The following is a 57,671-nucleotide window of genomic DNA, read 5'->3' on the forward strand; positions in this document are numbered from 1 at the left end:
GTTCACATAGAACTGCGATGACCGGGCTGTAAAGCCTGACGAGGCGCCAATACCCCATACGAAGCTCGAGCTAATTTGATTTTTGGAGAATAGACATGTCCCGAGTCTGCCAAGTTACTGGCAAGCGTCCGGTGACCGGTAACAACCGTTCCCACGCACTGAACGCGACTAAACGCCGTTTCCTGCCGAACCTGCACTCTCACCGTTTCTGGGTTGAGAGCGAGAAGCGTTTTGTCACCCTGCGCGTATCTGCTAAAGGTATGCGTGTAATCGATAAAAAAGGCATCGATACAGTTCTGGCTGAACTGCGTGCCCGTGGCGAAAAGTACTAAGTACTTAGAGGAAATAAATCATGGCTAAAGGTATTCGTGAGAAAATCAAGCTGGTTTCTTCTGCTGGTACTGGTCACTTCTATACCACTACGAAGAACAAACGTACTAAGCCGGAAAAACTGGAACTGAAAAAATTCGATCCAGTTGTTCGCCAGCACGTGATCTACAAAGAAGCGAAAATTAAATAATTCTCGCTTTAATGTAACGAAAAACCTCGCTCCGGCGGGGTTTTTTGTTATCTGTTTGCCCCCATATTGACTGCATCTGTTCATTCCTGGAGATGCTATGCCTGAATTACCCGAAGTTGAAACCAGCCGTCGCGGGATAGAGCCGCATCTCGTTGGTGCAACTATTCTTCATGCGGTGGTGCGCAATGGACGCTTGCGCTGGCCGGTTTCGGAAGAAATCTACCGTTTAAGCGACCAACCAGTGCTTAGCGTGCAGCGCCGGGCTAAATATCTGCTACTGGAGTTGCCAGAGGGCTGGATTATCATTCATCTGGGTATGTCTGGCAGCCTGCGCATCCTTCCAGAAGAACTTCCCCCTGAAAAGCATGACCATGTTGATTTGGTGATGAGCAACGGCAAAGTGCTGCGCTATACCGATCCGCGCCGCTTTGGCGCCTGGCTGTGGACCAAAGAACTGGAAGGGCACAATGTGCTGGCCCATCTTGGGCCGGAGCCGCTTAGCGACGATTTCAATGGCGAATACCTACATCAGAAGTGCGCGAAGAAAAAAACGGCGATTAAACCCTGGCTGATGGATAACAAGCTGGTGGTGGGTGTGGGAAATATCTACGCCAGCGAATCACTGTTTGCTGCGGGGATCCATCCTGATCGGCTGGCATCGTCTCTGTCGCTGGCTGAGTGTGAATTGTTGGCGCGAGTGATTAAGGCAGTGCTACTCCGTTCTATTGAACAGGGCGGCACGACGCTGAAAGATTTTCTACAAAGTGACGGTAAACCGGGTTATTTCGCTCAGGAATTGCAGGTTTACGGGCGTAAAGGCGAGCCGTGTCGGGTGTGCGGTACGCCGATTGTGGCGACTAAACATGCGCAGCGGGCGACGTTTTATTGCAGGCGGTGCCAGAAGTAATTCATGCGCGCCGGATGGCATACCATCCGGCATAAACGCTACGCTAACTTCGCCATCAGCGCCTGATGGACATTCTCCGGCAGGAAATGGGTGACATCACCCTGATGGCGAGCCACCTCTTTGACCAGCGATGAAGAGATAAACGACCACTCTTTTGAAGGCATCAAAAAGACACTTTCCAGTTCCGGCATTAAGTGGCGATTCATATGCGCCAGCTGCATTTCATATTCAAAATCCGCCACCGCACGCAGACCACGAATCAGCACCGTAGCGTGTTGATTACGCGCGAAGTTTGCCATCAAATCACTAAACCCGACCACTTCCACGTTTCCCAGATGCGCGGTTGCCTGCTGTGCCAGTACCACGCGCTCTTCCAGGGTAAACATCGGTTTTTTACTGGGGCTGGCGGCAATCGCCAGAATAACGTGATCGAACATCTGCGTGGCGCGCGTCACGATATCGATATGACCATTGGTAATGGGATCGAAAGTACCCGGATAAATCGCCCGTTTTTGCATAACAACCTCAATGCGTTTTCGGTGGCAGGTAAGGTTCCAGCAGTTGAAGCAGACGCTGCAGCGCGCCCTGGTTTTGATACAGCACTTCAACGGCATGACGGCCATAAAAACTACGGTAATCGGCGTCGGTGAGTAAAGAGGATATCTCTTTTGCCAGCGACGCGGCATCAGTGACGGTAATCAGCCCGCTTGCCTGCTCCAGCCGTGCGCAAATGTCTTTAAAGTTAAAGGTATGCGGCCCCATCAGTACCGGAATAGCGTGTGCAGCAGCCTCCAGTGGGTTATGCCCACCTCGTTCAACCAGTGAACCGCCAACAAACGCGAGATCGGCAATGCCGTATAGCAACATCAGCTCGCCCATCGTATCGCCAACTACCACTTGTGTACTGGCGGAAGGGATTTCTCCGGAAGAGCGTGTGATATAGCTTAGTCCAGCCTGGCGGACCAGGTTAATCGCATCCGGGAAGCGTTCCGGATGACGTGGAACAAGAATGAGCAATAAATTAGGGAACTGCTTTAACAGCGCCTGATGCGCGGCAATTACCACGCTCTCTTCACCATCATGAGTACTGGTGGCAATCCATACCGGGCGATGTGGCGCCCACTGGCGGCGCAGCGTCACTGCTTTAGCAGCCAGTTGTGGTGTTACAGAAATATCGAATTTCAGGCTACCGGTAACGGTCACCTGATTATTTTTTGCGCCCAGCGCCACAAAACGTGCACCATCTTCTTCATTTTGGGCGGCAATCAGCGTAATACGACGCAGTAAGCGACGAACGAATTTGCCCAGTTTGGCGTAACCTGCCGCAGAGCGCGCAGAAAGTCGCGCGTTGGCGATAACCAGCGGAATTTTACGTTTATGTAGCGCCGCAATCAGGTTTGGCCACAACTCGGTTTCCATAATCAACACCAGTTTAGGGTCTACTTTATTAAGGAAACGGTTGAGCGCATCGGGCAGATCGTAAGGCAGATAAACGTGTTGAACATCCTTCCCAAACGCTGATTGTACGCGCTCCGAACCGGTTGGCGTCATGGTTGTAACGGTAATCGGCAAATCAGGGTAGCGATGACGCAGCGCGCGCACCAACGGGATCGCCGCCAGAGTTTCACCGACGGAGACGGAGTGCAGCATAATGCCGCCTGGTTTCAGCGGATGGCGGTAAAAACCGTAACGTTCACCCCAGCGTTTTCGATAGGCCGGAGCCTTACGTCCGCGCACCCAGAGCCGTATCCAGATCAACGGCTGAATAAGGTAGAGAAGGGCGGTGTAAAGCAATTCGAGCATAATAAATAGCTGACTTATGGATGTGCTGGGGATTCTATGTATTTAGCTGGGGCTTTACCATTACTTTTCCCGTTTTTGACTTAAATAGCTTCTGTTTGGTCTGAACTACCACGACATCTCCAGTTTTTTTGTATTTTTATGCGATTCATTGAAGCCCGAACCAATTTGCAACTCTATATAGGCATCGTCCGTACCAGAATTATCTGCATGTGGTTTTTTATCTGCATGATTTTTATGATTAAAAACCATTTTGTGTATAAAAAACATTCGGGTCGGATTGCTGCGAAAGAAATGATACACTAGCACGCCAAAGTAAGTGCGTTATCAGTATTCAGGTAGCTGTTGAGCCTGGGGCGGTAGCGTGCTTTTTTCTGCTTAACTTAACCAGACAATCATACAAAAGAGTCGCTAGTGGAAAAGCCATTTCGAAATATCCTGGTCATAAAGATGCGATATCACGGAGATATGTTATTAACTACTCCTGTCATCAGTACGCTCAAGCAGAATTATCCCGATGCAAAAATCGATATGCTGCTTTATCAGGATACAATTCCTATTTTGTCTGAAAACCCGGAAATTAATACGCTCTATGGCATAAGCAATAAAGGTGCGGGAACATTCGATAAAATTAAAAATGTGCTTTCGTTGATAAAAACTCTGCGTGCGAATAATTATGACCTGGTCATTAATCTTACGGATCAATGGATGGTAGCACTGCTGGTGCGTTGTTTACCGGCACGTATGAAAATATCGCAACTTTATGGTCATCGGCAGTATAGTATTTGGAAAAAAAGCTTTACACACTTAGCGCCAATACACGGTACACATATTGTTGAGCGTAATTTATCGGTCCTTGAGCCATTAGGTATTACCGATTTCTACACCGACACAACAATGAGTTACGCCGATGATTGCTGGAAGAAAATGCGGCAGGAATTAGATGCTCTGGGCGTGAAAGATCATTATGTCGTCATCCAACCGACAGCTCGTCAGATATTTAAGTGCTGGGATAATGATAAGTTTTCTATGGTTATCGATGCTTTGCAACGGCGTGGTTATCAGGTTGTGCTGACCTGTGGGCCTTCGGCAGATGATCTCGCCTGTGTAGATGAAATAGCACAAGGCTGCCAAACAAAACCTATCACTGGCCTTGCAGGTAAAACACGGTTTCCTGAACTGGGTGCGTTAATTGATCATGCCGTACTCTTTATTGGTGTGGATTCTGCGCCAGGGCATATTGCGGCGGCGGTGAAGACGCCAGTTATTAGCCTATTTGGGGCCACTGATCATGTATTCTGGCGTCCATGGACCGATAATATTATTCAGTTCTGGGCGGGTAATTATCAACAAATGCCCACCCGGCACGAACTTGACCGCAACAAAAAATATCTTTCTGTTATTCCAGCGGAAGATGTCATTGCCGCTACGGAAAAGCTGTTGCCAGAAGATGCTCCTTCAGCTAACAGGAATGCATAATTATGATCGTGGCGTTTTGTTTATATAAATATTTTCCATTTGGTGGTCTACAGCGTGACTTTATGCGTATTGCGTCAACAGTTGCCGCACGGGGCCACCATGTTCGGGTATATACACAGTCGTGGGAAGGCGATTGTCCGGAAGCATTTGAGCTTATTCGCGTACCGGTTAAATCCCATACTAACCATGGACGTAATACAGAATATTATGCCTGGGTACAAAATCATCTCAAAGCGCATCCTGCTGATCGTGTCGTTGGGTTTAATAAGATGCCTGGGCTGGATGTCTATTTTGCCGCCGATGTCTGTTATGCCGAGAAAGTGGCGCAAGAAAAGGGATTTTTCTATCGTTTAACATCACGCTATCGCCATTATGCTGCGTTTGAGCGAGCGACTTTCGAACATGGTAAATCGACGAAACTCATGATGCTGACCGATAAGCAAATCGCCGATTTCCAGAAGCATTACCAGACTGAACCAGAACGTTTTCAAATTCTTCCCCCCGGCATCTATCCGGACAGGAAATACAGCGAGCAAATCCCAAACAGTCGTGAAATATATCGTCAGAAAAATGGCATAACCGAACAACAAAACTTATTGCTACAGGTTGGGTCAGATTTCGGTCGTAAAGGTGTGGATCGCTCAATTAAGGCTTTGGCATCGTTACCAGAATCATTACGCCACAATACGCTTTTGTTTGTCGTTGGTCAGGATAAACCACGCAAATTTGAAGTGCTGGCAGAAAAACTTGGGGTACGTAGCAACGTGCATTTCTTTTCCGGGAGGAATGACGTGTCTGAATTAATGGCTGCGGCAGATCTCTTACTGCATCCCGCTTACCAGGAAGCTGCCGGTATTGTTCTCCTTGAGGCGATCACCGCTGGATTACCTGTTTTGACAACCGCAGTATGTGGATACGCGCATTATATTGCAGATGCTAATTGTGGAGCGGTTATCGCGGAACCATTCCGTCAGGAAGAATTAAATGCGATCTTACGCAAAGCATTAACACAGTATTCGCTACGAATGGCCTGGGCGGAGAATGCTCGCCATTATGCAGATACTCAGGATTTATACAGCCTGCCAGAGAAAGCCGCAGATATTATTACAGGTGGTTTAGATGGTTGAATTAAAAGAGCCGCTTGCCACACTTTGGCGTGGTAAAGATGCTTTTACAGAAGTTAAAAAACTGAATGGCGAAGTCTTTCGCGAACTAGAGACACGTCGAACATTACGCTTTGAATTGGCTGGGAAAAGCTATTTCCTTAAATGGCACAAAGGTACGACCTTAAAAGAAATTATAAAAAACCTGCTCTCATTGCGTATGCCCGTTTTAGGCGCAGACAGAGAGTGGCACGCTATTCATCGACTGCATGATGTCGGTGTTGATACGATGCACGGTATAGGGTTTGGTGAAAAAGGGTTAAATCCATTAACCCGTACATCATTTATTATTACCGAAGATCTTACTCCTACGATTAGCCTTGAAGATTATTGTGCAGATTGGACAGTTAATCCGCCTGATATATGTGTTAAGCGTATGCTGATTACACGAGTGGCAACTATGGTGCGTAAAATGCACGCAGCAGGAATAAATCATCGTGATTGTTATATCTGCCACTTTTTGCTTCATTTACCGTTCACTGGCCGGGAAGATGAATTAAAAATTTCGGTAATAGACCTGCATCGCGCGCAGATACGGGAAAAAGTCCCACGTCGTTGGCGGGATAAAGATTTGATTGGTCTATATTTTTCATCGATGAATATTGGCCTGACGCAGAGAGATATATGGCGATTTATGAAGGTTTATTTTGGGATGCCTTTACGAAAAATATTATCTCTTGAACGGAATTTATTGAACATGGCAAGCATTAAGGCCGAGCGTATTAAAGAGCGAACACAACGCAAAGGATTATAAAAATATTTATCAGTATGTACTGGAACTAACTTCATTATGACTATTTATTTTATAAACTGGGTTGCAGATTATGAATTAAAAATGATCCAGTACTTGAAAAAAAAGTATAAGATAAAAAATATAACAACTCCAAAAAAATACAACTGGATTAATAAGAAACTTTCGAAGTTAGGGATGGATAATGCATGGTTGGGACGATTATTCATCAAACATAATCTCAATGCTGTTAAAAAGGATGATATAATTATCTTTAATGACAGTGTGATTAATAAAGGAATTAATAAACAAATATTAAAAAATATTAATTGCCATAAGGTTTTGCTGCTAAGAAATACTGTTAGCGAAGATTTTATTTTTGATAGTGCAAATTATTTCGATATTATCTATGATTTTGAAAATAGATTTATAGGGAATGAGAAGACCAAAGCAATAGAACAATTTTTTCCTATCGGAATGGAAGAGATTACAAATTATAGTTTGTTTGACAAAAATAACAGCCAGCCAATATGTTTTTTCCTTGGTCGTGATAAAGGGCGTCTTCAAATAATTGATGAATTAGCTGATAGATTAACAACACTAGGATGTAAGCTAGATTTTAATGTTGTCAAAGATAAGACATCCTCTCCTACTTCAAAGTATTTGATTGAAAAACAAATACCTTATGAAGAGAATATTAGAAGAACATTAAATTCTAATATAATTGTTGATATAACTAAAGAAAATCAATGTGGCTGGACTCTTCGGATACTTGAGGCAATATTTTTTAATAAAAAATTAATTACTAATAATATAAATATACTTGATTCAGAAATCTATAGTGAGTCTCGCTTTTTTATAATAGGTCATGATGATTGGGATAAGTTAGAGTATTTTATTAACTCATCTGTTAAACCAATGGATTATGATAGTTTATATAAATTCAGTCCTGATAAAATGATGTCAACAATTGTTTCTGATTTTATAGACAAATAAAACCGTTAAAACAGTGAGTTTTACTCAATTAATGAGAGTTCCTATGAAAATAGCGTTTATCGGCGAAGCTGTTTCAGGGTTTGGTGGTATGGAAACAGTCATTCGAGATGTTATTACCACCTTCAGACAACAACATATCCAAAGTGAAATGTTTTTCTTTTGCCGTAATGACAAAATGGATAAGGGATGGCTGGAAGGTATTAAGTACTCGTGTTCATTTTCCAACATTCGCTTAGGTTTTTTACGTCGCGCGAAGCATATTCATGCTTTAAGCAAATGGCTTCAGAATTATCAGCCAGATGTTGTTATTTGTATTGATGTGATCTCATGTTTGTATGCGGAAAAAGCGCGTAAAAAATCTGGAGTTGATGTACCTGTATTTTCATGGCCGCATTTTTCTTTAGATCATAAAAAACATGCTGAATATATCACCTGTGCCGACTATCATTTAGCAATCAGCTCCGGTATTAAACAACAAATGATTAACCGGGGTGTACCAGAATCGACGATAAATGTTATTTTTAACCCTGTCGAAGCGAAAGATTCAGTCATTCCAGCACCCGAAGAAGGCGAAACGGCAACCTTCATTTATGTCGGACGCATGAAATTCGAAGGTCAGAAACGAGTAAAAGATCTTCTTGATGGCTTATCACAAGTGCAAGGTGACTGGAAACTTCATGTATTGGGTGATGGTTCCGATTTCGAAAAATGCCAGGCTTATGGTAGAGAGTTAAATATTGATGATCGAATTGTCTGGTATGGTTGGCAACAACATCCCTGGGAATTAGTTCAGCAGGATATTAAAAAAGTGAGTGCGTTATTACTCACGTCATCTTTTGAAGGTTTCCCGATGACTCTGCTTGAAGCCTTATCGTGGGGGATTCCTTGTATCAGTGCAGATTGTGTCTCCGGGCCTGCTGACATCATCCAGCCTGATGTTAATGGTCATTTATATCAACCGGGTGATATGACCAGTTTTGTTTCTCTTCTCAATAAATACATAGCCGGTGAAATTCTCATCGAACATGAAAAAATTCCTGCGTCGATCGATAAATTTTACCAGCAGAAATATTATGACAGATTACACAAGATAATTATTTCTGTTATTTCCCGGAGGAAATGATGCAGCAGGTTTTTTTCCAGGAGACTGAGTTTCTCAATTCAGTTATTGATTACAATTATAAAGTAGAAACAGAAAGTCTTTGTCTGGATATTGCTTATGGAACTGACAAGAATTTTCTTTTTGGTTGCGGAATTTCGATTGCTTCAATATTAAAATATAATGAAGGAAATCGCTTATGTTTCCATATTTTCACAGACTATTTTTGTGAAGATGATCGAAAATATTTTGATGCTCTGGCTCAGCAATACAAAACCAGGATTAAGGTATATTTAATTAATGGCGATCGGCTCCGTTCATTGCCAAGTACCAAGAACTGGACTCATGCAATCTATTTTCGCTTTATTATTGCAGATTACTTTATTAATAAAACACCTAAAGTTCTATATCTGGATGCAGATATCATTTGTCAGGGAACTATAGAACCACTTATTAATTTTACGTTTCCTGATCATACAGTCGCAATGGTTGTTACCGAAGGACAAAATGACTGGTGGGAAAAACGTGCACATTCGTTAGGTGTTGTGGGGATTGCTAAAGGTTATTTTAACTCTGGTTTTTTATTGATCAATACTCACCAATGGGCAGTTGAGCAGGTTTCTGCACGAGCCATTGCAATGTTAAATGATCCGGAGATAGTAAAAAAAATAACACATCCTGATCAGGATGTATTAAATATGCTACTGGCAGATAAACTTATTTTTTCTGATATAAAATACAATACCCAGTTTAGCTTAAATTACCAACTCAAAGAAAGTTTTAAAAATCCAGTAACCAGCGATACTATTTTTATCCATTATATTGGTCCGACCAAGCCCTGGCATGATTGGGCCTGGGATTATCCTGTATCACAAGCCTTTATGGAGGCAAAAAATGCTTCGCCATGGAAGAATACGGCGTTGCTGAAACCAAACAATAGCAATCAATTAAGGTATAGCGCAAAACATATGCTGAAAAAGCATAGATATATAAAAGGATTTAGCAATTATCTTTTGTATTTTATTGAAAAGATAAAGCATTAAACTGGGAATCTATAAAGTAATGATATAAGGGTAGCCTTGTGGACTCATTTCCTGCCATAGAGATAGATAAAGTTAAAGCCTGGGATTTTAGGCTAACTAATAAAAATACTTCTGAATGTTTAAATGTTGCCTATGGTGTCGATGCTAATTATCTTGATGGTGTAGGTATTTCTATCACATCAATTGTCCTAAATAATCGACATATTAATCTTGATTTTTATATTATTGCTGATGTTTATAATGATGATTTTTTTCAAAAGGTCGAAAAACTTGCAAGGCAATACCAATTAAGAATCACGCTTTATAGAATTAATACTGATAAGCTTCAGTGCTTGCCTTGTACACAGGTCTGGTCAAGAGCAATGTACTTTCGTTTGTTTGCGTTTCAATTATTGGGTCTGACGCTTGATCGTTTACTTTATCTTGATGCGGATGTTGTTTGTAAGGGTGATATTAGCCAATTACTTCATCTGGATTTAAACGGAGCGGTGGCTGCTGTTGTTAAAGATGTTGAGCCAATGCAGGAAAAGGCGGTATCCAGGTTGTCTGATCCTGAACTAAGGGGGCGCTACTTTAATTCAGGAGTGGTTTATTTAGACTTAAAAAAATGGGCCAATGCAAAACTAACAGAAAAAGCGTTATCTATTCTTATGAGTAAAGATAATGTTTATAAATATCCCGATCAAGATGTTATGAATGTTTTATTGAAAGGGATGACAATATTTTTGCCTCGTGAATTCAATACTATTTATACCATTAAAAGCGAATTAAAAGATAAAACACATCAGAACTATAAAAAGTTGATTACAGAAAACACGCTTCTCATCCATTATACAGGGGCAACTAAACCGTGGCATAAATGGGCAATTTATCCATCTGTAAAATACTTTAAAATAGCGTTAGATAACTCGCCATGGAAAAATGATTCCCCCAGAGATGCAAAATCAGTTATCGAATTTAAGAAAAGATATAAGCATTTGTTAGTTCAGCATCATTACGTAACTGGCATTATAGCAGGGGTTCGTTATCTTTACCGAAAATATTACAGTAAATAACTTTTAATTGGCTTATCATGATTCAGAAAAATAAGGTTAAAGATTTTGTTGTTTTTACTGATGACAACAATTCAAAGTACCTCAATGTATTAAATGACTTTTTGTCTTATAATATTAAGATCATCAAAGTGTTTCGTTCTATTGATGATACAAAAGTCATGCTTATTGACACCGATTACGGTAAGTTGGTGCTTAAGGTCTTTTCTCCCAAAATTAAACGCAACGAGCGTTTTTTTAAATCTCTATTAAAAGGAGATTATTACGAACGCCTTTTTGAACAAACCCAAAAAGTGCGAAATGAAGGATTACATACTCTCAATGATTTTTATTTATTAGCAGAGCGAAAAACTTTACGATTTGTCCATACATATATCATGCTGATCGAGTATATTGATGGTGTAGAGTTATGTGATATACCCAATATTGATAACGAGTTAAAAAATAAAATTCAGCAATCAATTCATTCTTTGCATCAACATGGTATGGTCTCTGGTGATCCTCATCGTGGTAACTTCATTATTAAAAATGGTGAAGTTCGAATTATTGATCTCTCTGGGAAACGTGCTTCAGCGCAACGGAAAGCGAAAGACCGTATAGATTTAGAGCGTCATTACGGTATTAAAAATGAGATTAAGGATCTAGGTTATTATCTTTTAGTTTATCGTAAAAAAATGCGCAATATTATGCGGCGTTTGAAAGGAAAACCAGCACGCTAAAGCAGAAATATCCCACCATTACGCGTCTTCGTTAGGCATTTTTATACGGAGTTATTTATTTCACAGGTTTATCATGAAGAATATTCGATACATTGACAAAAAAGATGTTGAAAACCTGATTGAAAATAAAACATCTAATGATGTTATTATTTTTCTATCTGGCCCCACATCGCAAAAGACACCTTTGTCGGTATTACGGACAAGGGATATTATTGCTGTCAATGGTTCAGCACAATATCTGTTAAGTCATAATATTATTCCCTTTATTTATGTACTTACAGATGTTCGCTTTTTACATCAGCGTCGTGATGATTTTTACAATTTTAGCCAAAGAAGCCGTTATACTATCGTAAACGTTGACGTTTATGAACACGCCTCCGAAGAAGATAAACTTTATATCCTCCAGAACTGCCTTATATTACGGTCTTTTTACCGCCGGGAAAAAGGTGGTTTTATAAAGAAGATTAAATTTAATATTTTGAGCCAGATTCACAAAGAACTGCTGATCTCTGTACCGTGGTCTAAAAAAGGTCGTCTGGTTGGATTTTGCAAAGACATTAGTCTTGGTTATTGCTCATGCCATACTATTGCCTTTGCTGCAATTCAAATAGCATATTCACTTAAGTATGCTCGGATTATTTGTTCAGGTCTGGATTTAACGGGTAGCTGTTCGCGTTTCTATGATGAAAATAAGAATCCTATGCCCTCGGAATTGAGTAGGGATTTATTTAAAATCTTGCCATTTTTCCGTTTTATGCATGATAATGTAAAAGATATTAATATTTATAATTTGTCTGATGATACGGCTATTTCTTACGATGTAATTCCATTTATTAAACTTCAAGATATCAGTACAGAAGAATCAAAGGATAGGACAAGAAAAAAAATACAATATAAAGCTCCAACTGATTCTTATGCTAATTAATCACCCTGAAACTAAAATAATATGGTATAAAAATGCGTTTAGGTACTTTTCACAAAAAGAAAAGATTTTATATAAACAAAATCAAGATTAATTTTCTTGCTTTTTTATTTCGTAAGAAAATCAATAATCAAGTTACAGAACCAGCGCAAGTTAAATCATGCCTTATCATTCATGATAATAATAAACTCGGTGATCTAATTGTATTAAGTTCGATTTATCGTGAACTTTACAGTAAAGGAGTTCAAATAACAATCCTCACAAATAGAAAGGGTAGGGAGTTTCTCTCTAATAATAAAAATATATTTGAGTTGTGTGTTAAAGAATCAACTGGTTCCCTTAAAATGCTTAGTTTATGTAAGCATCTGCGGAATTTACAGTTCGATATTGTATTAGACCCCTTTGAGACAATGCCTTCATTTAAGCATAGTTTAATATTATCAAGTTTGAAAGATTCTTACATTCTGGGGTTTGATCAATGGTATAAGCGTTACTATTCATTTTACCATCCCCACGATGAATGTTTAAAAGAACATATGAGTACACGAGCAACAGAAATACTGAAGCATATTTATGGTGAGGGTGAATTTTCCACCGACTACGACTTGCATTTACCTGTAGATGTTGAAAATAAAATAAAAGATTTTATTGGCGACTCTAAAATCGTAATTATAAATCCATTGGGGGCAAAGAAAATATGTAGATTAACATCAGAGCAGATATGTTTTATATATCAACTGATCAAAAGTAAATTACCGAACTACAGAGTTATATTTACCGGTTTACATCAAGATCTAAAAACAATATCTATACCTGATATTGATATTTTGCCATATAAAGATTTTATTTATACAGTGGCACTTACTAAGTTTAGTAATTATGTTATATCAGTTGATACTGCTCTTGTACATATAGCATCAGCGTATAAACGTCCTACACTTGCTCTTTATCCAAATGCGCGTCGTCAAAGTTATCCCTCACACTTAATTTGGGGGCCAAATAATCCTAATGCGATACAAATAATTTCTCCAACTTTTACGGTACAAGATATCGATTCAAAGATATTATTCTTATCCTTGAATAAGTTAATCACCGATAAATAAAAAGTGGGGATTCCCACTTTTTACTTATTCTATTATCTAATGCTGTTGGCTTTTACTTTTCTAATCATAACTAATAGCGTCAATGCTGAAATTATTATAATTGGGATACTTCTAGCCCAAATGATTACATCACTAACACCGACGCCAATAATACCTAATGTTAATGCAAAAAGACCTATATTTCTCTCAGTATAAGCGGTGAAGCACAATGCAATATAAAAGAATAACACAGAGACTATTCCTAAAATCCCTTTTAACGACGCGGCCTCGATTATTTCATTATGTAAATGTATATTAGTAAATTCTAATGCCCCAGCTAAGCGACTTTGCTCAGAAACAAATAAATGCATCTTTTGCGCACGCGCTTCTGCTGATCTCAATGTAAGTGTAGATTCTTTGAAAATGTCTATACCCATTTCATACATTGCTATTCTGGCACCAAGTGATGAATTACTATTATTAGTATACTGTACTAAATCATTCACACCCTCTGCGTATCTATTTTGTAATGTTTGAGAAAATGAATATATCAGGCCTGTTAGAAGTACAATGAATACTATTGCAGATGTTAATATCTTTTTGGGATATTTAATATAAAACAAAACAAATGTTATTACACAAATGAGTGGATAAACTACTAATGTTACTCTTGTCTGCGTTAGCAATAAGGCATAGAAGATAGCTAAGCTATTTAAAATGAACAAATAAGGATTTTTGTTTCTTGTATAGAATACCGCGACTGAACTTAGTATTCCAATAAACATTATAGAATACGATGCACCAGTAGGCGTTCCGATTTCAAAATATATTCTCTCCCAGTTTGTTTTCATTTTTATATAAACTGCATAAGTAGCTATAATAAATGATAAAGTATAAAAAATATATAATACACTGTCTTTTTTTAGTTTTATTCTAGTATTCAGAGCTAAGAAAACTAAAATCGTACCAAATAGAAATATTTTAGCTGTGTTTAAATAATTATGATAAGTTGCTCGAAAAAGTGAATTATCGAATTTAAATAATGAATACCAAACTAAATCAACTAATCCTATAATAAATATAGATAATGGGAGAATAAGGACGTTTCGGTTGATACTTAGTTGTTTACCTCTAAGAATGAGGGCCAATAAACCTACCATAGCTGTAACGTTAAATAATTTTATACTAAGAGTATTATTGACGAGAGCGATAATTAATAAGAAAAAACATAAAACATAAGTCATAATCTCTAAAATTATAGATGATTTTAGAGCGTAAGGTTTCCATGATTGGAGTTTAATGAAGGTTGGCATGTTTTACCTTTATAATGATGATAATTTTTCCAAAACTGCTTGACCGTTGAGATTAATTAAACTTTTCCCCGGCGCCCTACAAACCACCTGATTCTTCCCATACCCGCCAATTAATCCCGGATCGGTCGGTCCATATACAGTGATATTAGGTTTATCCAGAGCCGCAGTTAAATGGCTTAATCCCGTATCCACCGAAACCACGAATTTCGCCCCAGCCAGCACGCTGGCAACACCTTCCAGACTCATCTTCGGCAATACGTCGACATAATCAAATCCTTCCGCCAGCCTTTTCGCCCGCGCTTCTTCATGTGGTGCGCCCCAGGGAAGTTTAATGCGAATCCCTGAACCTGCCAGTAAGCCAATTAATTCTCGCCAGTGTTCTTCCGGCCAGTGTTTATCATCACGGGTCGTCGCATGAAGAAATACGGCGTATTCGCCAGCATCTGCCGGCGGGTTAGCCAGGAAATGCTGCGCAATGGCATAGTCGCCCTGAGTCTGTGGTTTGCTGTAACCCAGGCTTTTGGCGAACAGCTCACGGGTGCGCTCTACGGCGTGCTGCTGTTTGGCAATATGATGTTTGCGATTGTAAAACAGGCTTGCCAGTGGTTCGCGAGCGGTTTGCCAGTCCATTCCATGCTTAATGCCATGCGCCAGACGTGTCACCAGTGCTGCGCTTTTTACCAGCCCTTGCGCATCAATAATCGCATCATAGTTTTCTGCCTGTAGCGTTTCACGAAACGCTTTCCGCTCCGCTTTAATAGGTGCAGAAAACCACGCTTTACGCCAGCGGCGTATCGCTACCGGAATAACCCGTTCAACGGCGGCGTGCCAGGAAGGGATCTGCGCAAAACCTTCTTCCACCACCCAATCAAACGTTATTCCAGGGATTGCCTGCTGCGCATCGGTTAGCGCGGGCAGCGTATGGAGGACATCGCCCATCGACGATGTTTTGACGATAAGAACCCGCATCCGTCAGGCTTCCTCTTGTAACAACAGTGCGTTGAGTTCTTCCAGTACGCGCTGGGGAGTAATGTCGATCAGACTCTGGTGATACCCTTCTGCGGCATCGCCTTTACGCACTTTGTGGTAGCCAGTAATCAGACGAATGACTCGCGCTTTATGAGAAAGCGGCGGCGTAAAGTCCGGGCTGCTTGGCCCATACAGTGCGACCAGCGGACGATTCAGTGCCGCTGCGACGTGCATCAGACCAGAATCGTTGGTGACAATGGCTTTACAGGCCGCAATCAGAATAACGGCTTGATCAAGCTGCGTTTCTCCCGCCAGATTACGACACCATGCCTGCTGCTCAGTATTCAGTGCGGCGAGTATCTCATTGCCCGCCTCATGATCTTTCGCCGAACCAAACAGAACCACCTGATAACCTTCATCAATTAGCTGCTTTGCCAGCTCTGCGTAGTGGTAGTGCGGCCAGCGTTTTGCCGGGCCAAACTCCGCTCCTGGGCAAAAGCCAATCATCGGACGTTCTGATGAGAGGGAAAATTGGTTACAGGTATACGATTTTTCACCTTCGCTCACCTGCAATTGCGGCCATAACAACGGTTTTGGTAGATCTTGTGCGGTACGCATTACGCCTTTGTCATAGGCCAGCGCGACATAGCGTTCCACCATTAGCGGCCAGTCTTCTTTATCAAGCACGCGCACATCGTTGAGCAAACCGTAGCGCATTTCACCACGCCAGCCGGTGCGATGAGGAATTCCCGCGAAGAAAGGCACTAATGCGGATTTAAAGGAGTTGGGTAAGACGTAGGCGCGGTCGTAACGTTTATCGCGCAGGCTATGTCCCAGCTTGCGGCGTTCGCCGATTTCCAGCGAACCGTGACCGAGAGGCATAGGGATAGCTTCGTTAACTTCCGGCATCCGCGATAATAACGGACGGCACCATGCCGGTGCCATCACGTCGATTATCGCCTGGGGATAGCGCGCCTGGAGCGTGCGATAGAGACTTTGCGACATCATCATGTCGCCAACCCAAGACGGGCCTATCACCAAAATCTTCATAGTTACGCGTCGCGATTCAGCCAGGCCATGTATTCCGTTACACCTTCAGCAACGGTTTTGAACGGTTTGTCGTAACCCGCCGCGCGCAGATTTGTCAGATCTGCCTGAGTGAACGCCTGATAGCGGCCTTTCAGTTTATCCGGGAACGGAATGTATTCGATCTGGCCTTTCTTGTGATAAGCCAGCGTAGCATCAGCTACAGCCTGGAAGGATTCCGCACGACCAGTGCCGAGGTTGAAGATGCCGGAAACGCCATTTTCCAGGAACCACAGATTCACATCTGCCACGTCGCCCACGTAGACGAAGTCGCGTTTGAAGTTCTCGCTACCTTCGAACAGCTTCGGTGATTCACCGTTGTTAAGTTGAGTGTTGAGATGGAAAGCGACGCTCGCCATGCTGCCTTTATGACCTTCACGCGGCCCATAAACGTTGAAATAACGGAAGCCAACAATCTGCGAGTTCGCTTCTGGCAGAATCTGACGAACATATTCATCAAACAGGAATTTTGAGTAACCGTAGACGTTAAGTGGTTTTTCGTATTCGCGGGATTCAATAAAGTCGGAGGTGCGTCCGCCATAGGTCGCTGCGGAAGATGCATACAGGAACGGAATTTCGCGTTCCAGACAGTAGTGCAGCAGCTCTTTGGAGTATTGATAGTTGTTATCCATCATATACTTACCATCCCACTCGGTGGTGGATGAGCACGCGCCTTCGTGGAAAATCGCTTCGACATCGCCGAACTCTTCGCCAGCCATAATCTGGATCAGGAAGTCTTCCTTATCCATATAGTCCGCGATATTCAGATCCACCAGGTTCACAAACTTGGTGCCGTCTTTCAGGTTGTCCACCACCAGAATATCGGTGATGCCTTTATCATTCAGGGCCTTAACGATGTTGCTGCCGATAAAGCCCGCGCCGCCGGTAACGATGATCATAACTGTAACCTTCGAATTATGGAGTCAGAGACAATCTCAGACACGAATACTTCTATCATATCACTACACGACGTTGGCTTCAGCCATTCGCCGAAAGTGAGAGTAATGGGCGTTATTTATTCTAAATTTTGCAGAAGTGTTAACGCGTCATCTCGTCGCGACCTATAAGTTTGGGTAATATGTGCTGGAATTTGCCCTGTCTGGAGAATCGCAATGCGTGGAGAATTTTATCAGCAGTTAACCAACGACCTGGAAACCGCACGGGCGGAAGGGTTGTTTAAAGAAGAGCGCATTATCACGTCTGCGCAGCAAGCAGACATCACTGTGGCTGATGGAAGCCACGTCATCAACTTTTGTGCCAACAACTATCTTGGGCTGGCGAACCATCCAGAGCTGATTGCGGCGGCAAAAGCGGGAATGGATTCTCATGGTTTCGGCATGGCTTCAGTACGTTTTATCTGTGGCACTCAGGATAGCCATAAAGAGCTTGAGCAGAAACTGGCGGCATTCCTGGGTATGGAAGATGCGATTCTCTACTCTTCCTGTTTTGATGCCAACGGCGGCCTGTTTGAAACGCTGCTGGGCGCGGAAGACGCCATTATCTCCGACGCACTGAACCACGCGTCTATTATTGATGGTGTGCGTCTGTGCAAAGCCAAACGTTATCGCTATGCCAACAACAATATGCAGGAGCTGGAAGCGCGTTTAAAAGAAGCGCGTGAAGCCGGAGCGCGACATGTGCTGATTGCCACCGACGGCGTGTTCTCGATGGACGGCGTGATTGCCAACCTGAAAGGCGTTTGCGATTTGGCAGATATTTACGATGCGCTGGTGATGGTGGATGACTCCCACGCGGTTGGTTTTGTCGGTGAAAACGGTCGTGGTTCCCATGAATACTGCGATGTGATGGGTCGTGTCGATATTATCACCGGCACGCTGGGTAAAGCCTTAGGCGGTGCTTCTGGTGGTTACACTGCTGCGCGCAAAGAAGTGGTTGAGTGGCTGCGCCAGCGTTCTCGTCCGTACCTGTTCTCCAACTCGCTGGCACCAGCGATTGTCGCCGCTTCCATTAAAGTGCTGGAGATGGTCGAAGCGGGCAGCGAACTGCGTGACCGCCTGTGGGCTAACGCGCGTCAGTTCCGTGAGCAAATGTCGGCGGCGGGCTTTACCCTGGCGGGTGCCGATCACGCTATTATTCCGGTCATGCTTGGCGATGCGGTAGTGGCGCAGAAATTTGCCCGCGAGCTGCAAAAAGAGGGTATTTACGTCACCGGGTTCTTCTATCCGGTCGTACCGAAAGGTCAGGCGCGTATTCGTACCCAGATGTCTGCGGCGCATACTCCTGAGCAAATTACGCGTGCGGTAGAAGCGTTCACGCGTATTGGTAAACAACTGGGCGTAATTGCCTGAGTGAGGATGTGAGATGAAAGCGTTATCCAAACTGAAAGCGGAAGAGGGCATCTGGATGACTGACGTTCCTGTACCGGAACTCGGGCATAACGATCTGCTGATTAAAATCCGTAAAACAGCCATCTGCGGGACTGACGTTCACATCTATAACTGGGATGAGTGGTCGCAAAAAACCATCCCGGTGCCGATGGTCGTGGGCCATGAGTATGTTGGTGAAGTGGTGGGCATTGGTCAGGAAGTGAAAGGCTTCCAGATTGGCGATCGCGTGTCTGGCGAAGGTCATATCACCTGCGGTCATTGCCGTAACTGCCGTGGTGGTCGTACCCATCTGTGCCGCAACACGATCGGCGTCGGCGTTAACCGTCCGGGCTGCTTCGCCGAATATCTGGTGATTCCGGCGTTCAACGCCTTCAAAATCCCCGACAATATCTCCGACGACTTAGCCGCAATTTTCGATCCGTTCGGAAATGCTGTACACACGGCACTGTCGTTTGATTTAGTGGGCGAAGATGTTCTGGTTTCTGGTGCAGGCCCGATTGGTATTATGGCGGCGGCGGTGGCGAAACATGTCGGCGCGCGTAATGTGGTTATCACCGACGTTAATGAATATCGTCTCGAACTGGCGCGCAAAATGGGTATTACGCGTGCAGTTAACGTCGCGAAAGAAAATCTCAATGACGTGATGGCGGAGCTAGGCATGACCGAAGGTTTTGATGTCGGTCTGGAAATGTCCGGTGCGCCGCCAGCGTTTCGTACCATGCTCGACACCATGAACCACGGTGGCCGTATTGCGATGCTAGGTATTCCACCTTCTGACATGTCGATCGACTGGACAAAAGTGATCTTTAAAGGCTTGTTCATTAAAGGCATTTACGGTCGTGAGATGTTTGAAACCTGGTACAAGATGGCGGCGCTGATTCAGTCTGGCCTCGATCTCTCGCCAATCATTACCCATCGTTTCTCCATCGATGATTTCCAGAAGGGCTTCGACGCTATGCGTTCAGGCCAGTCCGGGAAAGTTATCCTGAGCTGGGATTAACACGAATAAGGGCTGGTATTCCAGCCCTTTTATCTGAGGATAATCTGTTAAATATGTAAAATCCTGTCAGTGTAATAAAAATATCGTAATTGCGCTGATCTCTTATATAGCTGTTCTCATTATCTCTCTAGCCTGAAGTGACTCTCTCACCTGTAAAAATAATATCTCACAGGCTTAATGGTTTCTTAATACAAAGTCTGTACAACGTTAGGGTAACTTCAGAGGCCGTCGGTAATTTATGATGAACAGCACCAATAAACTTAGTGTTATTATCCCGTTATATAATGCGGGCGATGATTTCCGCACTTGTATGGAATCTTTAATTGCGCAAACCTGGACTGCTCTGGAAATCATTATTATTAACGATGGTTCAACGGATAATTCTGTTGAAATAGCAAAGCATTACGCAGAAAACTTTCCTCACGTTCGTTTGTTGCATCAGGCGAATGCTGGAGCATCGGTGGCGCGTAATCGCGGGATCGAGGCAGCGACGGGCAAATATGTTGCTTTTGTCGATGCTGATGATGAAGTCTATCCCACCATGTACGAAACGCTGATGACAATGGCGTTAGAGGACGATCTCGATGTGGCGCAGTGCAATGCTGACTGGTGTTTTCGTGAAACGGGGGAAACCTGGCAATCCATCCCCACCGATCGCCTTCGCTCAACCGGCGTATTAACCGGCCCGGACTGGCTGCGGATGGGACTTTCTTCTCGCCGCTGGACTCACGTTGTCTGGATGGGTGTTTATCGCCGAGATGTTATTGTAAAAAATAACATTAAATTTATTGCTGGATTGCATCATCAGGATATTGTCTGGACAACAGAATTTATGTTTAACGCGCTGCGTGCGCGATATACCGAACAATCGTTATATAAATATTATCTGCATAATACGTCAGTGAGTCGGTTGAATCGACAAGGAAATAAAAATCTTAATTATCAACGGCACTATATTAAAATTACCCGCCTGCTGGAGAAATTAAATAGAAATTATGCCGACAAAATTATGATTTATCCGGAATTTCATCAACAAATAACTTACGAAGCATTGCGCGTTTGCCATGCGGTGCGCAAAGAACCGGATATTATTACCCGCCAGCGGATGATTGCCGAGATATTTACTTCCGGCATGTATAAGCGTCTGATTACTAATGTCCGCAGCGTAAAGGTGGGTTATCAGGCATTACTGTGGTCTTTCCGCTTATGGCAATGGCGCGACAAAACACGGTCGCACCATCGCATTACGTGCAGCGCCTTTAATTTGCGCTAGCGTTAAACTTCGCCGCTTCGGGCTGTTTGCCCCAGCCCTGCCACTGATGCTGGAAGTAAACGATCAGCGTGCTCTGGCTGATGCTTTCGCTTAATACTTCAAAGAAGCGATTAGCATAAACCGGTTCCAGCGGTTTCTTCGGTTTACACAGCTTCACTCCACGGAACGGATTACGCGGTGCGTCGGGCACAGTGTTCTTCGGCGGTGTAGACGTATCGACCTGCGGTTCATTCAGCAAGCTGCTGGCTTTCACCAGCGTAATGTCTGGCGGCAGGTTATAAACCATCTGTTGCAATACGCGAACTGTTGAAGGGTGAGGATGACCAATGGCGATGGTTGAACCGTTGCGACGCGCCAGGTCAATTGCGCGATTGAACTGCATACGGATGTCCGCTTCGTTCTGGGAATCATCGAGAAACACTTTCCGTTTGATGACTTTTACGCCAGTACCTTGTGCGGCGCGCATCGCCTGGGTATTACCGATAGTCACACTGTCGAGGAAATAAAGATTGTAACGCGCCAGCGCCTGCATCACTTTCTGCATACCAAAAAGGTTAGAGGTCATCTTGCTGCCCATGTGGTTGTTGATCCCCACGGCATAGGGCACGTTATTGACCGCACTGCGAATAATGCGCTCAATCTCGTCGCTGCTCATCTCCGGGCGCAGCGTATTTTTCTCCAGCGGCTGCTTACTCAACGGTGCCATCGGTAGATGAATCAATACTTCGTGACCGCTGTTATGCGCTTTGGTTGCCATCTCTCTGGCGTGTGGCGAGTCAGGTAACACGGCGACAGAGATAGCGGAGGGCATCGCCAGCACCTGGTTTTCGTTGTGCGGGCGATAACCAAAATCATCAATGACGATGGCAAGTTTGCCAGCAAATACAGGGGAGGAGAGAGCCAACAGAGCGGCAAATGCAAGAACGTTACGACGAAATGGAAACAAAACTTATCTTCCCAACCACGGTTGTGGATTGACCGCCTGACCCTGGCGGCGAATTTCGAAATAGAGTGAGGACCGACCCTGACCGCCACTGCTGCCCACCAGTGCAATTGGCTGACCCGCGCGAACCTGCGAACCAACGCTCACCAGTGCGCTCTGATTATAGCCATAAAGGCTCATGTCGCCTTTACCGTGCTCAACCACCACCACCAGACCGTAGCCTTGCAGCCAGTCAGCCAGAATCACCCGACCGTCGGCAATCGCTTTAACTTCAGTACCTTCTGAGGCACCGATAACCATTCCTTTCCAGCGTAATTCACCCTGTAGCTGCTCGCCATAGCGATGCAGCGTCGGCCCGCGAACCGGCCAGAATGCCTGACCACGCGGCGCACCCAGACCACCGGTTCGGGACATCAGCGATTTTTCGCTTTCGGTAGGTTTGTAGGTGGTGCCTTTGCGCGTCGCTTCTTTTTGCCTGTCGCGAACAGCCTGAGCCTCACGCGCTTCTCGTTCAGCACGCGCTTTCGCTGCCGCTTCTGCACGAGCAATGCTATTGCGCAGACGAGATTCGTTAGCGCGCAGTTCACTTAGCTGCTGCTGACCTTGTTGAATGGAAGATTCCAGCCCTGCCAGCGTCTTCTTACGCTCGTTCAGCGCCTGGGTCAGCTTCGCCTGCTGGGCGCGTTGTTCGTATAACAGCGTTTGTTGCTCGCTCTGTTTCTCTTCCAGTTCGGCGCGCTGCATGGCGACTTCTGCACGTGTTTGCTTCAGTTCGGCGATGGTTTCTTGTCGCGCCTGGTTGAGATAGCCGAAATAAGCCTGTAAACGCTGACCGCGCTGGCTTTCTTCACCGCTGAGAATTAGCTGAATACCGGTATGTTCACCCTGACGAAACGCGGCATCCAGTTGCGCGGCGAGGCTGCGTTCCTGGGCGGCTTTTTGCTGCTCCAGTTTGGCAATCGACGCGTTCATCTCATCAATCTGTTTATTCAGTTGATTAAGCGTGTTTTGCGTTTCGCGCAGTTTACGGGTGGCTTCCGAGATCGCTTCTTCCTGCTTTTTCAATTGTGCGAGCAGGCTTGCGCGTTGTTGTTGCTTTTGGCGTACCGCGCGCTCTTTCGCGGCGATGTCAGCCTGAATGGATTTGAGTTGGTCACGCTCATCCGCGTGGGCAGAAAAAGTGCACAACAATACGCCAGCGCAAAGAACGCTGGCGTAAATGATGGGCCTGACTGCAAACCTGCGCGGTTTCGTGGCCCGTGTCATGGTATTAATCGCCTTTCCCCTCATGGGGAGGGATTATTCCACGATGAACAGCGGCTTACCAGTCATCTCTTGCGGGATTTCCATACCCATTAAAGAGAGCATGGTCGGCGCGATGTCAGAAAGTTTGCCGCCTTCAACCGCTTTCACGTTCTTATCGCCAACGTAAATCAGCGGAACAGGCAGGTTGGTATGCGCCGTGTGAGCCTGACCCGTAGCCGGATCGCGCATCTGTTCAGCGTTACCGTGGTCAGCGGTGATCAGCAGTTGTCCACCCACAGACTCAACAGCTTTGGTCACTTCTGCCACGCAGTGATCCAGTGCTTCAACTGCTTTAACTGCTGCTTCCATCACCCCGGTGTGACCTACCATGTCGCCGTTCGGATAGTTACAGATAATGGTGTCGTATTTGCCGCTCTTGATGGCAGCAACCAGTTTTTCGGTCAGCTCTGCGGAGCTCATTTCCGGCTGCAGATCGTAGGTAGCCACTTTCGGCGAGTTGATCAGAATGCGATCTTCGCCTTTGAACGACTCTTCTACGCCACCGTTGAAGAAGAAAGTGACGTGGGCATATTTTTCGGTTTCGGAAATACGCAGCTGAGTTTTATCGTTTTTCGCCATCCACTCGCCGAAGGTGTTAACCAGAGAGGCTGGTGGGTAAGCAACGGCAGTTTTGATGTCAGCGGCGTATTCGGTCAGCATCACGAAATCGATGTTAACCACTTTCTTACGCGCGAAGCCGTCGAAATCAGCGTTCACGAATGCACGAGTGATTTCACGTGCGCGGTCAGCGCGGAAGTTCATGAAAATCAGCGCATCGCCGTCTTCCATCGCTGCATCTGGCTGGCCTTCAGCACGGATAACGGTCGCTTTCACAAACTCGTCGTTTTCGTCGCGAGCATAAGCGGCCTGCAAACCAGCAACGGCGGTATCAGCCTGGAACTCACCTTGCGCCAGAGTCAGCAGGTCATAAGCTTTTTCAACGCGATCCCAACGGTTATCGCGATCCATCGCGTAGTAACGACCAATGATGGACGCTACGCGGCCTTTACCCAGCGCGGCAAATTTCTCTTCGAATTTTTTCAGTGAGGATTCAGCACTGCGCGGCGGGGTGTCGCGACCGTCAAGGAATGCGTGCAGGTAGATTTTCTCTGCGCCACGTTCAGCCGCCAGCTCTACCATCGCCATGATGTGATCTTCGTGGCTGTGTACGCCGCCTGCGGAGAGCAGACCCATAATGTGTACCGCTTTGCCCGCGTTTTTCGCTTTATCTACCGCACCAGTCAGCACCGGGTTAGCGAAGAAAGCGCGATCTTTGATTTCAACGTCCAGACGAGTCAGGTCCTGATACACGATGCGGCCGGCACCCAGGTTAACGTGGCCTACTTCGGAGTTACCCATCTGACGGTCAGGCAGACCGACTTCCAGACCGGAAGCGTCGATCAGGGTATGCGGACGATTGGCCCACAGTGCATCCATTACCGGGGTTTTAGCACTAAAAATGGCGTTATCCTGTTGTTCTTCACGATAGCCATAGCCATCCAGAATCACCAGTACCATAGGTTTTTTAGAAACCGACATTGCGACAACCTCATACTCAAGAGTCAAAATTTGCGTAATTTTACTACAGCTGAATCGATAAAATAGCCTCTGAAGATCAAAATATACGACCGCTCGCGGCAAGCCGATGCCAGATTTGCGATTTTTTTTCGTAGCGTGCCGCAAAATTGCATTCCGGTGCACGCGCTGGCTGTATTTGCCGCAACGCGCAGGTATACTCCTTCCCTGGTTTTTAATCACTACGTCGGGAGTTATTACCCCCCATGCAAGAAATTATGCAATTTGTTGGCCGTCATCCCATACTGAGTATCGCCTGGATCGCGTTACTGGTGGCGGTTCTTGTTACTACGTTTAAGAGCTTGACCTCAAAAGTGAAGGTAATTACTCGTGGTGAAGCTACGCGTCTGATCAACAAAGAAGACGCAGTGGTTGTGGATTTACGCCAGCGTGATGACTTCCGTAAAGGCCATATCGCAGGTTCTATCAATTTGTTGCCGAGCGAAATCAAAGCCAACAATGTTGGTGAACTTGAGAAGCACAAAGACAAACCGGTTATCGTGGTAGACGGTTCTGGTATGCAGTGCCAGGAGCCTGCAAACGCGCTGACGAAAGCGGGTTTTGCGCAAGTATTCGTGCTGAAAGAAGGCGTCGCTGGCTGGGCTGGCGAAAACTTGCCTCTGGTGCGCGGCAAATAATTTACCTGCCATCTTTCATGCCGCAGGCAGTTAGCTGCAATTAGACCCCCAGCGACTTATTGATATAAGCTTCTGGGGACACTCCATTTTGCAGCCGCCCTGCAATATGAAATTTCAGGGTAAAAAAACAGGAGCTAAGTTATGGCCAATGTTGAAATCTATACCAAAGAAACCTGCCCGTATTGCCATCGTGCAAAAGCACTGCTGAGCAGCAAGGGCGTAAGTTTCCAGGAGCTACCGATTGATGGCAACGCCGCTAAGCGTGAAGAGATGATCAAACGCAGTGGTCGCACCACGGTTCCGCAAATTTTTATTGACGCACAGCACATTGGCGGCTGTGACGACTTGTATGCATTGGATGCACGTGGTGGACTGGATCCCCTGCTGAAATAACGTATTAACGTTGGCATTACACTGCGCAGTATTTAAGGACAACACTTAAGGGTTTTCTACACATGTCAGAACAAAACAACACCGAAATGACCTTCCAGATCCAGCGTATTTATACCAAGGATATTTCTTTCGAAGCGCCGAACGCGCCGCACGTTTTCCAGAAAGATTGGCAGCCAGAAGTTAAACTTGATCTGGATACGGCATCTTCTCAACTGGCAGATGACGTTTACGAAGTGGTACTGCGTGTTACCGTAACGGCATCCCTGGGTGAAGAAACCGCGTTCCTGTGCGAAGTTCAACAGGGCGGTATTTTCTCCATCGCGGGTATCGAAGGCACCCAGATGGCACATTGCCTGGGCGCATACTGCCCGAACATTCTGTTCCCGTATGCTCGTGAATGCATCACCAGCATGGTATCTCGCGGTACGTTCCCGCAACTGAACCTTGCGCCGGTTAACTTCGATGCGCTGTTCATGAACTATTTGCAGCAGCAGGCTGGCGAAGGTACTGAAGAACATCAGGATGCCTGATGAACCAACGTAATGCTTCAATGACTGTGATCGGTGCCGGCTCGTACGGCACCGCTCTTGCCATCACCCTGGCAAGAAATGGCCACGAGGTTGTCCTCTGGGGCCATGACCCTGAACATATCGCGACGCTTGAACGCGACCGCTGTAACGCCGCGTTTCTCCCCGATGTGCCTTTTCCCGATACGCTTCACCTTGAAAGCGATCTCGCCACCGCACTGGCAGCCAGCCGCAATATTCTCGTCGTCGTACCCAGCCATGTCTTTGGTGAAGTGCTGCGCCAGATTAAACCGCTGCTGCGCCCTGATGCGCGCCTGGTGTGGGCGACAAAAGGGCTGGAAGCGGAAACAGGGCGTCTGTTACAGGACGTAGCGCGCGAGGCGTTAGGCGATCAAATTCCACTGGCGGTTATCTCTGGCCCGACTTTTGCGAAAGAACTGGCGGCGGGTTTACCAACGGCCATTTCGCTGGCCTCTACCGATCAAACCTTTGCTGATGACCTCCAGCAACTGCTGCACTGCGGCAAAAGTTTCCGCGTTTACAGCAACCCGGATTTCATTGGCGTGCAGCTTGGCGGCGCGGTGAAAAACGTCATTGCGATCGGTGCCGGCATGTCCGACGGTATCGGTTTCGGGGCGAATGCGCGAACGGCGCTGATCACCCGTGGTCTGGCTGAAATGTCGCGTCTGGGCACGGCGCTGGGTGCCGATCCTGCCACCTTTATGGGCATGGCAGGTCTGGGCGATCTGGTACTTACCTGCACCGACAACCAGTCGCGGAACCGCCGTTTTGGCATGATGCTCGGTCAGGGCATGGATGTACAAAGCGCGCAAGAGAAGATTGGTCAGGTGGTGGAAGGCTACCGCAATACGAAAGAAGTCCGCGAACTGGCGCACCGCTTCGGCGTTGAAATGCCAATAACCGAGGAAATTTATCAAGTATTATATTGCGGAAAAAACGCGCGCGAGGCAGCATTGACTTTATTAGGTCGTGCACGCAAGGACGAGCGAAGCAGCCACTAAACCCAGGGAACCTTTGTTACCGCTATGACCCGGCTCGCGCAGAACGAGCCGGTCATTATCTCATCGTGTGGAGTAAGCAATGTCGTGTGAAGAACTGGAAATTGTCTGGAACAATATTAAAGCGGAAGCCAGAACGCTGGCGGACTGTGAGCCAATGCTGGCCAGTTTTTACCACGCAACGCTACTCAAGCATGAAAACCTTGGCAGTGCACTGAGCTACATGCTGGCGAACAAGCTGTCATCGCCGATTATGCCTGCTATTGCTATCCGTGAAGTGGTGGAAGAAGCCTACGCCGCTGACCCGGAAATGATCGCTTCTGCGGCCTGCGATATTCAGGCGGTGCGTACCCGTGACCCGGCAGTTGATAAATACTCAACCCCCTTGTTATACCTGAAAGGTTTTCATGCCTTGCAAGCGTATCGCATCGGTCACTGGCTGTGGAATCAGGGGCGTCGCGCACTGGCTATTTTTCTGCAAAATCAGGTGTCTGTGACTTTTCAGGTCGATATTCACCCGGCGGCAAAAATTGGTCGCGGTATCATGCTCGACCACGCGACAGGCATCGTCGTTGGTGAAACAGCGGTGATTGAAAACGACGTGTCGATTCTGCAATCCGTCACCCTTGGCGGTACGGGCAAAACCAGCGGCGACCGTCACCCAAAAATTCGTGAAGGCGTGATGATTGGCGCGGGCGCGAAAATTCTCGGCAATATTGAAGTCGGGCGTGGCGCGAAGATTGGCGCGGGTTCTGTCGTGCTGCAACCAGTGCCGCCGCATACTACCGCTGCTGGCGTTCCGGCGCGTATCGTCGGTAAACCAGACAGCGATAAACCGTCAATGGATATGGATCAGCATTTTAACGGCATTCACCATACGTTTGAGTATGGGGATGGGATCTGACGTCCTGTGCTCGTGCCGGATGCGATGCTAACCGCATCTTATCCGGCCTGGCGTAACTAATCTCTCAACACCGCTCCCGGATATCCCAACTGCCGCCAGGCTTCATACACCACGACCGACACCGCATTGGACAGGTTCATGCTGCGGCTGTCCGGCACCATTGGAATACGAATTTTTTGTTCAGCGGGCAGAGCATCAAGAATGCTCGCTGGCAGGCCGCGTGTTTCCGGGCCGAACATCAGATAGTCGCCATCCTGATAGCTTACGGCGCTATGGGCGGGAGTGCCTTTAGTGGTGAGGGCAAACAGACGCTGGGGATTTTCTGCTCTAAGGAACGCGCTATAGTCATGATGACGCGTAACGGCAGTAAACTCGTGATAGTCCAGCCCCGCGCGGCGCAGGCGCTTATCGTCCCAGGCAAATCCCATCGGTTCGATGATATGCAGACGAAAGCCGGTATTAGCGCAAAGACGGATGATGTTGCCAGTGTTTGGCGGAATTTCTGGTTCGTAAAGTACGATGTTTAGCATACTGCCCCCTTAGTGCGGGGGCAGGATAGCAGAAAATCGGGGATTAGTGCGGCCTTTTCCCCTCACCCCGGCCCTCTCCCCGGAGGGGCGAGGGAGAAAAAAAGAGTGCGGTGTCGTTTCAGAGTGAGGGAGACAATGTAGTGTCGGGCAGGTAAGGTCTTTTCTCCTCACCTTAAAGAAGCCAGGAGGAAAATAGGGCGAGGAATTGTTTTTAGCCTGAGGGAGTACAGACAGCGCCGAACGGTTCCCTCTCCCCGGAGGGGCGAGGGAGAAAAGGTGAGGGAGACAATGTAGTGTCGGGCAGGTAAGGTCTTTTCTCCTCACCTTAAAGAAGCCAGGAGGAAAATAGGGCGAGGAATTGTTTTCAGCCTGAGGGAGTACAGACAGCGTCGATCGGTTCCCTCTCCCCGGAGGGGTGAGGGAGAAAAGGTGAGGGAGACAATGTAGTGTCGGGCAGGTAAGGTCTTTTCTCCTCACCTTAAAGAAGCCTGGAGGAAAATAGGGCGAGGAATTGTTTTCAGCCTGAGGGAGTACAGACAGCGCCGATCGGTTCCCTCTCCCTGAGGGAGAGGGTTAGGGTGAGGGGGCGCAAACGACTATGCTGCATTCCCTTTCGCCATCGGAGCCAGCGCCGCAGGCAACTCTTTACCCAGCCCCTGAACCAGCGAATCTTCCGTAATCTCACTGATGGATTTCGCGCCAGTCAGCGTCATCGCCACTTTCATCTCTTTCTCGATCAGATTCAGCAAGTTCGCCACGCCCGCCTGACCCGCTGTTGCCAGCGCATACAGGAACGCACGACCCAGCAGTACGGTATCGGCACCGAGCGCGATCATACGCACGACATCAAGTCCGTTACGAATCCCGCTATCTGCCAGAATGGCGATATCACCTTTCACCGCATCCGCGATAGCAGGCAGCGCACGAGCGGAAGAGAGTACACCGTCCAGCTGGCGGCCACCATGGTTAGAAACCACAATCCCATCAGCACCAAAACGTACTGCATCACGCGCATCTTCCGGGTCGAGGATCCCTTTGATCACCATCGGGCCATCCCAGAAATCGCGGATCCACTCAAGGTCTTTCCATGAGATGGACGGATCGAAGTTATTCCCCAGCCAGCCGATGTAATCTTCCAGTCCGGTCGGTTTACCGAGATAGGCCGAAATATTACCTAAATCATGCGGACGACCGTTCAGGCCGACATCCCATGCCCATTGCGGATGCGTCACCGCCTGCAAGTAGCGGCGCATTGCAGCGTTCGGGCCGCTCATACCAGAATGTGCATCACGATAACGTGCGCCTGGCGTCGGCATATCCACGGTGAAAACCAGTGTCGAACAGCCCGCCGCTTTTGCCCGTTCCAGTGCGTTACGCATAAAGCCGCGATCGCGCAGCACATAAAGCTGGAACCACATCGGACGTTTGATAGCTGGAGCGACTTCTTCAATCGGGCAAACTGAAACCGTCGAGAGAGTAAACGGAATGCCGTGAGCATCAGCCGCTTTGGCAGCCTGAACTTCACCGCGACGCGCATACATGCCGCACAAACCCACCGGAGCCAGCGCCACCGGCATCGACAGCTTTTCATTAAACAGCGTCGTTTCCAGGCTTAAGTCGGACATGTTTTTCAGAATGCGTTGGCGCAGCGCCACTTCTGACAAATCCTCCACGTTGCGGCGCAGCGTGTATTCAGAATATGCACCACCATCCATATAGTGGAACAGGAACGGCGGCAGAATGCGTTGCGCTGCGGCGCGATAATCGCTGGCTGCGGAAATAATCATGCGTTTTTCTCCCTCGAATGCTCATTATGCTCACCGGGCAGGCGGGTAATGCGTGCACGGCGAGCCTGATCTTCATCGAATCGTTTCATGGTGGTGTGGACAAAGCTGAGGTGCGCCATCATTGCTTTACGCGCACCGTCGGCATCACCGGCAAAAATGGCGTTAATGACCGCCTGATGCTGTTCAGTCAGTTGCGAAAAAACGGGCGGCACCAGATACATCCGCTGACGACTTTGCATCACTGAAGATTGCAGGACATCAAAGAAACCGCGCATGGTTTGCAGCAGCACGATGTTATGTGAGGCTTCGGCAATTGCCAGGTGAAAACGAACGTCCGCTTGCGAGGCGAGATCCGGGTCTTCACTCAGCGTCGCTTCAAAGCAGAGCTGTATCTTTTCTTTATCGGCTTGTGTGGCACGCATTGCTGCGTGCCAGGCGGTGCTGGCCTCAATGGCGTAGCGGGCTTCCAGAATATCGAAGCTGTAATCCGGATCATCGGCCATTAGCGTTTTCAGCGGCTGGACGATGTTTTGCTCCGACCACGCGTCATGGCGCCAGCGGATAAACGTCCCGCCACCGCGACGACTAAGCAGCACACCTTCACTGACCAGTTTTGCCAGCGCCTCGCGCAGGGAATTGCGCGACACGCCGAGCTGCATCGCCAGTTGGCGTTCAGCGGGCAACTTCATGCCCGGTTCCAGATTTTGTTCATCAATCAGCGCCCGCACACGGGAAGCTACCTCGTCTGACAGGCGTCTGGGTATAACCATCATTACGGAATCATCCACGTTAAGACGTAGGCCTGAAGCGTGGTAATCACGCCCACCATACAGGTGAAGATCAGGCTGTGTTTGACAGTAAAGCGGAACAGATCTGACTCTTTGCCCACGAGTCCTACCGCCGCACAGGCAATGGCGATGGACTGCGGGGAGATCATCTTGCCGGTGACGCCGCCGGTGGTGTTGGCAGCAACCAGCAACAGATCAGAGACGCCAATTTGTTGTGCTGCGGTGGCTTGCAGCGCGGCAAACAGGGCGTTAGATGACGTATCCGATCCGGTCAGGAATACCCCCAGCCAGCCGAGGAACGGCGAGAAGAAGGTGAATGCATGACCGGTGTGTGCCAGTGCCAGCGCCAGCGTTGACGACAGCCCTGAATAGTTCGAGATAAAGGCGAACGCCAGCACCATGCCGATGGAGTAGATGGGGAGCGCCAGTTCTTTCAGTGTGCTGCCGAAGGTGCTGATGGCGTCAGAGGGTTTCATCTTCAGCCAGACGATAGAGAGCAGCGCAGCAAACAGAATGGCAGTACCGGTGGCAGAGAACCAGTCAAACTTAAATACGGCGGCATAGGCAGTGGCTTCGCTGACAACTGGCGGCATACGGGCAACCAGTTTGTCGAGATACGGCACCGGAATGTTGATCACCCACTCATACAGCACACCACCCGAAGCGAACAAGGCTTTAAACGGCGGAATACTCCACAGCGTTACGGTGGCGGTCAGGAACAGGAACGGTGTCCAGGCACGTAACACCTGACCTGCGGTGTAACCGGTGTGAGCCAGCGTCATATCAACCTGGGATGCACCCAGATCGCCGAAGCGGAAGACGCGCACCGGCTGCCAACGTTTGAGGAACAGTGTCAGGCAGAGCAGCGATACCAGCGAAGAGATAATGTCCGGCAGTTCCGGCCCAATAAAGTTAGAGCTAAGGTACTGTGCGATGGCAAACGAGCCGCCCGCAACCACGACCGCAGGCCAGGTTTCTTTGATACCGCGCCAGCCGTCCATAATCGCCATGATCCAGAACAGCACGATAATGGTCATAAACGGTAGCTGACGTCCCACCATCTGGCCAATCTCAAAGCTGTCGATGCCTGTCACCTGTCCGGCAACCAGAATCGGAATGCCCATCGCGCCAAATGCCACCGGCGCGGTGTTAACAATCAGGCACAACCCGGCGGCGTACAGCGGTTTAAAGCCCAGCCCGACCAGCAATGCGGCGGTAATTGCTACCGGTGCGCCAAAGCCTGCGGCACCTTCGAGAAATGCGCCGAAACAGAAACCGACGATCAGCATTTGCAGGCGCTGGTCAGGGGTTATTGAAAGAATAGATGAGCGGATGATGTCAAACTGTCCGGTTTTCACCGAGATCTTATAGACGAACACCGCTGCAATAATGATCCACGCGATGGGCCACAAACCGTAGAAGAAGCCATAAACCACTGAGGCCAGCGCATTGGCGACCGGCATTTTGTAGAACAATAGCGCGACGGTCAGAGCGATAACGACTGTCCATGTGGCGGCGACATAGCCTTTTAGTTTGAGCTTAATAAGCGCAAAGAAAAAAAACAGGATGGGAAGCGATGCTATCAGGCTGGAAAGCCAGATATTCCCGGCGGGATCGTAGTTTTGTTGCCAGAGATTCATTGCAGGTCTCCTGGAGGCCACGCACATCGTGTAATGAGTCTGTTGCTCATCTGCTTGTCACACGTTGTGTAAAAGTGGCACTGCCAATTTTGTTGTGTAGGGATAATGACAATAAATGGTTAACTAAATGTTATGCATTGGCAACGTTAATGTGAGTTTTAATTGGGGAACTGTGAACCAGAGGTCAGATAAGCGAAGAATTGGTAGGGCCAATTATTGTGGGGGAGAAAAATTTGCTGCGGAGCTGGCTTGTGCCCCTCACCCTAACCCTCTCCCCGGAGGGGCGAGGGGACTGATTGTGCTCGGTGTTAGATGGAGCGCGTCCTTCAGCAATGCAAGAAAACCATTATGCACGGTATCAAATGCAGCACGTTTCCTCCCTCGCCCCTTTGGGGAGAGGGTCGGGGTGAGGGGGGCAGCGCGCACGAGACCCCACACCAGCCCGGAGATGCAAGAAAACCATTATGCACGGTATCAGATGCAACACGTTTTTTCCCCTCGCCCCTTTGGGGAGAGCGCCGGGGTGAGGGGGGCAGCGCGCACGAGACCCCACACCAGCCCGGCGATGCAAGAAAACCATTATGCACGGTATCAAATGCAGCACGTTTTCCCCCTCGCCCCTTTGGGGAGAGGGTCGGGGTGAGGGGGGCAGCGCGCACGATGCCCCACACCAGCCCGGCAATGCAAGAAAACCATTATGCACGGTATCAGATGCAGCACGTTTTCCCCCTCGCCCCTTTGGGGAGAGGGGCGGGGTGAGGGGATCAGCGCGCACGAGACCCCACATCAGCCCGGCAATGCAAGAAAACCATTATGCACGGTATCAGATGCAGCACGTTTTTCCCCCTCGCCCCTTTGGGGAGAGGGTCGGGGTGAGGGGGCAGCGCGCACGAGACCCCACACCAGCCCGGCAATGCAAGAAAACCATTATGCACGGTATCAGATGCAGCACGTTTTTCCCCCTCGCCCCTTTGGGGAGAGGGTCGGGGTGAGGGGGCAGCGCGCACGATGCCCCACACCAGCCCGGCGATGCAAGAAAACCATTATGCACGGTATCAAATGCAGCACGTTTTTCCCCCTCGCCCCTTTGGGGAGAGCGCCGGGGTGAGGGGGCAGCGCGCACGAGACCCCACATCAGCCCGGCAATGCAAGAAAACCATTATGCACGGTATCAAATGCAGCACGTTTTTCCCCCTCGCCCCTTTGGGGAGAGGGTCGGGGTGAGGGGATCAGCGCGCATGTAGCCTCAAGCTAATGTCAAAAAGCCGAAGTCACAATTTGTGCAATTTTCAAACAAAAAAAGGGCAACCCTCCTCAGAGAATTGCCCTTAGTCACACTAACTTAATGGGTCATTACCACTGAATACCGGCACCGAGTGCGGCGGAGTATTCACCCTGGCTATTGGTACTACCTTGTAATTTGTAGACCCAACGACCGTTGGCGCTCACCATCGACACACCTAAAGCAACAGCCGATTCACCGTTGTATGTACCGCCACCAATGGAGGCCATGCTGGCACCTGGCGTGTAAGCCTGCGGCAGACCGGTCATCGCCATTGCAGAAGCGATACCACCGCTCAACTTGCTTTCGGTTTTGGACAGTTTGTTATCCATCTCAACCATGCGCTGATCGGTGTATTGCTTCGTTTCCTGCACGCTTTGCTTCAACTGCGCGTAGTTCACCGCGTCGTTGTTGTTAACGCCAGCGGAAACGTTGCTGATGCGAGTCGTTCCGCCATTACCACCGCCGAGAGTGATGTTGCTGTAATCAACAGAACCGTCAGCTTTGGTGTCATAGCGCACGCCGCCTGCTTCGGAAGACTTCAACTGCGCAACGTTAACCGCGTCAGTAGCATTTTTACCAGCGGCAACGTTGGTGATACGGCGTTGGTTAGTGGAAGAACCTACGGAGATCGTATTTTCTTCGTTTGCCACAGAGCCAGTACCCAGCGCAACGCTGTTATCAGCGGCAGCAATAGAGCCAGAGCCAATCGCAACACTGTCTTTACCCTGCGCGTTAGCATCTACGCCATCGGTGTTGGTCTTGAAGTACTTGGTGCTACCGGTGCTTACGATATCGCCAATACCGTTTTCGATATTGGTGACGCGGGTATCCAGATTCGTTACCTGAGTATTCAGGTTAGTAATGCTCTGGGTGTTCTGGGAAACCTGTGCGTCCGTCACTTTCAACTGACCAACGTTAACGGCATCGGTATCTGCCGAACCCGCCGCGACATTAGTGATCTGACGTTGACCGTCTTCACTGCCGACAGAGAACTCACCGACAGAGTTCTGCGGCGCGTCCATGTTGTAGGCGGTGTAGCCAGTCTGAGCGCCGCGAGTGGTCTGAGAACCATTACCCATTGCAATACTGTTTGCATGGTTGGCGCGTGCGTTAGAACCGATAGCAATACCGTTGATGGCATCTGGCAGAACCAGAGTGTTCAGGCCGATACCAATACCCGCGTCAGCATTAACGATAGTTTTCGCGCCCATCGCCAGCGAGTCAGTACCTACCGCCAGTGAATCTTCTTCCGTTGAGTTGGCATGGTAGTACTTGGTCGGCGTAGTGGCGACAGCACCAATGGCGTTTTGCAACTGGCGTACAGTCACGGCGTCATGGGATTCAGTACCATCAGCAACGTTGATGATCTGACGGTACTTACCATCATCGCCAATCGACAATGCGCCAAGCAGTTCGCCGTCAGTGGTGTCGTAACCAATCACAACGCCTTCTTCGGTTACGCTGGTGTTACGAGAACCTTTAACAATCACACGGCTGGAGACGGATTCGCTACCCAGCGCGATACCAGTATCAACGCTGCTGCTGCTATTCTGACCAATTGCGACACTGCTTTCGCCGGAAGCGACAGCGTTATAACCCACCGCTGTAGCGCCAGTACCTGATGCGCTCGCATCAATAAAGGTTAAGCCGGTGTCATTAGTACGCGCATAGTTCAGACCCGCACCGTTCTCTTCGATGTAGTCTATGCTGGTATTACCGGCAATCTGGTTGATGATCTCATTTTGCTGATTGATCAACGTGTTGGTGGCGAACAACTGTGAACCATTAATTGCATCAGTACTGGTTTCAGAAATATCACCATTAGCAACATTAGTGATTACGCTGGCTTTGCCATCGCGGCTGGCGCTGAACGCACCATTTTCACCGGCGGTTGCGTCCCAGAGCAGCGCATCATCCAGGGTTGAGTCGATCGCGTCCAGAGCATCACCGACGTTATTGTAATCGGTATCAGCAATGGAGTACGTCGGCGCACTGATGCTACCGTCAGCATTTACTGCGGCGCCACCGCCCAGGGCATCAACAACAGAGTTGCTCACACCGTAGAGTTGCCCACCATTGATGGCATCGGTGCTGGTTTCAGAAACGGCACCATTTGCGACATTGGTAATTTTGCTGGCATTGCCACCGTGGCCGGCGCTGAATGCACTTGCCGTTTCATCCCACAGCAGAGCGTCGCCCAGTGAAGTGCTAAAGGAGGTGTTAATCGCCGCCAGCGCATCACCTACGTTATCGTAGCTGTTGCTACCGATGGTGTAGGACGGGCCAGTAAATACACCGTTTTCATCAACCGAGGCGTTACCGCCAAAATAGTCTGCCAGTGAATCACTTAAGCTAAACAGTTGCCCACCGTTAACGGCATCGGTGCTGGTAGATGAGATTGTTCCAGCGGTGACGTTAGTGATTTTGCTGGTGGTTTCGGTGCCGTGTGCAGCGGTGAATGCGCTTGCGGCGTCATCCCATTTCAGCGCATCTTCACCGAGGTTGTTCACCGTATCAGTCAGATTGGTGATGTTGGTGGTGTTAGTAGCGATGTTAGTGGTGTTGGTTGCCACATTGTCGTTGGTGGTTTTTAACTGAGAACCGTTAACGGCATCGGTACTGGTCTCCGTCAACTCACCTGCCGTAACGTTAGTGATTTTGCTGGTGGCTTCGGTGCCGTGTGCGGCGGTGAATGCACCTGAGGCGTCATCCCATGCCAGCGCGTCGGCACCAAGGTTAGTCACTGTATCAGTCAGGTTGGTGATACTGGTGGTGTTGGCGGCAACATCATTCGTCAGGTTAGTGATGTTGGTGGTGTTGTTAGCAACTTCGCCGGTCAGGTTGCTGATATTGGTGGTGTTGGTTGCCACGTTATCGTTAGTGGTTTTCAACTGAGAACCGTTAACGGCATCGGTACTGGTCTCCGTCAGTTCGCCCGCCGTAACGTTAGTGATTTTGTTGGTGGCTTCGGTGCCGTGTGCGGCGGTGAATGCACCTGAGGCGTCATCCCATGCCAGCGCGTCGGCACCAAGGTTAGTCACTGTATCAGTCAGGTTGGTGATACTGGTGGTGTTGGCGGCAACATCATTCGTCAGGTTAGTGATGTTGGTGGTGTTGTTAGCAACTTCGCCGGTCAGGTTGCTGATATTGGTGGTGTTGGTTGCCACGTTATCGTTAGTGGTTTTCAACTGAGAACCGTTAACGGCATCGGTACTGGTCTCCGTCAGTTCACCCGCCGTAACGTTAGTGATTTTGCTGGTGGCTTCAGTGCCGTGTGCGGCAGTGAATACGCCAGCGGCGTCATCCCATTTCAGCGCATCTTCACCGAGGCTATTCACCGTATCAGTCAGATTAGTGATATTGGTGGTGTTGTTAGCAACATCGCCAGTCAGGTTGGTGATATTAGTGGTGTTGGTTGCCACGTTATCGTTAGTGGTTTTCAACTGAGAACCGTTAACCGCATCGGTACTGGTCTCCGTCAGCTCACCCGCCGTAACGTTGGTGATTTTGTTGGTGGCTTCGGTGCCGTGTGCAGCAGTGAATACGCCAGCGGCGTCATCCCATTTCAGCGCATCTTCACCGAGGCTATTCACCGTATCAGTCAGATTAGTGATGTTGGTGGTGTTGTTAGCAACATCGCCAGTCAGGTTGGTGATATTAGTGGTGTTGGTTGCCACGTTATCGTTAGTGGTTTTTAACTGCGAGCCGTTAACCGCATCGGTACTGGATGCGTTCAGCTCACCCGCCGTAACGTTGGTGATTTTGCTGGTGGCATCGGAACCGTGTTTTGCACTGTAGACTTTTTTAACTGAGTCCCATTGTAATGTATTATCATCAATACCCTTTAACGCGTCGCCAACATTAGTAAAGGAGCCACTTTGCAGTTTGTAGTTAGGAGCATTAACAATCCCGGCAGTGCTCACTGAGGCGCCGCCGCCCAGACGGTCTGCGACTGACTTACTGATATCATAAAGCTGTGAACCATTGATAGCATCAGTACTGGTACTGCTAATATCGCCTTTTGCCATATGGACAATTTTACGCTGCAGCGTATCGTTACCCACTGAAACAGTATTATCTTCCACGGCAGTAGACTCTGTACCCAGAGCAACGGAGTTAACACCAGTTACGTTGGACAGGCTACCAATCGCAAGACTTTTTTCACTACCAGCATAGCTTTCTTGTCCAAGCGCAATACTGTTTTCGCTGCTTGACTGACTGTTATTACCCAACGCAATAGAATTTACACCATCTGCCTTTCCTGCCTGACCGAAAGCCATTGCTCCAGCTTTGGCTGCATTGGCACCATATCCGAGCGCAACGGTATTGTCCGCGTTAGCTATGCTGTTTGAACCCAATGCCAGGCTATATAAACCATTTGCCTGAGCGTCGGCACCCATTGCAATGGAACCTGTGCTATTGCCCAAGGCGTTTCTACCTAATGCCAGGCTATCGTCACCAGTGGCCTTACTGTCTACCCCTAGTGCTACCGATTTTTCTCCTAATGATGACGCTCTGTTACCTAACGCAACACTACCTTTATTTTGGGCTCCGGAACCTTGACCTATTGCCACTGCACTCTCACCGCTAGCACTGGAGCCAACCGCTAATGCAACTGTATAGTCGCCAATGGCACTAGCGCCACTGCCGATAGCAACCCCCCTGCTCCCTGTGGCTTTCGATAGCTGCCCCATTGATACTGAACTTTGTCCAGTAGCATTACTGTTATAACCCACTGCAGTAGCCCCAGCAGCAGAGATTGCATTTACCCCAATAGAAATACTTGCTGTGCTACCGCCTACAGAGGAAGCTTTCGCACCTTTACCAATAGCAATCCATGCATCAGTAAGTTCGGTGCCATCAGAATATGTACCACCATCAAGACTGACAGAAGCACCTGCCCCAAACGACGACATCATCCCACCTGCAACCAGCGCAGAAATTAACAGCTTACTGCGCCCGCTCTTTTTCCCACGACTTTTTGCCGTTTCGCTGGCGACGCTGTAACTTCCCGTCGCAGGGTTCCAGATAACTTTAAAAATTTTGTTCATTGTTGTTGCTCTCTATTCCTTGATATAAGTGCAATGACTGCATTTATTTTTTGCTTTTTTTCTGCCGGTTATCAGCAGGTGGAAGGTTGTCGAAGTTGATATTCTGCATATTAATAGCCAACTTCAGGTATTTCAGGTTATTGGGAGACACCCCTTTTAACGTTAAGTTAATGTCTTGCCATTGACCTGGTAATAATTTCAGCGTGGAGTTCATGGTGGTACTAAATAGTAGCTGTTGCCATTTGGCATATTCTTTTAGATCACCCGGTCTTTCACCGCCCCAGGTGGCATGAAAACCAATATTTGATACGGGAATACTTAATAAATTGGCCAATGACATATGAATAACACTGCCATTTTCTATTGCTTCAACAGATAACACCCTGCCGGCAATACCTACCGAACCGTTATTTAAAATGAAATATTTTGTTTGATCGGGGTTAAATTCAGTAAAGACAAATGTATCTTGATGATGCTTAATCTCTTTCACTATCTGAGCCAGCAGCTTTGTACTGTTTATTAGACTAATGCTTTGTTTTTCAATGGTGTTTGTCTTTTTGGTTTCTTGTTCTAGTCGTTTTTCGAGTTGATCAATTCTGGCCTTTTGTTCTTCTTGTTGTTTTGTGAGTTCATCAACGACTTTGTTTTTTTCGACATAGTCACAACCTGACAGCATCAGTATTGTCGAAGCCGCCAGGACGCTTATCAATAATTTATTCACTTTCATATAAAGTTATCCTTACATATCATCCCTGATACCAACGCGGTCTAAGGGATGTGTCCATTTGTGGTTGATGCTTTTGCGATTTATACGGCTGGCTTTATGAATGTTGCGAATATATTTGTTATGAAAATTATTTATTAAGTTTTAAAATTGTTTAATTGTGTTAGGGAGGCGGATTTTAATGAGGAGGGTTATCAGATGTCAAACACTGCATTTAAAGCAGAAAAATAGCTTTCATTTAATATTCACACAATAAATGTTTTGGGTGAGTTTTTAGAATGTGGATGGAAAAAATAACGGCAAAAGTTTTATTTTATGAATGATATCTTCCATTTTTAGGCGTCGAACCAAACCTTTTACTGAATGCATTTTCAGATTTAGTGCCATTGGTAAAAAGTAGACTCTACGAGGAAACAGAGGAAAAAGAGGAGGATATTTGTTGCATCCCGCATTTAGAAACGCGGGATGTGAGGGAGATATACAGGTAAGAGGGTTAAAACGCTGTCTTTGAGAACCCGGTCATCTCTTGCAGACCCATTTCACGACCCAGTGCGGTCATCGGATGTACAACCACAAGCCCCCGAACGCTTTTCTTCAGCTTACCCATATCGGCTTGTTCTTTTTTGGTAATCGCGCGCTGGAACGGCATCTTCATCAGCTTTTGTGCTTCCTTACTGAGTTTCTGGCTGTGAACTTCGCGCAGGCGAGCAATTTCTGCTTCCAGAGTTGCTTTCTCTTTTTCCAGCTCGGCATATTTGTCTGCGGCTTCAACCAGCGACAGATCGGCCTGCTGGTGACGGATGGCGTCCAGACGATCGCTGAGACGTTTGATTTCGTTTTTTTCGACTTCTTTCATGGGATGGCTTCTGATAAAGATAAATTTATAGCCCCTAGTATGCGCGACGAGGTGCTTTGTTCACAACCGATGGCATTGTAATAGTTTTGTCGGGTAACAAATCTTGTGTTCAAAAATCATATAATATATTGATTAATAAACAATATAATCAGAAGGTGAGGGCAAGCGTTGTGGATTTCGCACGTTTTCCTTAATGTCATTTTTATCGGGATCTAAACTAAAATCGGCGGTCGCGCTTTCCCGGCGCGGGGTAATACGGAGATATTATTATGGGCAAATTAGGTGAAAACGTTCCGCTTCTTATTGATAAAGCCGTAGATTTCATGGCATCAAGCCAGGCGTTCCGGGAGTATCTGAATAAACTTCCCCCCCGTAACGCGATTCCATCCGGTATACCTGAGGAAAGCGTGCCGTTATATCTACAACGTCTGGAATATTATCGCCGACTTTATCGGCCGAATCCGGTAGAGGAGAAGTAAGCGAAAGTACTTACTTTTGAAAGGCTTTTTTTAAGCTGATTTTGGAAATCAGCTCTGTCAGTGAAAGGACCATTGTTGATCGCACAGCCTGTTGGTAACGCTGAACTTGCATCGCATACAAACTGGAGTCTATTGGTTCAAACTGTGGCGGCGGTGGTAGTGCCGCCACGCAATGCAGTTCGCCAAATGGCCCAAGAATTTCATCATCGGTAAATGCGTACTCGTTGCCGTCGTGGTTCAGCTCTTCCCGCAGCGCCATCAACAGTTCCGCATCTTCGTATTCATGGCGACTAATTACGCCAAGCCCATAAATCAGCTTTAAGCGCACGGACAGATCGCCCAGCGGACCATCGCCGTCGAGTAACGGTTCTACAGCATACTTCACCGCGTAATCGTCTTTGCGGAATACCTGAAGCACCAAAAGATTCACCGCCTCGGTCAGGAGATCGACGGCGGTAATCAGAAAGCTTCGCACGGTTTTGCCAGCATTCAGACGCTCAAGCACACGGTTTTCAAAGGCCTGGGTTTGTTCCATTGTTGCCTGCATATCTGACAATCTGTTATTCGGGCGCAGGGAGCCCTGCGCCTGGTTCATCATTATTGCATTGCGTTATAAGCGGTTACTGCCTCGGTGACAACCTCGCTGTTGGCATCAAGCCCGGAAATGTGCGCCAGCGCAGCCTGCGGGCCTTTGTCGGCAATCAGCGCCGCCAGTTCTTGTGCCTGAGGATCATCTTCACTGCAAAAGTGCATTGCAGCGGCAATACCTTCAATCAGATTTTTGTGCGGCAAGCTATATTCCAGCGTACCCAGCAGCGGCTTGATCAGACGGTCGCCAGCACTCAGTTTACGCAGCGGCTGACGGCCTACGCGCTCAACATCATCTTTCAGATACGGGTTTTCAAAACGACCGAGGATTTTCTGGATGTACGCCGCGTGCTTGTCCGCGTCAAAGCCGTAACGCTTAATCAGTACCGCGCCGCTTTCTTCCATCGCCCCTTTTACCACCGCACGGATTTTCTCGTCGAGAATCGCGTCACGAATGGTCTGATGACCCGCCAGTTTTCCAAGGTACGCGGTTATAGCATGGCCTGTGTTCAGGGTGAAGAGCTTACGTTCGACAAACGCCATCAGGTTGTCGGTTAACTCCATACCAGGAATGTTTGGCAGCGTGCCTTTGAACTGAGTTTTATCGACAATCCATTCGCTGAAGGTTTCTACAGTGACTTCCAGCGGATCGTTCGTTGCAGACGCTGAAGGCGGTACGATACGGTCAACGGCGGAATCAACAAAGCCAACGTGTTCTTCTACCCACGCTTTGGCGTCTTCCGGCAGGGCGTTCATCACATGGCCTTTCAGTTGCGTTGTGCCGCGTACCATGTTTTCACAGGCGATAATGTTCAGCGGGGAGTCATTACCTTGCTCTTTACGTTTTACCAGCCCTTTGGCGATTGCCGGAGCAATGCGTTCCAGCACGACCGGGCCAACTGCGGTGGTGACTAAATCAACCTGGGCGATTAAATCAACCACATCGTCGCCAATGCTGCTGACGGCATTTACGCCGGAAACGGTATCCACCTGCTCGGTTTCGCCGACAACGTGAACCTGATAGCTATGACGGGCATTCAGGGCATCAAGTACCACCTGATTGACATCGGCAAACGTCAGTTGGATACCCGCGTCTGCCAGCAGTTTACCGATAAAGCCACGACCGATATTACCTGCGCCAAAATGTAATGCTTTCATAGTATTAACCTTCATCAATGTTTTTACCCAAGAGGGCTGGGGTGAGGCTTTTCCCTCACCCAAACCCTCTCCATGTGGAGAGGGGCAGCGCCGGATGCGGCGTAAACGCCTTATCCGGCCTACAAGAACGTGCAAATTTAACAAACTGCGCTTTGTTTTGTAGGCCTGATAAGCAAAGCGCATCAGGCAATCAGCCCCACCGTCTCCATGAGGAGAGGGTGGGCCTGGATTACTTACGACCTGCCAGCAGTTCCAGCACTTCATCCACGCTGGTGGTGTGTGCCAGACGCTCGATGACGGATTCATCATCCAGCGCGTTGGTCAGGCTGGTGATAACCTGAATGTGCTCGTTATTACGGGCAGCAATACCAATCACCAGGCGGGCAATGTCATCTTCTTCTTCACCGAAGCGCACACCTTCCGGATACTGACAGAACACCACGCCCGTTTTCAGTACGCGATCTTTCGCTTCAACCGTACCGTGCGGCACTGCGATGGACTCACCCAGATAAGTCGGGGTCAGTTTTTCACGATCCAGCATCGCCTGTACGTATTCCGGCTCAACATAGCCGCCTTTCACCAGTTGTTCGCCGGCAAAGCGAATCGCTTCTTCTTTGGTGGCTGCTTTGCGACCGAGGAAGATGTTCTCCGCACCGAGCTTAAACAGATTGGCGTTAGAATCGTCAAAGCTGTCTTTCAGGCTGTCTTTCACTTTCACTTCGTTTTCAGTATGGCGCTGGGCAGCAACCAGACGTTCGGTCAGGCTGGTGTACAGGCCGCTGTCGAGGAAGTTAGTCAGCGAAATATGCTGTGCCTGCGGCACCTGGCGCATAGCGCGTTCAGTCAGGTCACGGTGAGTGATGACCAGATCTACATCCGGCGGCAGGTTGTTGATCGCGCTGTTAGTGACCGAAATCTGCGACAGACCTGCATCCTGAATTTTCTTACGCAGCACGCCTGCACCCATCGCACTGGAACCCATACCGGCGTCACAGGCAACGATGATTTTACGCACGTGGCTCAGGTCGTTAGTCACATCGCCCGCAGACAGCGGAGACGCACCTTTAGACTCAGCTTTCATGTCCTGCATACGACGAGTTGCTGCTTCAATATCGTCTTCTTCTTTCACTTTGCTGGTTTTCAGCAAAATAGCAGAGACAACGAAGGAGACCGCCATCGCCGCACACACACCCGCGATGTTAGCGAAGTAAGCACCTTTTGGCGTCATCGCCAGTACCGCGAGGATAGAACCCGGAGATGCCGGAGAAACCAGACCACCGCCCAGGATAGTCAGCGTGAACACGCCAGTCATACCGCCGAGGATAACGGCCAGAATCAGACGCGGATTCATCAGTACATACGGGAAGTAGATTTCGTGGATACCACCCAGGAAGTGGATGATTGCCGCACCGCCCGCAGACTGTTTCGCACTACCACGACCAAAGAACATGTACGCCAGCAGCACGCCCATACCCGGACCCGGGTTCGCTTCAATCAGGAAGAAGATGGATTTACCCAGTTCATGGGACTGCTGAATACCCAGCGGCGAGAAGATACCGTGGTTAATGGCGTTGTTGAGGAACAGGATTTTCGCCGGTTCAACAAAGATAGACGCCAGCGGCAGCATGTCATGGACAACCATGAAGTTAACGCCCGCAGCCAGCATTTTTGACAGGGCTTCAACAATCGGGCCAATGCCGAGGAAGGCCAGAATGGCGAGGATCATCCCGATGATGCCAGCGGAGAAGTTATTCACCAGCATCTCAAAACCGGATTTGATTTTACCGTCTACCCAGCGGTCGAAGTGCTTAATGCACCAGCCGCCCAGCGGACCTGCAATCATAGAACCGAGGAACATCGGCATGTCTGCGCCGACGATAACGCCCATGGTGGTGATGGCACCGACTACGCCGCCACGTTCGCCGCCTACCAGCTTACCACCGGTATAACCGATCAGCAGCGGCAGGAGATAAGTGATCATCGGCCCGACCAGCTTCGCCAGCGTTTCGTTCGGTAACCACCCTGTTGGAATAAATAACGCGGTGATGATACCCCACGCGATAAACGCGCCGATATTTGGCATCACCATGTTGCTGAGGAAACGACCAAAGCTTTGCACTTTGATCTTAATATCGGATGACATAAAAACACCCCTTCTTATGTTTGCTGTCGCGCAGGCTGGAAGCCCGAGGTTTTTTGTTAATGTGGCGGCAGAGGTAGCCGGACCTTGTAGATACTGCGAAATCTGGCACTGAATCGGTTAACTGTCCAGTCGGCGGCCTTTTGTGTGATATCAGTCACATAAATATAGGGGGTAGAGAGGTAATTGACGTGACGTTCATCACAAAATGACTGTGTAAAAAAACAACAAGACGGCGATTTTCGCTAAAAATGGCATTCAAATGTGAGTAATGTCACAATTTTATTTTGATGGTTTGTTGAATCTTTGTGATCTGAATCACAAGATATTTTCTTCGGTAATTCACCTGATGTGATCTGCAACATGTTCTGACTTTGCTTTAAGACAGTTTTGTAACTGAGCAACTCATCGCCTTTTAAAATTATCCTTCGGTGTGATGGCGAGATTGGCAAACGCAGATTAATGTCAAAGTATCAGCCTGACTCCCTTCCGGCTGCCAGCCAAAAAACAACACTGATAAGCGTGAATCCGAGGCAGATATGTTTCTAAACTACTTCGCGTTGGGAGTGCTGATCTTCGTCTTTCTGGTGATTTTTTATGGAATCATCGCGATACATGACATCCCCTATCTTATTGCCAAAAAGCGCAACCATCCCCACGCCGACGCTATTCATACGGCGGGTTGGGTAAGTCTGTTTACCCTGCATGTAATCTGGCCGTTTCTGTGGATCTGGGCAACGCTTTACCAGCCAGAGCGCGGCTGGGGAATGCAGTCACATGTTGCGTCGCAGGAGAAAGCGACTGACCCGGAAATTGCCGCGCTTTCTGACCGTATTTCCCGGCTGGAGCACCAACTTGCAGCTGAAAAAAAGAGTGACTATTCCACGTTCCCGGAGATCTGATTATGGATCTGTTAATTGTTTTAACTTACGTGGCGCTGGCGTGGGCGGTCTTTAAAATCTTCCGCATTCCGGTGAATCAGTGGACGCTGGCGACGGCGGCGCTGGGTGGCGTGTTTCTGGTGAGTGGTTTGATTTTATTGATGAACTACAACCATCCTTACACTTTTACCGCGCAAAAGGCAGTGATAGCTATCCCCATCACGCCACAGGTGACGGGGATCGTGACTGAAGTCACCGACAAAAATAATCAGCTTATTCAAAAGGGCGAAGTGCTTTTTAAGCTCGACCCGGTACGTTATCAGGCGCGAGTAGACAGACTCCAGGCTGATTTGATGACGGCGACGCATAATATCAAAACGCTGCGCGCGCAGCTCACTGAAGCGCAGGCCAACACCACTCAGGTTTCAGCGGAGCGCGACCGACTGTTTAAAAATTATCAACGTTATCTGAAAGGCAGCCAGGCGACGGTCAATCCGTTCTCAGAACGTGACATCGACGACGCGCGGCAGAATTTCCTCGCGCAGGATGCGCTGGTGAAAGGTTCGGTGGCGGAGCAGGCGCAGATCCAGAGCCAGCTCGACAGCATGGTCAACGGTGAGCAATCACAGATTGTCAGCTTAAGAGCGCAACTTACTGAAGCAAAATATAACCTTGAGCAAACCATTATTCGCGCACCAAGCAACGGCTACGTTACTCAGGTACTGATCCGCCCAGGCACTTACGCGGCAGCTTTACCGCTGCGTCCGGTAATGGTCTTCATCCCTGAGCAAAAACGGCAAATTGTTGCCCAATTTCGGCAAAACTCGCTGTTGCGCCTGAAACCAGGCGATGATGCGGAAGTGGTGTTTAACGCGCTGCCTGGGCAGGTATTCCACGGCAAACTGACCAGTATTTTGCCGGTGGTGCCTGGCGGTTCGTATCAGGCGCAGGGGGTGCTGCAATCGTTAACGGTCGTGCCCGGAACGGATGGTGTGCTGGGAACCATTGAACTCGACCCTAACGCTGATATCGATGCCTTACCCGACGGCATCTACGCCCAGGTAGCAGTTTACTCCGACCATTTCAGCCATGTTTCGGTGATGCGGAAAGTGCTGCTGAGAATGACCAGTTGGATGCATTATCTTTATTTGGATCATTGAGGGGGAGGCCTGGAGGTACAGGCGCTATTGGCAGGAATAGTCACAGTTCTGGCTTACTGGCTATTGCCAGAACTGGTAGCTAAGTTCATGCCATTTGATGCATTTACTGTTAATACACAGGATAAACAACTATTCTGTAGAATTTAGATATTAGACTTTTCGTTTAACCTTCAGAGAAAACTGTTTCGGTGTAATCCCAAAGTAATTTTTAAAGTTTCGAATGAAATAAGATGTGCTTGTATATCCAACATCATACGAAATTCTATTTATATGTTTTTCAGTGGATGTGATCATTTTCGCCGCATGCTGCATTCTGATATCTAAAACTAACGCGTTGAAGTTATTATTTTCTCTTTCAAGTTTTTTCCGAATTGAAACTTCTGACATATGCAAGATATCTCTCAGATCGCTCAGTTTCCATCCTCTTGATAAATCTGCTTCGATGATTTTTTTGAGCTTCTCGGTAAAGGTAATATCTGTTGATACAGACAAGGAATACGCAAGTGGCTCAATTTCATGAATCCTGGAAAGTAAATAAGCAATCTTATAAACTTGCCTGTATGGTGGTAAATCATCACTCATAAGTCGTCTAAAAATTTCTTTATCTGTTTCTTCCAGTTTATAAAAAAATATTCTTTTTCTAACCTGGGTAACTAAACGTTGCCCTGACAAAATCGGTTCCATGACCTTACAGACACTACTTAATATATCGCTATCAATAGTATAAATATCATAGGGTACGCCACTTCCAAGCACTTTTAATGTTGCATCAATGACGAGGTTCTTTTCTATATAACACAAAGAGCCGGGAGAGATATCAATAACATCCCCATCTGTTGCCTTAATCACTAATTGTGCATTTCTGATAAAAATCACTGCACTATTGTAAAAACGTATTCTTTTTAATGTAAGCGTGTGATTGTTATCCAAATTAGTATTGATAGGGAGGTCAAACTTGGTACAAGCAACTCGACTATTCATAAAGCCACCTCATGCTTTGTATATATAATTTCATGAGTTTTTACGTTGTGTAAACTCGAAATTTCAACGTATGGGGAAAAAAAGCCAAAATATAAATGTTAATTAAAAACAATATGTTATGCTATGTTAATTAAACTTTATTATGATAATAATAATATTATTATCATGAAATTATGCGTGATTAACGAAGTTATGTTGGTTGCCTATACGTTGACTGAAAAATTTCTTTAATGATGCTGGTAACTTTCTGGTGGTTTCTATTCCTAGTTTTGATTTAATACGATTGAATCTATAGTAAATTTTACTAGTTGAAAGACATGTTATTTGGGATATTTCCTTTACACTCTTTTGATGGAAAAAATATAAAAAAAAGATCTCTCTCTCAATGTTACTAAATGAGTTAATTGATTCAATAATAGATGTATTATTTTCATAAATGCATACGGTTCCATTATGTAATGTAATATTTTCAATACAAATGCATTTTATTTCGCTTTCAGTAAATAAAGCACTATAAATAGAATAACTAACATCATCGCAAACTAAGTATTTTTTAGATGCAATGTCTTTATGTATTAATTTATCAATACCAGTAAAATCAACGCATTGATTTTTTTTGTTAGTGTATGATATTGATTTTATTCCATAGTTAAAGAAATTATTATCGCTTGCAAGTACAAAGACTAGTCTCATAACCATCCTAAAATATCAGTTTTATGATTATGAGGAAACTATAAAATAAACTACTTTTAATATCCACATAAAAAATAATAAAATTTGATAAAAAAACTGTAATAACTAGGTGAAATAATTTTGAAACTGGCAACATACAAAAAAAATCTGATATGATGCGCCTATCTAGTCTACATAGTGAATCACAATTTTTGAATTGGTATGTATTTGGGGTGCAGATAAGATGCCCATTCTGCAAAACATAAGACGCATTTTACCAATCTAAATTATAGTGATGATTGTTATTTTTTTTATGTAGTAAATTCAGTATATGGAAACTATTTTCACATAGATCGTCGCATAACAACAGCCTTTCATATACATACGGCTATGTAAATTTCAATATTTAAATAAATACGGACAATTTTCTTAGTCATACGAACAGTCTGGGGCTGTATGGACGAGGTTATGCGGAGGGGTTGATACTACCTACGTAAGTGGGCGTTGTCTTAAACTAAGGTGCTGGTTGGTTTTCAAATTATTCCGACTGAGGCTATTACCCTCGATATGATAAACACTGTAACCTGCATTATACACCTGTAGGTAAAGAAGTTCTCCGTGGGATACATACTGCTTTCAGAGAATGAAATGAGTTCTTCACACAGGCAGTATCGTAGCGACAGCCTTTGATTTTACCCGGCAATAGTAGGCAGGAAGCTAAGTGAGTAAACTTTCACTCAGAGGTGACTCACATGACAAAAACAGTATCAACCAGCAAAAAGCCTCGTAAACAGCATTCACCTAAATTTTGCAGTGGAGCTCTGAAGCTTGCGGAACGCATCGGTGTTGCTGCCGCAGCCCGTGAACCCAGCTTGTATGAATCACAGCTCTACAACTGGCGCAGTAAACAGCAAAATCAGCGGGCTGCTTCTGAACGTGAGCTGGAGATGTCCACCGAGATTGCACCTCTCAAACACCAACTGGTAGAACGGGGTGGATAGCTGGCTATCCTCCAAAAGGCCGCGATATAGTTCGCGAATCGCCTGAAATGAAGTAAGTCTTTATTGAAAAATATCAGGCTGAGTTCAGCATCAACGAAATGTGCCACGCACTCCGGGTGGCTAGCAGCGGCTGGTATACGTTGTGTCAGCGGCGTACAAGGATAAGTTTACGTCAGCAGTTCAGTCTGCGTTTCGACAGCGTTATTCATGAGACTTTTACTAGGTCAAAATAACGTTATGGTGCTCCACACCTGACTGATAAACTGCATGCTCAGGATTACCACTTCAACGTAAAAACCGTGGCAGCAAGCCTGCGCCGTCAGGGGCTGATGGCACCTCCCGGAAGTTCAGCCCGGTCAGTTACCGCGCACACGGCCTGCCTGTGTCAGAAAATCTGATGGGGCTGGATTTTTTACTCCAGTGGTTCGAACCAGAAGTGGGCGAGAGATATAACTTAATTACGCACAGATGAAGGCTGGCTGTATATGGCAGAGGTAATTAATCTGTGGTCACGTACGGTTATTGGCTGGTCGATGTAGCCGCGCATAATGGCGCAACAGACCTGAGATGCCCTACAGATGGCGTTATGGCGGTGTAAAAAACCCCGGAACGTTATCGTTCACACGAGCCGTGGAGGTCTGTACTGTTTAGCAGATTATCAGGCGATGCTGAAGCGGCATAATCTGCGTGGCAGTATGAGCGCAAAAGGCTGATGCTACCGCCTGCGTGGAAAGTTTCTTTCATCCGCTGAAAGTGGAATATCTCCACGGTGAACACTTTATCTGTAGGGAAATAATGCGGGAAATTGTGTTTAATTATATCGAGTGCGATTACATTCGCTGGTGATGGCACAGTTGGTGTGGCGGTCTCAGTCCGGAAAAATGTGAAAAACAGAACCTCGCTTAGGCTTGTGCCCATATTACGTGGGTAGGAGCATCTTCTGTGTCGCCGGCCATCATCTCATAAATGAAGTAAAAATATATTTTTTCTTCCATCCTATACGCTACGTATGGTTATATGTCATTAGTGGTTAAATCATATGATCTGCATTTTTTCTGCAGGGCAGATCTGCAAATAATTACCCAGAAATATAAAAGCATAAAGATAAATGCAAAAATAAGATATAAATAAGAATCGGTTGGTATATCGAGAATAGAGAGCATTAAGAAAAATACAACAAAATGGTATAATTAGAGTGAAAAAATACATTTTTATCCTAAAATGGATGGGTTTATGTAAAAATGTGGTGCAGGGTGACTTTGTTAAAGGCGTTGACAAAATAGATTCTTATTTTATTAAATAATAAACATGAGTTGGGATATACATCTCAATCTCATTTATCATCTATATGCATTCTTGCATCATATAGATATATAGATAGTCATTTAGCATTTTGTATTAGTAAGGGGGATTCTTTGATGAATAAAAATATCACCGCTCAGATTATTGCAGGGGTTCTTCTGCTCGGTGCGTCTGCAGCATCGATGGCTGCAACAAACACAGTTGGCTCTCATCAGCAAAGAGTGGCTCTTAGTGTAACATCGGGTACTTGTAATGTTACGTGGCCTACAGATGTAAGTTTTACCGTTAGTAGTGCGGATACAGGCGTGAGTCATGGTGCTGCAATAGGTAACACGCAAGAGGCTGGGAGTTTTGTATTGACAGGTTGTCCTGCCAGTACGGCTATGAAGTTCTCCGTGCAGGCAGCAAACACTGCACAAGGTAATCCCTACCAAGGCCTGTTTACAGCTGCCTCTGGAAACACGGTTAGTAATATCGCCTATATGTTATCTTCCAATGAGAATTTCAGCGTGCAGTGGGATTTAAGTGGTAAAGAGGGTAACCTTGGTACAACTGATACGAATGGCGATCTAACAGTAGGTCCTGTATATGCTAAGGTAATTAAACGCGGAAGCGGTACTGTAACTCCAGGTGAGTTAAGCTCTGTAGTTACCTATACAATTAGCTATGACTAATCATATACATTAATAATTTAAAGGCATATTCACCATATGCCTTTATTGAAACATTATGTCATCATTGCTGGTGTTAGTTCAGGAATAATACATGCATAAGAAAATGTTATTTCTTATTTCTTTTTTTTTCACATGTAGCGTACTTGCAGACTCAAAAGGAATAAGTCTTGATGTTACTAGGGTGATATTTGATTCAGAAGACGATAGCGTTTCTTTTACAGTGAGAAATACATCGTCAGATATGGTTTTGTTATTAAAATCGACAGTTAATGATTATTTTAATAGTGATGCAAAAGTCCCTTTTTTTATTACGCCGCCATTAAACAGAATAGACGTAAATAATAACGTTCAATTCAGGGTTAATAAGTTGGATTCAGCAATGGAACTGCCAAAAGATCGTGAAAGTTTGTTTGCAATTAATGTTCTTGCAATTCCACCGGAAAAAGATGGTTCATCGGTGCAAATAGGTCTAAACACCAGGATAAAATTAATTTATAGACCTCATGAAATAAATAATAAGTCGGTCATTGAAGATTTGCCTGAAAAACTTACTTTTACAAAGCATACAGACACGATAGAAATAAAAAACCCGACACCATATTTTATCACTATTGGTCAGATGAGTTTTAATGGCTTACCTGCAAAGGGGGCTGCAACAATGTTAAAACCTTTTTCTGAATCTGTTATTCATGAAAAAAATGTTAAGACATTGTCATTCTCAATAATTAATGATTATGGTGCCAATAGCAGCATCAGAAATGTAACATTTTAGTATATTTGTAGCAGAATCATAACAAATGAAACTAAAGCCAATTGCATTATTGACATTTTTGTTTATACACAATTCGCATTCGGAAGAATTAGCTGCGAACTATTCATTTAATCCTGCTTTTATCAGTATGGGTGATAAAAGCAATAATATCCCCGATCTAAAATATTTTTCTCGCGCTGATGGTTTCCTGCCAGGTGAATATTATATTGATGTAGTCTTAAATAGTGAGCGTCTTGGCAAAGAAAAGATTATATTTGAACCAATAAAAAGTGGTAAAGTCGTCCCACGGTTTTCTACCTCTATACTAAAGAAATGGGGGATTAATACAGAAAACCTGAGTTTATCAAATGATACTATTCTTTCAGAGGAGTTGAAAAATAAAATAGATGGATTTAATAGTATTTTTGATAAAAACAAGCAAGTATTATATATAAATATTCCACAAAAATGGATATATCATCCTGTATGGTCTGAATTACCACCACAATCATGGGATGATGGTGAGACAGCATTGCTTCTAAATTATCGTTATTCCGATATAAGACAGAAATATAACTTTGATACGAAAGAGACTCAAACTCTTTCAATTAATACGGGATTGAATATTGGAGGATGGCGGGTCAGACATAATGGTTACTGGAATACAAATGAGCAAGGCTGGAAAAATATAAACACTTTTGTTCGTCATGATTATAGCTTTGGGCAGGGTGGGCAGTTGACAATAGGCCAGACCTCAACAGAAGATGGAATCCTGGAAAGTTTCCCGTATGAAGGTATTTCTATATCTTCTGATGACGGTATGATTGTACCCTGGATGAGTACTTATAGTCCTGTTGTACGAGGTATTGCATACACTCCTGCACAGGTAATCGTAAGGCAAAATAATGTAATTATCTGGCAAGGTGACGTGCCAGCTGGCCCTTTTGAGTTACAGGATGTTTTTCCATTATATGCTGGAGATATGGAAGTTGAGATCCATGAAAGTAACGGAGAAGTAAGGCGTTATACACAAGCTTCATCAACATTACCTGTGTTGCAACGTGAGGGGCGTTTTCGTTATAACGCTGCTATTGGACAATACCGAAATGTTGGTAATCCTAACGGAGATAAACCTACATTTTTACAATACTCCGGAGCATGGGGTATAGGGTGGGACACTACGATCTACGGAGGTTTAATTGCTGCAGATATCTATAACTCTGTCGTAATTGGTCTGGGGAAATATATGCCATTATTGGGATCAATATCCTTAGATTTTAGTCATTCTAAATCTGATTCATTTGTCAGAAATTCCTCTGGAAAAGAACAGGGGCAACTGACTCGCTTAACTTATGCCAGAGGTTTTGAGTCTACAGGAACTTATTTAAGTTTTACCGGATATTGGTATGGTTCCTCAGGATATTATTCATTCAATGACTATCAGCAGAATAAAAACAGTGACGACTATCCCTATAGCTATCGTTCCAGATATAAAGTATCGTCTCAATTACAGCAAGATATTGGGGATGCCGGTCAGATCACTCTGGCAGCTGATTTAAATGATTATATCAACGAAGAGAATGGTCAGCAGTATAGACTTGCATATTCTCTTCCTATAATGGGTATATCAACGAGTTTATCATTAACCTATAATAAACAGCCACAATATAATGATTCTGATAAGGCTATATTTGCCTCCGTATCGGTGCCATTTAGTGTCTTTTCAAACTATAATACAGCATCTCTGACAACCAATGTTTACAAGGCAAAAAACACATCTGACATACAAACGGGTGTTAGCGGTTCGTTGTTGGATCAGAAATTGTACTATAGTGTTATGGAAGGGCTCCATAGTGGAGATGAAAACTCTAACTCTGGTAATGCTACCATAAGGTATAAAACAGCCAAGGGTGAAATTCAATCAACCTGGTCACATCAGAAACAAGGAAGACAATTACAGTTAAGTGCTAATGGCGGCGTTGTTTTACACTCTGATGGGTTAGTATTAACCCAAACTTTATCACTCGATGGGGCGAATGCTTTAATCGATACAAATGGTGTTGGTAATATAAAAGTAAAACGAGGGATTGGTTTGTATACTGACCAAAATGGCTATACCGTTGTTCCAAATCTGTCGCCATACCAGAAGAACTCAATTGCATTAGATGTAAATAAGGTTTCGGCTACAACAGAGATCATCAAATCGGATGCATATGTTACTCCATCAAGGGGGGCGTTGGTTCGTGCTAAGTTTAACGTAGTTTCAGGTCATAAGGCTCTAATTAACTTGGTTCGTCCGAATGGTGAATCTGTGCCCTTTGGCAGCCTGACATCATTAACGGGCGATCATTCTAACCAAAGCGTAACGGGTATTGTTTCTGATAATGGTCAGGTTTGGATGAGTGGATTACCCGATAGAGGAGAATTGATGGCACAATGGGGAGATGATGGTAAAAGTAATTGCAATGCACCTTTTTCTTTCAATAAAAATAAAGGAAAGGTATCGATGATAACTTTAGTTTGTAAATAAAATATTTTCTTCCTACCCCATTAATGTATGCTTAGGAGACACGGTGAAGTAGAATACTAAATATAATCTTCAGATATACTATAAATATGTGATCGTGACGCGAATCGCTACGGGGTTAACAGACTCCTCAGAGTTGAGACTTTGCTCTTACCCAGTAATAGTGGACTCTGAGTGAGTAAGCACTCAATCAGGTGCGGCTTACATGACAAAAACAGTAGCAATCGGCAGGAATCCTCATAAGCATCATTCACCAGAATTTCGCAGCAAAGTTATAAAACTTGCTGGACACACAGGTGTTGTTGCCACTGAATTTCTTTTGGCGCATATTAATGTATTGAAAAAAGATCGATAACTACGAATTAATACTATATTTTATATTCAGGCGCCATATTTGAAATAAATGTCATCGTGGGATGGCTCTAAAAATAGCTATATCTGATATAGTTTTGTTTCATCATTTGTTTTTTCTTTTCGTTTAAAGTTTCTGGTTTACACTGTGCTTTCTTGAAGCTATCAAGCATTCTTTTATTTTATATATCGCTGGATATAATATATGAGAAAAATAAATGCCATAACTATTTTTCTTTCTGCAGCCATGTCACATTTGGTTGGTATGACTGCTGCAGAAGCGTCTGTTGTTAATAACTTGCTTCCATACCAGGTATATCGAGACTTTGCCGAAAATAAGGGTGGCTTTATTCCAGGAACAGAAGGTATTGAGTTGTTTAATAACTCGGAGTCATTAGTGACTACGTTAAATAAAGCGCCAATGCCTGATTTTTCATCTGTGGATAGGCTATTGGGCGTTGCCACGCTTGTTGATCCACAGTATGTCGTCAGTGTGAAGCATAATGGTGGCTATAGTAGTGTACGGTTTGGTACGAGTAATTATAAATTAGTAGACAGAAATAACTACTCAGCGAGAGATTTCCATACACCGAGGTTAAATAAACTGGTAACAGATGTGGTTCCTGTAGAGGTCACTAGTGCAGGAACAGCCAAGGGAACATATAAAAATGTAAACAGATTTCCAGCCTTCTACAGGATAGGTACAGGGACACAAATATATAAAAATAAACAAAGATATTATACTCTGAACGGTGCTTATAGTTATCTTACTGGGGGGATTGTTCCTACGCCATCAATCTCAGACTGGTCATTTGTGACAAATGCTGGCAATGGTGCCCTTGCGTCTTATGGGACCCCCGGTGACAGTGGTTCACCGCTATTTGGATGGGATACAACTCTAAATAAATGGGTTCTTGTGGGAGTACTCCGTGCGTATGCAGGAACTACAGGGAGTACCAACTGGTATGTTGTTATACCAACAGCGCAAATCACCGCAAATATAAATGCTGATACTGATAAACCTGTTACCAGTGAGGCCGGGAGCGGGGATATTCTCTGGACTTTCGACAGTACTACAGGAATAGGTCAGTTAGTTCAGGGAAATAATTCCTGGGGCATGCATGGTCAGATAGGCTCAAATCTCAACTATGGGAAAAATCTGGAATTTTCTGGAGGCGGTACAATTGTTTTAGAAAATTCGGTGACTCAGGGGGCTGGGGCGCTAACTTTTAATGATGACTATGTGGTGAAACCGCTGGATGATCAGACCTGGATTGGGGGCGGTATCATTGTCAATGATGGACACGTTGTTGACTGGCAGGTCAACGGCGTGTCAGGAGATGCGCTGCATAAATTAGGCACGGGGACGTTGAAAATTGATGGCTCCGGGATTAATGGTGGAAGCCTGAATACTGGTGATGGCACAGTTATTCTGGCTCAGAGACCCGATGGCGAGGGGAAAGTTCAGGCTTTTAGTAGGGTATCTCTTGTTAGTGGTCGCCCTACTGTAATTCTTTCTGATGAAAATCAGGTTAACCCA

Annotated in this window: 49 protein-coding genes and 2 pseudogenes (1 of these 51 cut by a window edge); 31 read left to right on the top strand and 20 right to left on the bottom strand. The window is 46.3% G+C overall.

The features are described 5' to 3' along the window. Positions 1-95 precede the first annotated feature (95 nt). The 3 genes from rpmB (at position 96) to mutM (ending at position 1,427) form a co-directional block, all read left to right on the top strand. Entirely contained in the window at positions 96-332 is a 237-nt protein-coding gene (gene rpmB, locus A7Z06_RS11800) for a 50S ribosomal protein L28 (protein ID WP_000091955.1), read from the top strand. A gap of 20 nt (positions 333-352) precedes the next feature. Next, entirely contained in the window at positions 353-520 is a 168-nt protein-coding gene (gene rpmG, locus A7Z06_RS11805; RefSeq protein ID WP_001051798.1) for a 50S ribosomal protein L33, read from the top strand. A 97-nt stretch (positions 521-617) separates the two neighbouring features. Next, the gene (gene mutM / locus A7Z06_RS11810) at positions 618-1,427 is read left to right on the top strand and encodes a bifunctional DNA-formamidopyrimidine glycosylase/DNA-(apurinic or apyrimidinic site) lyase (protein WP_001114534.1); all 810 of its coding nucleotides are present in this window, start codon (positions 618-620) and stop codon (positions 1,425-1,427) included. A gap of 38 nt (positions 1,428-1,465) precedes the next feature. Here the strand turns inward: mutM and coaD are convergent, their stop codons facing one another. Beyond that, entirely contained in the window at positions 1,466-1,945 is a 480-nt protein-coding gene (gene coaD, locus A7Z06_RS11815) for a pantetheine-phosphate adenylyltransferase (protein WP_001171876.1), read from the bottom strand. Positions 1,946-1,952: 7 nt separating this feature from the next. After that, on the bottom strand, positions 1,953-3,230 hold the full coding sequence (gene waaA / locus A7Z06_RS11820; RefSeq protein WP_000891554.1) for a lipid IV(A) 3-deoxy-D-manno-octulosonic acid transferase: 1,278 nt from the start codon (positions 3,228-3,230) through the stop codon (positions 1,953-1,955). Between the two features lie 411 nt (positions 3,231-3,641). On the opposite strand from waaA, the gene rfaQ reads away from it, so the two are divergent. The 11 genes from rfaQ to A7Z06_RS22445 all read left to right on the top strand — a co-directional run bounded on the left by rfaQ (position 3,642) and on the right by A7Z06_RS22445 (position 13,728). Continuing rightward, positions 3,642-4,706 carry a lipopolysaccharide core heptosyltransferase RfaQ gene (gene rfaQ, locus A7Z06_RS11825; RefSeq protein ID WP_010344498.1) on the top strand — a complete coding sequence of 355 codons (1,065 nt, stop codon included), beginning with the start codon at positions 3,642-3,644 and terminating at the stop codon, positions 4,704-4,706. A 2-nt stretch (positions 4,707-4,708) separates the two neighbouring features. Next, a complete protein-coding gene (gene rfaG, locus A7Z06_RS11830; protein ID WP_000634282.1) occupies positions 4,709-5,833 on the top strand; it encodes a lipopolysaccharide glucosyltransferase I in 1,125 nt (374 codons plus the stop codon). Continuing rightward, positions 5,826-6,623 (top strand): lipopolysaccharide core heptose(I) kinase RfaP, encoded by a 798-nt coding sequence (gene rfaP, locus A7Z06_RS11835; protein WP_000229845.1) that lies wholly within the window; start codon positions 5,826-5,828, stop codon positions 6,621-6,623. Before rfaG ends, rfaP begins: the two co-directional genes overlap by 8 nt. 36 nt (positions 6,624-6,659) lie before the next feature. After that, complete coding sequence (gene rfaS / locus A7Z06_RS11840) at positions 6,660-7,595, top strand: LPS core biosynthesis protein RfaS (RefSeq protein ID WP_000158228.1); 936 nt, start codon at positions 6,660-6,662, stop codon at positions 7,593-7,595. A gap of 43 nt (positions 7,596-7,638) precedes the next feature. Next, on the top strand, positions 7,639-8,718 hold the full coding sequence (gene waaB / locus A7Z06_RS11845) for a lipopolysaccharide 1,6-galactosyltransferase (RefSeq protein ID WP_000683966.1): 1,080 nt from the start codon (positions 7,639-7,641) through the stop codon (positions 8,716-8,718). After that, positions 8,718-9,737, top strand: a complete 1,020-nt coding sequence (gene waaO / locus A7Z06_RS11850; protein ID WP_001188024.1) for a lipopolysaccharide 3-alpha-galactosyltransferase — start codon at positions 8,718-8,720, stop codon at positions 9,735-9,737. The genes waaB and waaO overlap by 1 nt, the downstream gene beginning before the upstream one ends. 38 nt (positions 9,738-9,775) lie before the next feature. Then, positions 9,776-10,792: a lipopolysaccharide 1,2-glucosyltransferase RfaJ gene (gene rfaJ / locus A7Z06_RS11855; RefSeq protein WP_000376847.1), complete on the top strand. Its 1,017-nt coding sequence runs from the start codon at positions 9,776-9,778 to the stop codon at positions 10,790-10,792. A 17-nt stretch (positions 10,793-10,809) separates the two neighbouring features. Next, complete coding sequence (gene rfaY, locus A7Z06_RS11860; RefSeq protein ID WP_000615184.1) at positions 10,810-11,508, top strand: lipopolysaccharide core heptose(II) kinase RfaY; 699 nt, start codon at positions 10,810-10,812, stop codon at positions 11,506-11,508. A gap of 73 nt (positions 11,509-11,581) precedes the next feature. Next, positions 11,582-12,433, top strand: coding sequence for a 3-deoxy-D-manno-oct-2-ulosonate III transferase WaaZ (waaZ, locus tag A7Z06_RS11865; protein WP_000790290.1), 852 nt, complete (start codon positions 11,582-11,584; stop codon positions 12,431-12,433). Positions 12,434-12,465: 32 nt separating this feature from the next. Further along, on the top strand, positions 12,466-13,533 hold the full coding sequence (locus tag A7Z06_RS11870; protein WP_001236428.1) for a glycosyltransferase family 9 protein: 1,068 nt from the start codon (positions 12,466-12,468) through the stop codon (positions 13,531-13,533). Between the two features lie 120 nt (positions 13,534-13,653). Continuing rightward, entirely contained in the window at positions 13,654-13,728 is a 75-nt protein-coding gene (locus A7Z06_RS22445; RefSeq protein WP_432758339.1) for a hypothetical protein, read from the top strand. 44 nt (positions 13,729-13,772) lie between these two features. On the opposite strand, the pseudogene A7Z06_RS11875 reads toward A7Z06_RS22445, so the two are convergent. The 4 genes and pseudogenes from A7Z06_RS11875 to rfaD all read right to left on the bottom strand — a co-directional run. Then, a pseudogene (locus tag A7Z06_RS11875) lies at positions 13,773-14,825 on the bottom strand (O-antigen ligase family protein); the annotation flags it as partial. A gap of 9 nt (positions 14,826-14,834) precedes the next feature. Continuing rightward, complete coding sequence (rfaC, locus tag A7Z06_RS11880) at positions 14,835-15,794, bottom strand: lipopolysaccharide heptosyltransferase RfaC (RefSeq protein ID WP_001264627.1); 960 nt, start codon at positions 15,792-15,794, stop codon at positions 14,835-14,837. 3 nt (positions 15,795-15,797) lie between these two features. Continuing rightward, on the bottom strand, positions 15,798-16,844 hold the full coding sequence (gene rfaF, locus A7Z06_RS11885) for an ADP-heptose--LPS heptosyltransferase RfaF (protein WP_000699258.1): 1,047 nt from the start codon (positions 16,842-16,844) through the stop codon (positions 15,798-15,800). A gap of 2 nt (positions 16,845-16,846) precedes the next feature. Further along, positions 16,847-17,779 carry an ADP-glyceromanno-heptose 6-epimerase gene (rfaD, locus tag A7Z06_RS11890; protein ID WP_000587764.1) on the bottom strand — a complete coding sequence of 311 codons (933 nt, stop codon included), beginning with the start codon at positions 17,777-17,779 and terminating at the stop codon, positions 16,847-16,849. Positions 17,780-17,992: 213 nt separating this feature from the next. Between rfaD and kbl the strand changes: the two genes are divergently transcribed. The 3 genes from kbl (at position 17,993) to waaH (ending at position 21,501) form a co-directional block, all read left to right on the top strand. After that, on the top strand, positions 17,993-19,189 hold the full coding sequence (kbl, locus tag A7Z06_RS11895) for a glycine C-acetyltransferase (protein ID WP_001213853.1): 1,197 nt from the start codon (positions 17,993-17,995) through the stop codon (positions 19,187-19,189). A gap of 13 nt (positions 19,190-19,202) precedes the next feature. Beyond that, positions 19,203-20,228 carry an L-threonine 3-dehydrogenase gene (tdh, locus tag A7Z06_RS11900; protein WP_000646026.1) on the top strand — a complete coding sequence of 342 codons (1,026 nt, stop codon included), beginning with the start codon at positions 19,203-19,205 and terminating at the stop codon, positions 20,226-20,228. Positions 20,229-20,466: 238 nt separating this feature from the next. Then, positions 20,467-21,501, top strand: coding sequence for a UDP-glucuronate:LPS(HepIII) glycosyltransferase (gene waaH, locus A7Z06_RS11905; RefSeq protein WP_105279433.1), 1,035 nt, complete (start codon positions 20,467-20,469; stop codon positions 21,499-21,501). Here waaH and A7Z06_RS11910 read toward each other — a convergent pair. Genes A7Z06_RS11910 through gpmM form a run of 3 tightly spaced genes read right to left on the bottom strand, consistent with a single transcriptional unit; the run spans position 21,488 to position 25,288 of the window. Beyond that, complete coding sequence (locus tag A7Z06_RS11910) at positions 21,488-22,447, bottom strand: divergent polysaccharide deacetylase family protein (RefSeq protein WP_000483819.1); 960 nt, start codon at positions 22,445-22,447, stop codon at positions 21,488-21,490. The genes waaH and A7Z06_RS11910 overlap by 14 nt on opposite strands. A 3-nt stretch (positions 22,448-22,450) precedes the next feature. Next, complete coding sequence (gene envC, locus A7Z06_RS11915) at positions 22,451-23,710, bottom strand: murein hydrolase activator EnvC (RefSeq protein ID WP_024165064.1); 1,260 nt, start codon at positions 23,708-23,710, stop codon at positions 22,451-22,453. 33 nt (positions 23,711-23,743) lie between these two features. Then, positions 23,744-25,288: a 2,3-bisphosphoglycerate-independent phosphoglycerate mutase gene (gpmM, locus tag A7Z06_RS11920; RefSeq protein WP_010344487.1), complete on the bottom strand. Its 1,545-nt coding sequence runs from the start codon at positions 25,286-25,288 to the stop codon at positions 23,744-23,746. A gap of 242 nt (positions 25,289-25,530) precedes the next feature. Here gpmM and A7Z06_RS11930 point away from each other — a divergent pair, with 242 nt between their 5' ends. From A7Z06_RS11930 to cysE, 5 genes are all read left to right on the top strand, one after another. After that, positions 25,531-25,962, top strand: coding sequence for a rhodanese-like domain-containing protein (locus A7Z06_RS11930; RefSeq protein ID WP_001156181.1), 432 nt, complete (start codon positions 25,531-25,533; stop codon positions 25,960-25,962). A gap of 141 nt (positions 25,963-26,103) precedes the next feature. Then, positions 26,104-26,355, top strand: coding sequence for a glutaredoxin 3 (gene grxC / locus A7Z06_RS11935; protein ID WP_000024392.1), 252 nt, complete (start codon positions 26,104-26,106; stop codon positions 26,353-26,355). 62 nt (positions 26,356-26,417) lie between these two features. Continuing rightward, positions 26,418-26,885 (top strand): protein-export chaperone SecB, encoded by a 468-nt coding sequence (gene secB / locus A7Z06_RS11940; protein WP_000003377.1) that lies wholly within the window; start codon positions 26,418-26,420, stop codon positions 26,883-26,885. Beyond that, a complete protein-coding gene (gene gpsA / locus A7Z06_RS11945; protein ID WP_001076187.1) occupies positions 26,885-27,904 on the top strand; it encodes an NAD(P)H-dependent glycerol-3-phosphate dehydrogenase in 1,020 nt (339 codons plus the stop codon). Before secB ends, gpsA begins: the two co-directional genes overlap by 1 nt. 79 nt (positions 27,905-27,983) lie before the next feature. After that, positions 27,984-28,805: a serine O-acetyltransferase gene (gene cysE, locus A7Z06_RS11950; protein WP_001277564.1), complete on the top strand. Its 822-nt coding sequence runs from the start codon at positions 27,984-27,986 to the stop codon at positions 28,803-28,805. Positions 28,806-28,861: 56 nt separating this feature from the next. Here cysE and trmL read toward each other — a convergent pair whose 3' ends face one another. The 7 genes from trmL to A7Z06_RS11990 all read right to left on the bottom strand — a co-directional run bounded on the left by trmL (position 28,862) and on the right by A7Z06_RS11990 (position 41,466). Further along, a complete protein-coding gene (trmL, locus tag A7Z06_RS11955; RefSeq protein WP_000932359.1) occupies positions 28,862-29,335 on the bottom strand; it encodes a tRNA (uridine(34)/cytosine(34)/5-carboxymethylaminomethyluridine(34)-2'-O)-methyltransferase TrmL in 474 nt (157 codons plus the stop codon). 596 nt (positions 29,336-29,931) lie between these two features. Further along, positions 29,932-31,122, bottom strand: coding sequence for a quinone-dependent L-lactate dehydrogenase (gene lldD / locus A7Z06_RS11960; protein WP_000586957.1), 1,191 nt, complete (start codon positions 31,120-31,122; stop codon positions 29,932-29,934). After that, complete coding sequence (gene lldR, locus A7Z06_RS11965; protein WP_010349909.1) at positions 31,119-31,895, bottom strand: transcriptional regulator LldR; 777 nt, start codon at positions 31,893-31,895, stop codon at positions 31,119-31,121. Before lldR ends, lldD begins: the two co-directional genes overlap by 4 nt. Continuing rightward, the gene (gene lldP / locus A7Z06_RS11970; protein WP_001055315.1) at positions 31,895-33,550 is read right to left on the bottom strand and encodes an L-lactate permease; all 1,656 of its coding nucleotides are present in this window, start codon (positions 33,548-33,550) and stop codon (positions 31,895-31,897) included. Before lldP ends, lldR begins: the two co-directional genes overlap by 1 nt. 1,353 nt (positions 33,551-34,903) lie before the next feature. Beyond that, complete coding sequence (locus A7Z06_RS11980) at positions 34,904-39,886, bottom strand: YadA-like family protein (protein ID WP_105279435.1); 4,983 nt, start codon at positions 39,884-39,886, stop codon at positions 34,904-34,906. A 43-nt stretch (positions 39,887-39,929) separates the two neighbouring features. Beyond that, on the bottom strand, positions 39,930-40,613 hold the full coding sequence (locus A7Z06_RS11985) for a hypothetical protein (RefSeq protein ID WP_000867583.1): 684 nt from the start codon (positions 40,611-40,613) through the stop codon (positions 39,930-39,932). 490 nt (positions 40,614-41,103) lie between these two features. Next, positions 41,104-41,466, bottom strand: coding sequence for a YibL family ribosome-associated protein (locus A7Z06_RS11990; RefSeq protein ID WP_000665680.1), 363 nt, complete (start codon positions 41,464-41,466; stop codon positions 41,104-41,106). Between the two features lie 269 nt (positions 41,467-41,735). Between A7Z06_RS11990 and yibT the strand changes: the two genes are divergently transcribed. Beyond that, the gene (yibT, locus tag A7Z06_RS11995) at positions 41,736-41,945 is read left to right on the top strand and encodes a protein YibT (RefSeq protein ID WP_000517102.1); all 210 of its coding nucleotides are present in this window, start codon (positions 41,736-41,738) and stop codon (positions 41,943-41,945) included. 10 nt (positions 41,946-41,955) lie between these two features. Here yibT and mtlR read toward each other — a convergent pair whose 3' ends face one another. The 3 genes from mtlR to mtlA form a co-directional block, all read right to left on the bottom strand. After that, on the bottom strand, positions 41,956-42,543 hold the full coding sequence (gene mtlR / locus A7Z06_RS12000; RefSeq protein ID WP_000981834.1) for a mannitol operon repressor MtlR: 588 nt from the start codon (positions 42,541-42,543) through the stop codon (positions 41,956-41,958). Next, complete coding sequence (gene mtlD, locus A7Z06_RS12005) at positions 42,543-43,691, bottom strand: mannitol-1-phosphate 5-dehydrogenase (RefSeq protein WP_000645415.1); 1,149 nt, start codon at positions 43,689-43,691, stop codon at positions 42,543-42,545. The genes mtlR and mtlD overlap by 1 nt, the downstream gene beginning before the upstream one ends. Positions 43,692-43,920: 229 nt before the next feature. Further along, complete coding sequence (gene mtlA, locus A7Z06_RS12010) at positions 43,921-45,834, bottom strand: PTS mannitol transporter subunit IICBA (protein WP_000093249.1); 1,914 nt, start codon at positions 45,832-45,834, stop codon at positions 43,921-43,923. Positions 45,835-46,370: 536 nt separating this feature from the next. Here mtlA and A7Z06_RS12015 point away from each other — a divergent pair. Continuing rightward, positions 46,371-46,733, top strand: a complete 363-nt coding sequence (locus A7Z06_RS12015; RefSeq protein WP_000479623.1) for a DUF3302 domain-containing protein — start codon at positions 46,371-46,373, stop codon at positions 46,731-46,733. Between the two features lie 2 nt (positions 46,734-46,735). After that, positions 46,736-47,872 (top strand): HlyD family secretion protein, encoded by a 1,137-nt coding sequence (locus tag A7Z06_RS12020; protein ID WP_000364945.1) that lies wholly within the window; start codon positions 46,736-46,738, stop codon positions 47,870-47,872. Positions 47,873-48,022: 150 nt separating this feature from the next. Here A7Z06_RS12020 and A7Z06_RS12025 read toward each other — a convergent pair whose 3' ends face one another. Further along, positions 48,023-48,853 (bottom strand): helix-turn-helix domain-containing protein, encoded by an 831-nt coding sequence (locus A7Z06_RS12025; protein WP_001088675.1) that lies wholly within the window; start codon positions 48,851-48,853, stop codon positions 48,023-48,025. Positions 48,854-50,277: 1,424 nt separating this feature from the next. Between A7Z06_RS12025 and A7Z06_RS12035 the strand changes: the two are divergent. The 6 genes and pseudogenes from A7Z06_RS12035 to A7Z06_RS12055 all read left to right on the top strand — a co-directional run. Beyond that, positions 50,278-51,372: pseudogene (locus A7Z06_RS12035) on the top strand (IS3 family transposase). Between the two features lie 572 nt (positions 51,373-51,944). Beyond that, complete coding sequence (locus A7Z06_RS12040) at positions 51,945-52,502, top strand: fimbrial protein (RefSeq protein ID WP_001038850.1); 558 nt, start codon at positions 51,945-51,947, stop codon at positions 52,500-52,502. 91 nt (positions 52,503-52,593) lie between these two features. Then, positions 52,594-53,274, top strand: a complete 681-nt coding sequence (locus A7Z06_RS12045) for a fimbrial biogenesis chaperone (RefSeq protein WP_105279436.1) — start codon at positions 52,594-52,596, stop codon at positions 53,272-53,274. Positions 53,275-53,299: 25 nt separating this feature from the next. Next, positions 53,300-55,783, top strand: coding sequence for a fimbria/pilus outer membrane usher protein (locus A7Z06_RS12050; protein ID WP_105279437.1), 2,484 nt, complete (start codon positions 53,300-53,302; stop codon positions 55,781-55,783). A gap of 202 nt (positions 55,784-55,985) precedes the next feature. Next, positions 55,986-56,135 carry a hypothetical protein gene (locus A7Z06_RS21820; RefSeq protein ID WP_157941588.1) on the top strand — a complete coding sequence of 50 codons (150 nt, stop codon included), beginning with the start codon at positions 55,986-55,988 and terminating at the stop codon, positions 56,133-56,135. A 201-nt stretch (positions 56,136-56,336) separates the two neighbouring features. After that, positions 56,337-57,671 carry the 5' end (the start) of a S6 family peptidase gene (locus A7Z06_RS12055; RefSeq protein ID WP_194313877.1) on the top strand. It continues 2,337 nt past the right edge of the window, so the window shows 1,335 of its 3,672 coding nt (coding positions 1-1,335); the start codon lies at positions 56,337-56,339; its stop codon lies off the right edge, out of view.

The organism is Escherichia sp. MOD1-EC6819 (genome assembly GCF_002965765.1).
Classification (GTDB): domain Bacteria; phylum Pseudomonadota; class Gammaproteobacteria; order Enterobacterales; family Enterobacteriaceae; genus Escherichia; species Escherichia ruysiae.

Bases quoted from the DNA above. Each gene is read 5' to 3' on its own strand.
- rpmB (WP_000091955.1), top strand. From the start codon at position 96: ATGTCCCGAGTCTGCCAAGTTACTGGCAAGCGTCCGGTGACCGGTAAC.
- rpmG (WP_001051798.1), top strand. From the start codon at position 353: ATGGCTAAAGGTATTCGTGAGAAAATCAAGCTGGTTTCTTCTGCTGGT.
- mutM (WP_001114534.1), top strand. From the start codon at position 618: ATGCCTGAATTACCCGAAGTTGAAACCAGCCGTCGCGGGATAGAGCCG.
- coaD (WP_001171876.1), bottom strand. From the start codon at position 1,945: ATGCAAAAACGGGCGATTTATCCGGGTACTTTCGATCCCATTACCAAT.
- waaA (WP_000891554.1), bottom strand. From the start codon at position 3,230: ATGCTCGAATTGCTTTACACCGCCCTTCTCTACCTTATTCAGCCGTTG.
- rfaG (WP_000634282.1), top strand. From the start codon at position 4,709: ATGATCGTGGCGTTTTGTTTATATAAATATTTTCCATTTGGTGGTCTA.
- rfaP (WP_000229845.1), top strand. From the start codon at position 5,826: ATGGTTGAATTAAAAGAGCCGCTTGCCACACTTTGGCGTGGTAAAGAT.
- rfaS (WP_000158228.1), top strand. From the start codon at position 6,660: ATGACTATTTATTTTATAAACTGGGTTGCAGATTATGAATTAAAAATG.
- waaB (WP_000683966.1), top strand. From the start codon at position 7,639: ATGAAAATAGCGTTTATCGGCGAAGCTGTTTCAGGGTTTGGTGGTATG.
- waaO (WP_001188024.1), top strand. From the start codon at position 8,718: ATGCAGCAGGTTTTTTTCCAGGAGACTGAGTTTCTCAATTCAGTTATT.
- rfaY (WP_000615184.1), top strand. From the start codon at position 10,810: ATGATTCAGAAAAATAAGGTTAAAGATTTTGTTGTTTTTACTGATGAC.
- waaZ (WP_000790290.1), top strand. From the start codon at position 11,582: ATGAAGAATATTCGATACATTGACAAAAAAGATGTTGAAAACCTGATT.
- A7Z06_RS11870 (WP_001236428.1), top strand. From the start codon at position 12,466: ATGCGTTTAGGTACTTTTCACAAAAAGAAAAGATTTTATATAAACAAA.
- rfaC (WP_001264627.1), bottom strand. From the start codon at position 15,794: ATGCGGGTTCTTATCGTCAAAACATCGTCGATGGGCGATGTCCTCCAT.
- rfaF (WP_000699258.1), bottom strand. From the start codon at position 16,844: ATGAAGATTTTGGTGATAGGCCCGTCTTGGGTTGGCGACATGATGATG.
- rfaD (WP_000587764.1), bottom strand. From the start codon at position 17,779: ATGATCATCGTTACCGGCGGCGCGGGCTTTATCGGCAGCAACATCGTT.
- kbl (WP_001213853.1), top strand. From the start codon at position 17,993: ATGCGTGGAGAATTTTATCAGCAGTTAACCAACGACCTGGAAACCGCA.
- tdh (WP_000646026.1), top strand. From the start codon at position 19,203: ATGAAAGCGTTATCCAAACTGAAAGCGGAAGAGGGCATCTGGATGACT.
- waaH (WP_105279433.1), top strand. From the start codon at position 20,467: ATGATGAACAGCACCAATAAACTTAGTGTTATTATCCCGTTATATAAT.
- envC (WP_024165064.1), bottom strand. From the start codon at position 23,710: ATGACACGGGCCACGAAACCGCGCAGGTTTGCAGTCAGGCCCATCATT.
- gpmM (WP_010344487.1), bottom strand. From the start codon at position 25,288: ATGTCGGTTTCTAAAAAACCTATGGTACTGGTGATTCTGGATGGCTAT.
- A7Z06_RS11930 (WP_001156181.1), top strand. From the start codon at position 25,531: ATGCAAGAAATTATGCAATTTGTTGGCCGTCATCCCATACTGAGTATC.
- grxC (WP_000024392.1), top strand. From the start codon at position 26,104: ATGGCCAATGTTGAAATCTATACCAAAGAAACCTGCCCGTATTGCCAT.
- secB (WP_000003377.1), top strand. From the start codon at position 26,418: ATGTCAGAACAAAACAACACCGAAATGACCTTCCAGATCCAGCGTATT.
- gpsA (WP_001076187.1), top strand. From the start codon at position 26,885: ATGAACCAACGTAATGCTTCAATGACTGTGATCGGTGCCGGCTCGTAC.
- cysE (WP_001277564.1), top strand. From the start codon at position 27,984: ATGTCGTGTGAAGAACTGGAAATTGTCTGGAACAATATTAAAGCGGAA.
- trmL (WP_000932359.1), bottom strand. From the start codon at position 29,335: ATGCTAAACATCGTACTTTACGAACCAGAAATTCCGCCAAACACTGGC.
- lldD (WP_000586957.1), bottom strand. From the start codon at position 31,122: ATGATTATTTCCGCAGCCAGCGATTATCGCGCCGCAGCGCAACGCATT.
- lldR (WP_010349909.1), bottom strand. From the start codon at position 31,895: ATGATGGTTATACCCAGACGCCTGTCAGACGAGGTAGCTTCCCGTGTG.
- lldP (WP_001055315.1), bottom strand. From the start codon at position 33,550: ATGAATCTCTGGCAACAAAACTACGATCCCGCCGGGAATATCTGGCTT.
- A7Z06_RS11980 (WP_105279435.1), bottom strand. From the start codon at position 39,886: ATGAACAAAATTTTTAAAGTTATCTGGAACCCTGCGACGGGAAGTTAC.
- A7Z06_RS11985 (WP_000867583.1), bottom strand. From the start codon at position 40,613: ATGAAAGTGAATAAATTATTGATAAGCGTCCTGGCGGCTTCGACAATA.
- A7Z06_RS11990 (WP_000665680.1), bottom strand. From the start codon at position 41,466: ATGAAAGAAGTCGAAAAAAACGAAATCAAACGTCTCAGCGATCGTCTG.
- yibT (WP_000517102.1), top strand. From the start codon at position 41,736: ATGGGCAAATTAGGTGAAAACGTTCCGCTTCTTATTGATAAAGCCGTA.
- mtlR (WP_000981834.1), bottom strand. From the start codon at position 42,543: ATGATGAACCAGGCGCAGGGCTCCCTGCGCCCGAATAACAGATTGTCA.
- mtlD (WP_000645415.1), bottom strand. From the start codon at position 43,691: ATGAAAGCATTACATTTTGGCGCAGGTAATATCGGTCGTGGCTTTATC.
- mtlA (WP_000093249.1), bottom strand. From the start codon at position 45,834: ATGTCATCCGATATTAAGATCAAAGTGCAAAGCTTTGGTCGTTTCCTC.
- A7Z06_RS12015 (WP_000479623.1), top strand. From the start codon at position 46,371: ATGTTTCTAAACTACTTCGCGTTGGGAGTGCTGATCTTCGTCTTTCTG.
- A7Z06_RS12020 (WP_000364945.1), top strand. From the start codon at position 46,736: ATGGATCTGTTAATTGTTTTAACTTACGTGGCGCTGGCGTGGGCGGTC.
- A7Z06_RS12025 (WP_001088675.1), bottom strand. From the start codon at position 48,853: ATGAATAGTCGAGTTGCTTGTACCAAGTTTGACCTCCCTATCAATACT.
- A7Z06_RS12040 (WP_001038850.1), top strand. From the start codon at position 51,945: ATGAATAAAAATATCACCGCTCAGATTATTGCAGGGGTTCTTCTGCTC.
- A7Z06_RS12045 (WP_105279436.1), top strand. From the start codon at position 52,594: ATGCATAAGAAAATGTTATTTCTTATTTCTTTTTTTTTCACATGTAGC.
- A7Z06_RS12050 (WP_105279437.1), top strand. From the start codon at position 53,300: ATGAAACTAAAGCCAATTGCATTATTGACATTTTTGTTTATACACAAT.
- A7Z06_RS21820 (WP_157941588.1), top strand. From the start codon at position 55,986: ATGACAAAAACAGTAGCAATCGGCAGGAATCCTCATAAGCATCATTCA.